Annotated in this window: 50 protein-coding genes and 1 pseudogene (1 of these 51 running past the window's edge); 20 read left to right on the top strand and 31 right to left on the bottom strand. The window is 54.1% G+C overall.

Features of this window, described 5'->3' with window-relative positions:
• Together sstT and G462_RS0113710 are read right to left on the bottom strand one after the other, a co-directional pair.
• A protein-coding gene (sstT, locus tag G462_RS0113715) for a serine/threonine transporter SstT (protein ID WP_026959500.1) crosses the window boundary here: on the bottom strand, positions 1-903 show its 5' portion. 348 nt of this gene lie to the left of the window's left edge; the window shows 903 of its 1,251 coding nt (coding positions 1-903); the start codon lies at positions 901-903; its stop codon lies beyond the left edge, outside the window.
• A 195-nt stretch (positions 904-1,098) separates the two neighbouring features.
• Positions 1,099-1,746, bottom strand: coding sequence for an acyltransferase (locus tag G462_RS0113710; protein WP_425393733.1), 648 nt, complete (start codon positions 1,744-1,746; stop codon positions 1,099-1,101).
• A 160-nt stretch (positions 1,747-1,906) separates the two neighbouring features.
• Between G462_RS0113710 and G462_RS0113705 the strand changes: the two genes are divergently transcribed.
• From G462_RS0113705 to G462_RS24800, 4 genes are all read left to right on the top strand, one after another.
• The gene (locus G462_RS0113705) at positions 1,907-3,610 is read left to right on the top strand and encodes a proline--tRNA ligase (protein ID WP_026959498.1); all 1,704 of its coding nucleotides are present in this window, start codon (positions 1,907-1,909) and stop codon (positions 3,608-3,610) included.
• Between the two features lie 296 nt (positions 3,611-3,906).
• On the top strand, positions 3,907-6,900 hold the full coding sequence (locus tag G462_RS0113700) for an EAL domain-containing protein (protein ID WP_026959497.1): 2,994 nt from the start codon (positions 3,907-3,909) through the stop codon (positions 6,898-6,900).
• A gap of 60 nt (positions 6,901-6,960) precedes the next feature.
• Positions 6,961-8,097, top strand: coding sequence for a patatin-like phospholipase family protein (locus tag G462_RS0113695; RefSeq protein ID WP_026959496.1), 1,137 nt, complete (start codon positions 6,961-6,963; stop codon positions 8,095-8,097).
• 145 nt (positions 8,098-8,242) lie between these two features.
• A complete protein-coding gene (locus G462_RS24800; RefSeq protein ID WP_051326750.1) occupies positions 8,243-9,130 on the top strand; it encodes a GGDEF domain-containing protein in 888 nt (295 codons plus the stop codon).
• On the opposite strand, the gene tilS is transcribed toward G462_RS24800, so the two are convergent.
• The 4 genes from tilS to rnhB form a co-directional block, all read right to left on the bottom strand.
• Entirely contained in the window at positions 9,081-10,424 is a 1,344-nt protein-coding gene (tilS, locus tag G462_RS22845; RefSeq protein ID WP_051326749.1) for a tRNA lysidine(34) synthetase TilS, read from the bottom strand. The two genes, G462_RS24800 and tilS, sit on opposite strands and share 50 nt — an antisense overlap.
• A gap of 33 nt (positions 10,425-10,457) precedes the next feature.
• The gene (gene accA, locus G462_RS0113680) at positions 10,458-11,414 is read right to left on the bottom strand and encodes an acetyl-CoA carboxylase carboxyl transferase subunit alpha (protein ID WP_026959495.1); all 957 of its coding nucleotides are present in this window, start codon (positions 11,412-11,414) and stop codon (positions 10,458-10,460) included.
• A gap of 11 nt (positions 11,415-11,425) precedes the next feature.
• On the bottom strand, positions 11,426-14,857 hold the full coding sequence (gene dnaE, locus G462_RS0113675; protein WP_245579573.1) for a DNA polymerase III subunit alpha: 3,432 nt from the start codon (positions 14,855-14,857) through the stop codon (positions 11,426-11,428).
• A gap of 113 nt (positions 14,858-14,970) precedes the next feature.
• The gene (rnhB, locus tag G462_RS0113670) at positions 14,971-15,570 is read right to left on the bottom strand and encodes a ribonuclease HII (protein ID WP_026959493.1); all 600 of its coding nucleotides are present in this window, start codon (positions 15,568-15,570) and stop codon (positions 14,971-14,973) included.
• A 211-nt stretch (positions 15,571-15,781) separates the two neighbouring features.
• Between rnhB and G462_RS0113665 the strand changes: the two genes are divergently transcribed.
• Both G462_RS0113665 and G462_RS22840 read left to right on the top strand, forming a co-directional pair.
• Positions 15,782-16,960: a tetratricopeptide repeat protein gene (locus G462_RS0113665; protein ID WP_026959492.1), complete on the top strand. Its 1,179-nt coding sequence runs from the start codon at positions 15,782-15,784 to the stop codon at positions 16,958-16,960.
• Positions 16,961-17,074: 114 nt separating this feature from the next.
• Positions 17,075-18,136, top strand: coding sequence for a polysaccharide deacetylase family protein (locus G462_RS22840; RefSeq protein ID WP_051326748.1), 1,062 nt, complete (start codon positions 17,075-17,077; stop codon positions 18,134-18,136).
• Positions 18,137-18,139: 3 nt separating this feature from the next.
• Here G462_RS22840 and lpxB read toward each other — a convergent pair whose 3' ends face one another.
• From lpxB to rpsB, 14 genes are all read right to left on the bottom strand, one after another.
• A complete protein-coding gene (gene lpxB / locus G462_RS0113655) occupies positions 18,140-19,285 on the bottom strand; it encodes a lipid-A-disaccharide synthase (RefSeq protein ID WP_026959491.1) in 1,146 nt (381 codons plus the stop codon).
• 145 nt (positions 19,286-19,430) lie between these two features.
• The gene (gene lpxA, locus G462_RS0113650; protein WP_026959490.1) at positions 19,431-20,219 is read right to left on the bottom strand and encodes an acyl-ACP--UDP-N-acetylglucosamine O-acyltransferase; all 789 of its coding nucleotides are present in this window, start codon (positions 20,217-20,219) and stop codon (positions 19,431-19,433) included.
• A 12-nt stretch (positions 20,220-20,231) separates the two neighbouring features.
• Complete coding sequence (gene fabZ, locus G462_RS0113645) at positions 20,232-20,687, bottom strand: 3-hydroxyacyl-ACP dehydratase FabZ (protein WP_026959489.1); 456 nt, start codon at positions 20,685-20,687, stop codon at positions 20,232-20,234.
• 14 nt (positions 20,688-20,701) lie between these two features.
• The gene (gene lpxD / locus G462_RS0113640) at positions 20,702-21,730 is read right to left on the bottom strand and encodes a UDP-3-O-(3-hydroxymyristoyl)glucosamine N-acyltransferase (RefSeq protein WP_026959488.1); all 1,029 of its coding nucleotides are present in this window, start codon (positions 21,728-21,730) and stop codon (positions 20,702-20,704) included.
• Between the two features lies 1 nt (position 21,731).
• Positions 21,732-22,241, bottom strand: coding sequence for an OmpH/Skp family outer membrane protein (locus G462_RS0113635; protein WP_051326747.1), 510 nt, complete (start codon positions 22,239-22,241; stop codon positions 21,732-21,734).
• A 21-nt stretch (positions 22,242-22,262) separates the two neighbouring features.
• A complete protein-coding gene (bamA, locus tag G462_RS0113630) occupies positions 22,263-24,698 on the bottom strand; it encodes an outer membrane protein assembly factor BamA (RefSeq protein WP_026959486.1) in 2,436 nt (811 codons plus the stop codon).
• A gap of 28 nt (positions 24,699-24,726) precedes the next feature.
• Positions 24,727-26,073, bottom strand: coding sequence for a sigma E protease regulator RseP (rseP, locus tag G462_RS0113625; RefSeq protein ID WP_026959485.1), 1,347 nt, complete (start codon positions 26,071-26,073; stop codon positions 24,727-24,729).
• Positions 26,073-27,269, bottom strand: coding sequence for a 1-deoxy-D-xylulose-5-phosphate reductoisomerase (ispC, locus tag G462_RS0113620; RefSeq protein WP_026959484.1), 1,197 nt, complete (start codon positions 27,267-27,269; stop codon positions 26,073-26,075). The genes rseP and ispC overlap by 1 nt, the downstream gene beginning before the upstream one ends.
• A 1-nt stretch (position 27,270) precedes the next feature.
• Entirely contained in the window at positions 27,271-28,113 is an 843-nt protein-coding gene (locus G462_RS0113615; RefSeq protein ID WP_026959483.1) for a phosphatidate cytidylyltransferase, read from the bottom strand.
• Positions 28,106-28,897 (bottom strand): undecaprenyl pyrophosphate synthase, encoded by a 792-nt coding sequence (locus G462_RS0113610; RefSeq protein ID WP_026959482.1) that lies wholly within the window; start codon positions 28,895-28,897, stop codon positions 28,106-28,108. Before G462_RS0113610 ends, G462_RS0113615 begins: the two co-directional genes overlap by 8 nt.
• 64 nt (positions 28,898-28,961) lie before the next feature.
• Positions 28,962-29,519 (bottom strand): ribosome recycling factor, encoded by a 558-nt coding sequence (frr, locus tag G462_RS0113605; RefSeq protein WP_026959481.1) that lies wholly within the window; start codon positions 29,517-29,519, stop codon positions 28,962-28,964.
• Positions 29,520-29,540: 21 nt separating this feature from the next.
• Complete coding sequence (pyrH, locus tag G462_RS0113600) at positions 29,541-30,275, bottom strand: UMP kinase (protein ID WP_026959480.1); 735 nt, start codon at positions 30,273-30,275, stop codon at positions 29,541-29,543.
• Between the two features lie 77 nt (positions 30,276-30,352).
• Positions 30,353-31,201 (bottom strand): translation elongation factor Ts, encoded by an 849-nt coding sequence (tsf, locus tag G462_RS0113595; protein ID WP_026959479.1) that lies wholly within the window; start codon positions 31,199-31,201, stop codon positions 30,353-30,355.
• 98 nt (positions 31,202-31,299) lie between these two features.
• Positions 31,300-32,037 carry a 30S ribosomal protein S2 gene (rpsB, locus tag G462_RS0113590; RefSeq protein WP_026959478.1) on the bottom strand — a complete coding sequence of 246 codons (738 nt, stop codon included), beginning with the start codon at positions 32,035-32,037 and terminating at the stop codon, positions 31,300-31,302.
• Positions 32,038-32,377: 340 nt separating this feature from the next.
• Here rpsB and map point away from each other — a divergent pair.
• From map to G462_RS0113565, 5 genes and pseudogenes are all read left to right on the top strand, one after another.
• Positions 32,378-33,190, top strand: a pseudogene (gene map, locus G462_RS0113585) (type I methionyl aminopeptidase); the annotation flags it as partial.
• A 28-nt stretch (positions 33,191-33,218) separates the two neighbouring features.
• Positions 33,219-35,816: a bifunctional uridylyltransferase/uridylyl-removing protein GlnD gene (gene glnD / locus G462_RS0113580; protein ID WP_342664480.1), complete on the top strand. Its 2,598-nt coding sequence runs from the start codon at positions 33,219-33,221 to the stop codon at positions 35,814-35,816.
• A 51-nt stretch (positions 35,817-35,867) separates the two neighbouring features.
• A complete protein-coding gene (dapD, locus tag G462_RS0113575; RefSeq protein ID WP_026959475.1) occupies positions 35,868-36,902 on the top strand; it encodes a 2,3,4,5-tetrahydropyridine-2,6-dicarboxylate N-succinyltransferase in 1,035 nt (344 codons plus the stop codon).
• Between the two features lie 81 nt (positions 36,903-36,983).
• Complete coding sequence (locus G462_RS23975; RefSeq protein ID WP_051326746.1) at positions 36,984-38,639, top strand: HD domain-containing phosphohydrolase; 1,656 nt, start codon at positions 36,984-36,986, stop codon at positions 38,637-38,639.
• A 158-nt stretch (positions 38,640-38,797) separates the two neighbouring features.
• Positions 38,798-39,190 (top strand): tautomerase family protein, encoded by a 393-nt coding sequence (locus G462_RS0113565; RefSeq protein ID WP_026959474.1) that lies wholly within the window; start codon positions 38,798-38,800, stop codon positions 39,188-39,190.
• 51 nt (positions 39,191-39,241) lie between these two features.
• Here the strand turns inward: G462_RS0113565 and bamC are convergent, their stop codons facing one another.
• Positions 39,242-40,405 carry an outer membrane protein assembly factor BamC gene (gene bamC / locus G462_RS0113560; protein ID WP_026959473.1) on the bottom strand — a complete coding sequence of 388 codons (1,164 nt, stop codon included), beginning with the start codon at positions 40,403-40,405 and terminating at the stop codon, positions 39,242-39,244.
• A 255-nt stretch (positions 40,406-40,660) separates the two neighbouring features.
• Between bamC and G462_RS0113555 the strand changes: the two genes are divergently transcribed.
• Complete coding sequence (locus G462_RS0113555; RefSeq protein WP_026959472.1) at positions 40,661-41,188, top strand: glycine cleavage system transcriptional repressor; 528 nt, start codon at positions 40,661-40,663, stop codon at positions 41,186-41,188.
• Between the two features lie 16 nt (positions 41,189-41,204).
• Positions 41,205-41,669: a thioredoxin-dependent thiol peroxidase gene (gene bcp / locus G462_RS0113550; RefSeq protein WP_026959471.1), complete on the top strand. Its 465-nt coding sequence runs from the start codon at positions 41,205-41,207 to the stop codon at positions 41,667-41,669.
• Between the two features lie 63 nt (positions 41,670-41,732).
• Here the strand turns inward: bcp and G462_RS0113545 are convergent, their stop codons facing one another.
• Both G462_RS0113545 and G462_RS0113540 read right to left on the bottom strand, forming a co-directional pair.
• Entirely contained in the window at positions 41,733-42,821 is a 1,089-nt protein-coding gene (locus tag G462_RS0113545; protein WP_026959470.1) for an AI-2E family transporter, read from the bottom strand.
• Between the two features lie 2 nt (positions 42,822-42,823).
• Positions 42,824-43,051 carry a sulfurtransferase TusA family protein gene (locus tag G462_RS0113540; protein ID WP_026959469.1) on the bottom strand — a complete coding sequence of 76 codons (228 nt, stop codon included), beginning with the start codon at positions 43,049-43,051 and terminating at the stop codon, positions 42,824-42,826.
• Between the two features lie 230 nt (positions 43,052-43,281).
• Between G462_RS0113540 and bepA the strand changes: the two genes are divergently transcribed.
• The 3 genes from bepA to G462_RS0113525 are packed head-to-tail and all read left to right on the top strand — an operon-like array spanning position 43,282 to position 45,464.
• Entirely contained in the window at positions 43,282-44,715 is a 1,434-nt protein-coding gene (gene bepA / locus G462_RS0113535) for a beta-barrel assembly-enhancing protease (protein WP_026959468.1), read from the top strand.
• A 16-nt stretch (positions 44,716-44,731) separates the two neighbouring features.
• Positions 44,732-45,082: an arsenate reductase (glutaredoxin) gene (gene arsC / locus G462_RS0113530; RefSeq protein ID WP_026959467.1), complete on the top strand. Its 351-nt coding sequence runs from the start codon at positions 44,732-44,734 to the stop codon at positions 45,080-45,082.
• 1 nt (position 45,083) lies between these two features.
• Entirely contained in the window at positions 45,084-45,464 is a 381-nt protein-coding gene (locus G462_RS0113525) for a DUF2069 domain-containing protein (protein WP_245579572.1), read from the top strand.
• 32 nt (positions 45,465-45,496) lie between these two features.
• Here the strand turns inward: G462_RS0113525 and hda are convergent, their stop codons facing one another.
• The 3 genes from hda to upp form a co-directional block, all read right to left on the bottom strand.
• Positions 45,497-46,201, bottom strand: coding sequence for a DnaA inactivator Hda (hda, locus tag G462_RS0113520; RefSeq protein ID WP_084405069.1), 705 nt, complete (start codon positions 46,199-46,201; stop codon positions 45,497-45,499).
• 71 nt (positions 46,202-46,272) lie between these two features.
• On the bottom strand, positions 46,273-47,283 hold the full coding sequence (locus G462_RS0113515) for a DUF2066 domain-containing protein (RefSeq protein ID WP_026959464.1): 1,011 nt from the start codon (positions 47,281-47,283) through the stop codon (positions 46,273-46,275).
• Positions 47,270-47,896 (bottom strand): uracil phosphoribosyltransferase, encoded by a 627-nt coding sequence (upp, locus tag G462_RS0113510; RefSeq protein ID WP_026959463.1) that lies wholly within the window; start codon positions 47,894-47,896, stop codon positions 47,270-47,272. The genes G462_RS0113515 and upp overlap by 14 nt, the downstream gene beginning before the upstream one ends.
• Before the next feature lie 177 nt (positions 47,897-48,073).
• Between upp and purM the strand changes: the two genes are divergently transcribed.
• Positions 48,074-49,114: a phosphoribosylformylglycinamidine cyclo-ligase gene (gene purM, locus G462_RS0113505; RefSeq protein WP_026959462.1), complete on the top strand. Its 1,041-nt coding sequence runs from the start codon at positions 48,074-48,076 to the stop codon at positions 49,112-49,114.
• 8 nt (positions 49,115-49,122) lie between these two features.
• On the top strand, positions 49,123-49,761 hold the full coding sequence (purN, locus tag G462_RS0113500) for a phosphoribosylglycinamide formyltransferase (protein ID WP_026959461.1): 639 nt from the start codon (positions 49,123-49,125) through the stop codon (positions 49,759-49,761).
• A gap of 74 nt (positions 49,762-49,835) precedes the next feature.
• Here the strand turns inward: purN and G462_RS22830 are convergent, their stop codons facing one another.
• The 5 genes from G462_RS22830 to guaB all read right to left on the bottom strand — a co-directional run bounded on the left by G462_RS22830 (position 49,836) and on the right by guaB (position 55,805).
• Positions 49,836-51,554 (bottom strand): SulP family inorganic anion transporter, encoded by a 1,719-nt coding sequence (locus G462_RS22830; protein ID WP_051326745.1) that lies wholly within the window; start codon positions 51,552-51,554, stop codon positions 49,836-49,838.
• 330 nt (positions 51,555-51,884) lie between these two features.
• A complete protein-coding gene (locus G462_RS0113485) occupies positions 51,885-52,178 on the bottom strand; it encodes a cupin domain-containing protein (protein ID WP_026959459.1) in 294 nt (97 codons plus the stop codon).
• 30 nt (positions 52,179-52,208) lie between these two features.
• Positions 52,209-52,547 carry a hypothetical protein gene (locus G462_RS0113480; protein ID WP_157378623.1) on the bottom strand — a complete coding sequence of 113 codons (339 nt, stop codon included), beginning with the start codon at positions 52,545-52,547 and terminating at the stop codon, positions 52,209-52,211.
• Positions 52,548-52,698: 151 nt separating this feature from the next.
• Complete coding sequence (gene guaA, locus G462_RS0113475; RefSeq protein ID WP_026959457.1) at positions 52,699-54,279, bottom strand: glutamine-hydrolyzing GMP synthase; 1,581 nt, start codon at positions 54,277-54,279, stop codon at positions 52,699-52,701.
• A gap of 65 nt (positions 54,280-54,344) precedes the next feature.
• Positions 54,345-55,805 carry an IMP dehydrogenase gene (guaB, locus tag G462_RS0113470; protein ID WP_026959456.1) on the bottom strand — a complete coding sequence of 487 codons (1,461 nt, stop codon included), beginning with the start codon at positions 55,803-55,805 and terminating at the stop codon, positions 54,345-54,347.
• A 128-nt stretch (positions 55,806-55,933) separates the two neighbouring features.
• On the opposite strand from guaB, the gene xseA reads away from it, so the two are divergent.
• Both xseA and G462_RS0113460 read left to right on the top strand, forming a co-directional pair.
• On the top strand, positions 55,934-57,265 hold the full coding sequence (xseA, locus tag G462_RS0113465) for an exodeoxyribonuclease VII large subunit (protein ID WP_026959455.1): 1,332 nt from the start codon (positions 55,934-55,936) through the stop codon (positions 57,263-57,265).
• Between the two features lie 140 nt (positions 57,266-57,405).
• Positions 57,406-57,671, top strand: a 266-nt coding sequence (locus G462_RS0113460) for a transposase domain-containing protein (RefSeq protein WP_026959508.1), incomplete at its 3' end; no start/stop codon positions are given.

Below are 57,671 nucleotides of genomic sequence, written 5' to 3'. Positions count from 1 at the left end.
CGCCGCACCCGCCATGTTAATAGTCGCACCCAGTGGGATGGATACAGAATAGGTGTCTTCGTGCAGCTTAAGCCGACGACATAGCTCCATGTTAACCGGAATATTGGCCGCTGAGCTGCGGGTGAAGAAGGCAGTGATGCCACTCTCACGCAGGCAGGTAAACACCAGCGGATAAGGGTTTTGCTTGGTGTGCAGGTAGACGATGATCGGGTTCACCACCAAGGCCACCAGCAGCATGGCCGCCAGCAGTACCGCTAGCAGGTGGCTGTAGCTCCACAGTACCGAGAACCCGGTCTCAGCGATAGTGCTGGCTACCAGGCCAAGAATACCCAGAGGCGCACAACGGATCACCATTTTAACCACTGCCGATACCGCGTTAGCCAAATCGCCGACCATCTGACGAGTGGTGTCGGTGGCTTTACGGAATGCCAGACCCAGACCGACAGCCCATACCAACAAGCCAATGAAGTTGCCTTCAATCAGCGCATTCACCGGGTTATCGACCATCTTAAAGACTAGGGTACTAAGCACTTCTTGCAGGCCTTGTGGCGCGCTACGCTCAACGACCGCTTCCAACACCAGCTCAACCGGGAACAAGAAGCTAAGGGCGACCGCAATCAGTGCGGCAGAAAAGGTACCGATCAGGTACAAGATGACGATGGGGCGCATCTGGGTATTGCTGCCTTGCGCCTGATTGGCCAGGGCCGACATCACCAGCACAAACACCAGAACAGGTGCGACTGCACGCAATGCCCCGACAAATAAGCCACCCAGTATATCCAGCGACAGCGCCAGCTGAGGCGCAACGATAGCCAGTACCGAGCCAACGATAATGGCGATAAAGATCTGCATTACCAAACTGCCTTTTAGCAGCCATTGAAGCAGAGACGGACTACGATCCATGATATTTCCTTCTACTACGTTGTGTTAACCGCAAGATAATACACCATATACAGAAGGATATTTTGATCAACCCAGCAAATAACAGCTTAGTGAGCTGGAATTATTGCTTTACCCTCGAAGTAAAAAGCAAATCAAACCAATCACTCAACATTAACGCACGCCATTCGTCAGAAATGGCAATTCAACATAGCAGCACTATTTGTCGCGACGATCACCGATAACCGCAGCGGGGTTGCCCGCAACAATGGCGTACGCCGGCACATCTCGGGTCACTACCGCGCCCATGCCCACCACCGCATGATCGCCAATGGTGACCCCATCGGTTACGCACACATTGCTCCCCAGCCATACGTCCTTGCCGATCACAATGCCTTGGCTGCGCACCGCTTGCTGAAACACTGGCATATCCGGGGCCATACCGTGGTCGAAGGCGTAGATACGACAGCCCGGGCCAATCCGAGTTTGCGAGCCGATACTCACCCCCGCCCGTCCCCCATCTATCGAGCAGCCATGGTTAATCCCCACATCGTCGCCAATGGTCAGCGGGCCATGCACAAAGCAGCCTTCCGCTACCGTGAGGCGCTCACCACACTCGATAGCCCGACCCGGCTCAGCGAAGATCCGCACCGTCTCAGCAATAAAGGAGTTGGTCCCCAGCGTCACCGTCTCCAGCGCTTGCAGCTTAGCTTGCACAGCTTGCTGCCAAGGCTCGGCCCAAGCCAGCTGCTTGGGTTTGAGGCTGTAATACAGCCAAGGCATCGCATTCAGGCGTTGCTTGTGTTGCTCGATAAGTTGCTCAGGGGAGTAGGCCAGCCAGGGCTTATCAGGATTGGGACTTTGCAAGGTCGCTCTCGGTAGGTGAAACACTAACAAGGGAGTAGTTTAGCAAGATGCCCTCGCTCATGGCACTGGGATGGCCTGCATTTCCCGGCGAAACACTGACAGCCAGCCACCAGCCTGTTACAATCGCCCAGTTTTAATGAATCACCAATGAAGGACTGATATGCGTTCCAGCAAATATCTTCTGTCTACGCTAAAAGAAACGCCTAGCGACGCTGAGATTATCTCCCATCAGCTGATGCTGCGCGCAGGAATGATCCGCAAGCTGGCCTCAGGTTTGTACACCTGGCTGCCAAACGGTTTGCGTGTGCTGTCTAAGGTTGCCCAAATCGTTCGCGAAGAGATGAACGCGGCTGATGCCATCGAGGTATCTATGCCGGTGGTTCAGCCCGCTGACTTGTGGCAAGAAACCGGCCGTTGGGACAAGTTTGGTCCTGAGCTGCTGCGCCTAAAAGACCGCCATAGCCGCGACTTCGTACTGGGCCCAACCCACGAAGAAGTGATCACCGAGCTGGCACGCAAAGAGATCAACAGCTACAAACAGCTGCCGCTGAACCTGTATCAAATCCAAACCAAGTTCCGCGACGAAGTTCGCCCGCGCTTTGGTGTGATGCGCTCACGCGAGTTCTTGATGAAAGATGCTTACTCTTTCCACCTCGACCAAGCCAGCCTGCAGGAAACCTACGACGAGATGTACGCCGCCTACTGCCGCGTATTCGAGCGTCTAGGACTGGAGTACCGTCCGGTACTGGCTGACACCGGCAGCATCGGTGGTAGCGTATCCCACGAGTTCCACGTACTGGCTGAGTCCGGCGAAGACGCCATTGTGTTCTCCGACCAAAGCGACTACGCCGCCAACATCGAGAAAGCCGAAGCATTGGCACCGCAAGGCGAACGCCCCGCCGCCAGCGAAGAGCTACGCCTGGTTGATACGCCAGATGCGAAGACAATCGCCCAGCTGGTTGAACAGTTCGATGTGCCGGTAGAGCGCACCATCAAGACTTTGATTGTGAAAGCCAGCGAAGAGTCTGAACATCAGCTTATCGCGCTGATCATCCGTGGCGACCACGAACTAAACGACATCAAGGCCGAGAAACTGGCCGATGTTGCCGCACCGCTTGAGTTTGCCAGCGAAGAAGAAATTCGCGCCGCTATTGGTGCAGGCCCGGGCTCACTGGGCCCGGTTAAGCTGCCAATCCCATTTGTGGTTGACCGCGCAGCGACCCACTGTGCCGATTTCGGTGCTGGTGCGAACGTAGATGACAAGCACTACTTCGGCATCAACTGGGGCCGTGACGTAGAGCTGGGCGAAGTGGCCGACCTGCGTAACGTGGTTGAAGGCGACCCAAGCCCATGTGGAAATGGCACCCTGTCTATCAAGCGTGGTATCGAAGTGGGCCATATCTTCCAGCTGGGAGATAACTACTCTACCTCGATGAACGCCGCGGTATTGAACGAGCAAGGCAAGAACCAGGTAATGACCATGGGTTGTTACGGTATCGGTGTTTCGCGCATCGTGGCCGCTGCCATTGAGCAGAACAACGACAAGTACGGCATCATCTGGCCGGAAGCGATCGCCCCGTTCAAAGTGGCGATCGTGCCGATGAACATGCACAAATCACATCGCGTGCAAGAAGTGGCTGAGAAGCTGTATGCCGAAGCCAAGGCGAAAGGCATCGAAGTGCTGTTCGATGACCGTAAAGAGCGCCCGGGTGTGATGTTCGCCGATATGGAGTTGGTGGGTATCCCGAATGTCATCGTAATCGGTGAACGCGGCCTCGATAAAGGTGTGGTTGAGCACAAAAACCGCCGCACCGGAGAGAAGACCGAATACGCTATCGACGATATTTGGAGTGCGCTAGCGTAAATCCTTGGTGGGTTGTGGTTTCGCCGCAGCCCACGCTTTCTTCCTATCGGGCTTTCTCCTATCAGCTCTCTTTTCTAGAAGCTCTTTTTCCTGTAAGCCCCTCCTCCTAAACGCTTTTTACTCGTCTCAACGCCACTACTATCACACTGGAAATATCCTAAGTGCCCCACAGCACACTCCCTGCGTTAAATGCCCTTTCAGTAAAAGCTAGCTCTCAATTCCAGCAAAAAACGATGCTGAAAAGTAACCGCTTACGCTAAGTTATTTTGATAGTAAAAATATTATAAGGATATTGCATGGGGCTAAATCATCGCCGCAACACTATCGCTGTATTTACCCCCTTTGTGAGTGGCTTTTATCTGGGTGAGATGTGTGCACAGCTGCAAGCGCGCGCCGCTCAGGACAACTTCGATATCATCTTCATCATGACCAACAGCTTTAACGATTATCAACAGGAGATCTCGTTCGAGCTGATTGATGCGGCCTTGGTGATCTTAAACGCAGTCTCCCCTGCTTTGATCCAATCCCTGCTCGATAACGGGATCCCGGTGGTATCGACGGTGGATGACTACTTCCCTAAGCCCGTTGAGGTGATCGAAAGTAACCAACGGCAAGGGGTTGAGCGAGTGTTCGAGCACCTCTATTCGCTTGGCCATCGAAAAATCGGCTATGTGGCAGACATGTCGATTGTTGATTTTCGCAGCCGCTTTGACGCCCTACAAGCCTGCTATCGCTCCCACCAGCTAAGCTTCGATGAAGACTGGCTGTTCCGGGTGAATGACCCCTCTACCCTCGGCGGCGCACAGGCTGCCAACGAGTTCTGCGCTCGCCGCCCAGACTGCACAGCCCTTATCTTCGCAGCCGACCAAATGGCAATTGGTTTCTCACTGTCGGTGAAAAAGCGCGGCATCAGCATTCCGCAAGATATTGCCATTGTAGGAGTGGACAATTCGCGACTTTCCAACACCCCTGATCATCAGCTCACCACCGTCGATCAGCAGATCCCAGAGCTGGCCAATCGCGCCATCGACCGCTTGCTGCAACGCCTCAATGGCGCCGAGTACCGAGCCAAGCATGTGATCGTCGACCAACAGCTAGTGATACGTAGTAGCTGCGGTAGTATCAAACCCTGTGCGCCACTCTGTAGCGATGAAATGCTACCCGCCGCCGATATGTTAGATAACGATGAACTGGCGATGGCCTGCGCAGGCCTTGGTTATGAATGGATCAAAACCATCTCGAATATCTGGGGGCCATTTTTCGACTGGGGCTGCATGGCCTACAACGACACAAAAGACAGCCAACAACTGCACTTGGAAGAGGTATTCTTCGACCTACACACCAAGCGCACCGGCGCTGCTATGCCACAGCACTGCCGCGTACAGCACTTTCCACGACTACCGGCGGAAGATACCGATACCGACGCCCCTACCATGCTGACCATCCTTCCTATTGAGGGCGACGGCCATCCTTGGGGGGTGCTGTCTTTAGTGAAACAACTGCACCCGGAGTGCAATCAAGAACGCTACAAGATGTTTGCCTACTACCTGGTGCTAATGTCCTTCTTTATGCACCGGGAAGCGCTGGCCGACCACCTGCGCCAGCGCGAGCAAACCGCCAAGGCCTTTGCCGAGCACCTGGAGGTGGTGGCCAATACCTCCAACGATGGGATCTGGTCGTGGGATCTCAAGGCCAATCAAGTAGAGTGGAACAGCCGCTCGCTGGACATGCTCGGCTTTACCAGTGCCGAGGACCAGCAAGCCTATGGCAATATGCGCTTCCTCGAACGGGTTCACCCACAAGACAAACCTGCAGTGAAACAGCACATCAAACAACACTTTGAGAAACAGCAAGCCTTTGACTGCACCTACCGGATGCAAGCACGCAATGGCAACTACCGCTGGGTCCATGCTTGTGGCGAAACCATCGTTGAGAGTGATGGCAGTATCTCGCGCTTTGTCGGCGCACTCACCGACATCACCGAGAGCCGTCGCTCGCGCGAGAAGATCAACTACTTGGCCTACCACGACAGCTTGACCGGCTTACTCAACCGCAACGCCTTAAACCAAAAGGTTCAGGCACTGTTTACAGAGAACCCAGAGCAGCCCTACTGCTTGATGCTATTGGACTTAAACCGCTTTAAGTTGGTCAATGACAGCTTTGGCCACCCCACCGGCGATGAGCTGCTGCGGCATGTTGCCAGTTCAATCCAAAAAACCCTGCGCAGCGAGGATATCGTTGCGCGCCTCGGCGGCGATGAGTTTGTCATTGTCACTGCGATGGCCGATAACCAACAAGCCATGGAGCTGGCCAAGCGCATCCATAGCCGCTTGAGCAAGAGCTTCACCATCCACGGTAATGTGTTTACCGTTACCGCCAGCATCGGCCTGAGCTTCTACCCCGGTCAGGCTGACAACTATCAAGCACTGTTACATAATGCCGATATCGCCATGTATCAGGCGAAATCCCAACACAGCGCAGCGCCCAAGCTCTATCACCCCGGTATGCATATCGATACCAAGTCCGAGGTCGACCTAGAGCAAAGTCTGCGCCGGGCCATTGAACAGCAGCAACTAAGCTTCGCCCTGCAGGCGCAGTTAGACCCATCCGGACAACGCCTGGAAGGTGCCGAGATGCTGGCACGCTGGCAGCACCCAGAACTGGGGGATGTGAGCCCGGGGCGATTTATTCCACTGGCCGAGCAAACCGGCCTTATCAATCCGCTGGGCAATTGGATCCTCGATCAAGGCATCGCCTGGCTGGCACGCTGGCAGGCCCAGCTTCCGCCATCGTTCTGCTTGTCGCTAAACGTTAGTGCGGTGCAGCTGGTAGACGACAAGTTTGTCGCCTCCGCCCTGGATAAGATCTCCAGCACAGGGATCGCGCCCGAGCAGTTAGGCTTTGAGGTGACCGAAACAGCAGCCATTACCGATCTCGCGCAAACGGTGGAGCAGCTAAGAAAACTGGCCAAGTTGGGCTGTAAGATCGCCTTGGATGATTTTGGGACCGGCTATTCCTCACTAGGGCTGATCACCGAGCTACCGCTCACCACGGTCAAGATTGACCGCAGCTTTGTCCAGCAGCTCACTCAAGGCGAGCAAGCACTCAAGGTCATTCAACCGATAACGCAAATGTGTCATGCGCTGGGATACCAAGTAGTCGCTGAGGGGGTCGAACAACTCCCAGAGGTCGAGCTACTCAAACAAGTGGGCTGCGACCTTATCCAAGGCTTTTACTACGCAGCGCCAAGCAGCGAGCAAGAGTTTGCTAAACGCTACCTGGCTGATTAACCAGCGCAATCGCGCTTTGGCTAAGACAGCAAATCTCTATTGTTGTCTTATACTTACGCCATGCCAAAGAAAAATAAACAGGCCCGCGTCGCGCTGGTTCTCACCGGTGGCGGCGCCCGCGCAGCCTATCAAGTCGGTGTACTGAAAGCCATTGCCGAACTCTACCCGCGTAACCATGCCACTCCCTTTGCGGTGCTTTGTGGCACCTCCGCTGGGGCGATCAACGCAACTGCCTTAGCGGTCTATGCCTCCTGCTTTCGCTTGGGGGTAAAAAAGCTTGAATACATCTGGCGTAATTTTCATTGTCACCATGTGTTTCGTACCGATATGCGCTCGGTGGTGGGCCGGCTCAGCGCGGTGATGTTTAAAAGCTTGCGCGCCGACTACGCGGGCGATCTGAGCTTTTCGCTGCTGGATAATCAGCCTTTGGGTGACCTACTTAACCGCTACCTCAACTATCAACGTATCGATGCCAATATCGCCAAGGGCTACCTGCAGGCGTTGGCGATTACCGCGTCCAGCTATGCCGATGGCCGCTCACTGTCGTTCTATCAAGCCCCCGCCCGCCAACAGGACTGGCAACGCCACCGCCGCTATGGCTCACGCACCCAGATCCATACCAGTCACCTGCTAGCCTCGGCAGCTATCCCGATGATCTTTCCTGCGATCCGGGTTGGGCAACATTTTTTTGGCGATGGATCCATCCACCAGCTCAGTCCACTTAGCCCAGCGATTCACTTAGGCGCTGACAAAATCTTGACCATTCATTTATCTCAGCCCGGCGAACTTGATACTCATCACCTGCCGCAAGCCCCCAACGGTGCCAAGATTGCCGGCCACCTACTCGACTCAATCTTCTCCGACACCATCGACTCCGATCTGGAGCGTTTGCAGCGGATCAACCGCAACCTGTCGCTGCTAAACCCCAAGCAACAAACCTCCTTGCAGCTGCGCCCCATCGATAATATGAGCATTCGCGCCAACATCGATTTTGAGGCGCTGTCCCATGAGTATTACTGTGAACTACCGCGAAGTGGTCGCTTACTCCTAAAAGCCTTAGGGGTGAAACAAGATAAGCCCTCGGCGCTGACCAGCTTTATCATGTTCGAGAATGGCTATACCAACCGCTTGATAGAGTTGGGCTATCGCGACGCCCGCAAGCAACAAGCGGAGCTGCAAGCCTTCCTCGGCAGCTAACCAGAGCGACAAGCTGGCAGCTGCTGTTTGATGTAATGTTTACCCACTGTTCAAAAATGGTACAGACCTTGCTTTAGTAACCCTTGCCAGGGTCAAGTCAGAAACATGACGTTGGTGTTTTGGGTTATGGAAAGAGCAACAAGCTATGAGTGATGTTTTGCAATTTGACCGTGATTTCACGGCAACTTCTCGGAAGATCGGTAACTTTACTGAGAACAATGAGCTGAGCGCAAGCCAGAAACTGGCCTTTGTGGAGAGCCTGCTGCAGGACTTAACACTGGAAGGGCTACTGCAAACTTTTGCCGCTCAGGTGTACAAGCATGTCACCTTCTCTTCGCTGCGTTTGTCGGCAGGAGAGGTCTATCTTGAGCAGCAAATCTTCAGCGGCCAACGCTACTATCGTAGCATCGCTTTAAACGAAGGTCGCCAAGCCTTGGCGCGGATCACCTATACCCGTGATACCCCCTTCGCCCACAACGAAATCGATATGCTCAAGCAGCTCTCGCAACTAGCCCAAAGCACCATCAAGAATGGCCTGCAACTCTATCGCCTGCAGCAGCGAGTGCGCAGCGACTACCTCACCGGTATCGGCAACCGCGCTCACTTCGACGAGGCCTTGAACACTGCCGTCGAACAGCAACAGCGGCAAAGCCGAGAAAGTGATCAAGGACTGACCTTGATGCTTATCGACCTCAATCGCTTTAAGCAGATCAACGACGAGCAAGGCCACCCGGTGGGCGATCAGGTGTTGATTCACTTTGCCAATACCTTGAAGAGCATCACCCGTGGCGGCGACCAAGCCTTCCGTATTGGTGGCGATGAGTTCGCAATGCTGCTCACGCCATGCTCCTCGGACAGCGCCGAACTGATTAAGCTACGCCTCGACCAAGCGCTGTTGGAGAACCCGGTACTTAGCCGCTACAAGGTGTCAGCCGCGGTCGGCGCCTGTCGCTGGAGTGAAGGGAATAGCATCGATGAACTGATTAATCAGGCTGACCAGTCGCTCTATCAGGACAAGCATCAGTCCATCTAAAGCCAATTCCCGCACCCGGCATCGATTGCCAAGTGCGGCTGCTGTAACAACCTGCAATGGCGACTAGCTCATCCCCGTAGAACACCAAGGGGGTGCGGGCACGCTGCCAAGGCGAAATATCCGCTTCCTGTAGCAACTTTTTCAGATTCCTGCGCCCCGCTCGCTCCAGCGCATCGAACAGTAAATTGTCGACTTGATGGCGAAAGCGGATTGTCACAACTTGCCCCTCAGGCGGTAACAAGTTGCCGCCCTCAAAACAATCCAATAGCCCGCCATGGGCAAAGCGTAGTTGTGGCTGTATCGCGATATCCCATGTGAGCTGATCCGCCGGCTGTTGCAACAAGCCTGTAGGCACTGCATACAAGCGCCCACGAAAGCGACGCAGCTCGCCCTGTTCCATCGACACCGCCATCTTGGCATCGGCGCGCGCCTCAAGCTGACCACGCAGCTCAGCCAGTTGCGCGGCACTGGGGTAGCTCCAGCCTTGCTGGTTCAGCCAGTATCGCAGAAGGTTGCTTTGCCGCGGCGCAGACAGGCTTAGCACCTCATGGCACAGCAGCGCACCTTGCTGCATACACTGTTGCAGGTCGATGGTGGCCAGATCTTGATTGAGGCTCTGGGCTTCCTGTAACAGCTCGATACTGCGGCAGCTGTTGCTTAAAAACTGCGGCCAACGGTCAGAGAATAGTGGGATCACCTGCTGGCGCAGGAAGTTTCGGTCAAACTCATCGCTTTGATTGGAGGGGTCTTCCACCCAACTGAGCTTATGTCGCTGGGCATAGCCCTCGAGCTGTTTGCGGCTGAAGCCAAGCAGCGGACGCACCAGCTTATTGGCGGCAAAGGGGCGCGACACCGGCATCGCTGCCAGGCCATTAACCCCGCTACCGCGTTTGAGATTGAGCAGCAGCGTCTCTAGCTGGTCATCACCATGGTGGGCGGTAACCAACAGCTCATCGCTTTGCAGGTGCTGGGCGAAGCTGTGGTAACGGGCATCCCGCGCCAGCGCCTCAAGGCTCTGACGGGGCGCTTTTTGAATGCTCACCTGTTCGGCCAGGAACTGGGCACCAAGCAGCTCGGCTTGCTGCTGACAATGCAGCTGCCACTCACCGGCCTGCTCTTGCAAGCCGTGATTGATATGGATAGCGCGCAGCGCCAGGTCATGCTGTGCGGCGTAGCGCTGGGCCAGATGCAGCGCGACCGTAGAATCTAGCCCACCACTGAAGCCGATCAATAGGCTATGGACACCGGCAGAGTGGGCGATAAGTGCGTCGGAGAATTGCGAGTACAGGGGCATAATAATGAACAGGGAGCCGAAGCTCCCTGTTTGCTAGCAGTAACCGTAGGACATCAGCCGCTGGTAGCGTTGCTCCAGCAACTCATCGACGCTCAAGGCCTTGAGCTCGGTTAAGTCGTTCAACAGTTTCTGTTTGAGGTTGAGCCCCATCTGCGGCAGGTCGCGGTGAGCGCCGCCTTCCGGCTCGCTGACGATACCATCGATAAGCTCAAGCTCTTTCAGGCGATCAGAGGTAATGCCCATGGCTTCGGCCGCTTGCTCGGCTTTATCAGCGCTCTTCCACAGAATTGACGCACAGCCCTCTGGCGAGATAACCGAGTAGGTCGAGTATTGCAGCATGTTCACCCGGTCACCCACACCAATCGCCAAGGCGCCGCCAGAGCCGCCTTCACCGATCACGGTGCAGATAATTGGCACCTTAAGACCCGACATCACCTGCAGGTTCTTGGCAATCGCCTCGCTTTGACCGCGCTCTTCTGCGCCCACGCCCGGATATGCGCCCGGGGTGTCGATAAAGGTGATGATCGGTAGGTTAAAACGCTCCGCCATCTCCATCAAACGCAGGGCTTTGCGATAGCCCTCAGGCTTTGGCATACCAAAGTTGCGGCGTACCTTCTCTTTCGTTTCACGGCCTTTCTGTTGGCCGATAACCATCACTGGCATGCCGTCTAAGCGGGCAATGCCACCGACCACCGCTTCGTCGTTGGCATAGGCACGGTCGCCGGCCAGCTCGTCGAAGTCGCTAAAAATCTGCTCGATATAGTCGAGGGTATAAGGGCGCAGTGGGTGACGGGCCAACTGAGCAACTTGCCAAGCATCCAAGTCGCTGAAAATCTTGTTGGTCAGGTCCTGCTGCTTTTGCTGCAAGCGAGAAATCTCTTCCTGAAGGTCGACATCTACACCTGCCTCGGAGTTGACGATACGCAACTCTTCAATCTGCGCCTGAAGCTCGGCAATGGGCTGTTCAAAGTCTAGAAAATTCGGATTCATAGTTTTACTTCTTAGTTAAATTCCAGGCGCACCTGCTGCTTTCCTAGGAGCAGGCTCAGTGACTCAATCAACTCGTCACTGGGCGTAACCCGCCAATCTGTGCCCAGTGTTAACACACCGGTTGCACGGTCCCCTTGATAATTCACGGTAATCGGACAGGTTCCTGCACGATAGGGCTGCACTGCATCGCAAAAGCGCTGCCAGAATTGCTCATCGATACGTTCGCGCAACAGATTCAGATTGAGAGTTCTGACCCAACGTTCCCTGGCCTGAGTAATGTCCATGACTTCTCGCGCAGTCATTTTAATACCACCTGAGAAGTTATCAAAGCCGACCTGCCCTTGAATAATCAAAATTCGATCTTTCACCAGCAAGTCTTGATACTGCTCGAAGACATCGCTGAAGAAGGTGATATCCAGCCGCGCGCTCTTGTCATCGATCTGCACAATGCCCATCTTAGCACCGCGTTTGGTCATCACCACCCGGCTATTTAACACTAAACCGGCGATGGTAGTGGTCTTATCTTTGGCAGTTGGCCGTAAATCCACCAAGCGACCAGCGGTATAATGGCGAAATTCCTGCAAATATTGATTCACTGGGTGACCGGTTAGATACAGGCCAAGGGTTTCGCGCTCCCCTTCCAACCAGACCTTGTCACTCCACTTCGGCACATCGGCAAAGGCCGGACGGCTCTGCTCGTCTTCCACCGCCAGCACGCCAAACAGGTCGTCTTGGCCTTGGGCATTGGCCTGAGCCTGCTGCGAGGCCGCCTTCAAGGCATCGCCCAAGGTCGCCATCAAGGCGGCGCGGTGCGGACCGAGGTTGTCCATAGCACCGGAGAGGATCAGCTTTTCGATCACTCGGCGGTTGATGCGCTTTAGGTCCAGGCGGCAGCAGAAGTCGAACAGGTCGATGAAGTCGCCGCCTTCGGCGCGCGCTTCCAAGATAGCGTCAATCGGCCCTTCACCCACGCCTTTAACCGCACCGATACCGTAAACAATCTGCTCTTTCTCGTTGACCGAGAACTTGTACAGGCCGGTGTTCACATCAGGTGGCTGGATCACCAACCCCATGTTATTGCACTCATCCACCAAGGTTACGATCTTGTCGGTGTTATCCATATCCGCCGACATTACCGCCGCCATAAAGTATGACGGATAATGCGCCTTCATCCACAGCGTTTGATACGACACCAGTGCATAGGCGGCAGAGTGCGATTTGTTAAAGCCGTAGCCCGCGAATTTCTCCACCAAGTCGAAGATCTTCATCGCCAGCTCGCCGTCAACGCCGTTGTTGATCGAGCCCTCTTCGAACACTGCCCGCTGCTTGGCCATCTCTTCGGGCTTTTTCTTACCCATCGCACGACGCAACAAGTCAGCACCGCCGAGCGAGTAGCCCGCCAGCACCTGGGCGATCTGCATCACCTGTTCCTGATAGAGAATAATCCCGTAGGTCGGCTCAAGGATGGGCTGCAAGCTGTCGTGCTGCCAGGTGGCATCGGGATAGGAGATCTCCTCACGGCCGTGCTTACGTTCGATAAAGTTATCTACCATGCCTGATTGCAGCGGACCGGGGCGGAACAGCGCCACCAGTGCGATCATATCTTCGAAGCAGTCGGGCTTTAGTCGCTTAATCAGGTCTTTCATACCGCGCGATTCCAGCTGGAATACCGCGGTGGTTTGGCAGGCCTGCAACACCTTGAAGGATTTCGGGTCGTCCACTGGAATAGCGGCGATGTTGACCGGCTCTTTGCCGCGCTTTTCCAGCACTGGATTAAGCATATCCAGCGCCCATTGGATAATGGTCAAGGTCCGCAGACCTAGGAAGTCGAACTTGACCAGCCCGGCGTATTCCACGTCGTTCTTATCGAACTGGGTGACCGGGTTGTGGCCCTCTGCATCACAATACAGTGGCGCGAAATCGGTGATGGTGGTGGGCGAGATTACCACGCCCCCAGCGTGCTTACCGGCGTTACGCGTGACCCCTTCGAGGATCCGCGCCATGTCGATAAGCTCTTTGACTTCCTCATCGCCGTTGTAGATCTCCGGCAGGCGCGGCTCGGCCTCGAAGGCTTTGGCCAGGGTCATGCCCGGGTCCGGCGGAATCAGTTTGGAAATCCGGTCAACAAAGCCGAAGGGGTGACCCATCACTCGGCCCACGTCGCGCACCACCGCCTTAGCGGCCATGGTACCGAAGGTGATAATCTGCGATACCGCATCCCGGCCGTACAGCTCGGCCACGTGGTCGATCACCTCATCACGGCGGTCCATACAGAAGTCAACGTCGAAGTCGGGCATCGATACCCGCTCCGGGTTAAGGAAACGTTCGAACAGCAGGTCGAATTCCAGCGGATCGAGATCGGTAATCTTCAACGCGTAGGCCACCAACGAGCCCGCACCGGAGCCCCGCCCCGGCCCCACCGGAATATCGTTGTCCTTACTCCACTGGATAAACTCCATTACGATCAAGAAGTAACCGGGGAAACCCATCTGGTTGATTACTTCGAGTTCGATGCGCAGACGATCATCGTACTCAGGGCGCTTCTCGACTCGCTCCGCCTCGTCGGGGAACAAAAACTCGAGGCGCTCTTCGAGGCCTTCCTCACTAACTTTTACCAAAAACTGCTCAATGGCCATCCCCTCGGTAGGGAAGTCGGGCAGGAAGTACTCGCCCAAGCGCACGGTCACGTTACAGCGCTTGGCAATCTCCACCGAGTTTTGCAGCGCCTCGGGGATGTCGGCAAACAGCTCGCACATCTGCTCTTCTGAGCGCAGAAACTGCTGGCGGCTGTAATTTTTCGGCCGGCGCTTATCATCAAGGGCGAAGCCATCGTGAATCGCTACACGTACTTCGTGAGCCTCAAACTCATCCTCATCGAGGAAGCTCACTTGGTTGGTGGCTACCACTGGCAGCTGCTGCTCTGCAGCCAGCTGCACCGCCATATGCAGGTAGGTCTCTTCGTCCTCACGTTCGGTGCGGATAAGCTCTAAGAAGTAGTGCTGCGGGAAGTGTTGCTGATAGAAGTCGACACAGCTTTGCACAATATCAGGGTTGCCCTTAAGCAGCGCCTTGCCCACATCGCCCTCACGGGCCCCGGAGAGCAAGATCAGCCCCTCGGCGTGCTCCACCAACCACTCGCGGTCAAGCACCGGACGACCTTGCACCTGTCCACGCAAGTAGGCCTTGGAGATAAGCAAGGTAACGTTTTTATAGCCTTGGTTATTTTTGGCAAGCACGGTGATCCGGCACTGCTCGCCCTCTAGCTCTGGGCTGATTAGCCAGAAGTCACAGCCAATGATGGGCTTGATACCCGCGCCATGGGCGGCGCCATAGTACTTCACCAGACCACACAGGTTGGTTTGGTCGGTCAGCGCCAGCGCAGGCATGTTTAGCTCGGCGGCTCGGGCAACGATGGGTTTAACCTTGTTGAGGCCATCTACCATCGAGAAGTCAGAATGCACCCGCAGGTGGATAAAGCGCGGCTCGACGCCTTGCTCTTGTTCTTGCACCTGCTCTTGCTGAGTGCCAGCGTCGCTCATCTGCTGATCACTCACGCCTAGCTCCCCTGCCCCAGCGCGCGCTGTACGGGCTTAAAGCTGCGGCGATGTTCAGCAAGAGGCCCAAGCTCGGCCAGCTTTTCCATATGCAGTGCGGTGGGATAGCCCTTGTGCTTGGCAAAGCCATACTCAGGGTGAAGCTTATCGAGCTCAGCCATCTCATGGTCACGTTGTACCTTGGCGATAATCGAGGCGGCGCTGATCTCGGCCACCCGGCCATCACCTTTGACCACCGCTTCTGCAGGCAGGCCAAAGTCTGGGGTGCGATTGCCATCCACCAACACATAGCCGGGCTGAACGCTCAAGCCTTGCACCGCACGTTGCATCGCCACCATGGTCGCTTGCAAGATGTTCAGTTGGTCAATCTCCGCAGGCGTGGCGCGACCAATCGCCCACGCCAGCGCGTTGGCCTTGATCTCTTCGGCTAAGGCCAGGCGCTTTTTCTCGCTGAGCTTTTTCGAGTCGTTAAGACCAGTAATCGGTTTGCTTGGGTCTAGGATGACCGCTGCAGTTACTACATCGCCCACTAAGGGGCCTCGGCCAACTTCGTCAACACCGGCGAAATAGCCAGCGATGGGAGGGTATTCAAATTCAGTCATTCAACGCGCTTGTCTGGTTATCGTGCGCAGTTTTACCACGCTACGTTAGTACTCCCTATATGTTACCTCAGCTACCAAAAAAAAGCCGCCCCCGCACCACCGCTTATGCCGGATGACCTCAAATCATTTCAAATGAGATAAATGTGATTACCGACATCGCTAAGGTTTTGATATAACGCATTTTTTATAACTCCAAGATCCAAGTACGACTATGAATAGACGATTCTCATCCCTAAGTATCGGTATCGCAGCGCTGGTGCTAAGCCTTTCAGTAAACGCCGCCTCGATTCAGGTTCTCAGCGCAGTAAAAAAAGACACGCCGATTGGCGATGCCCAAGTCACCTGGCAGCGTAGCGGCGAAAGCTCGCTGCGTTCACAAACCAACAGCCGTGGTCAGGTAGAAATGGGCGGCTTCGCTGACGATGGCGACACCACCATGCTGATCGAAAAAGACGGCTACTCAACCTTGGTGGTGAAGTGTCCCTGTGATGGCTTCACCTACGCCCTCTCCCCTGAGATGCCAAACCTTGATGGTATGCGCATCGTACTGACCTGGGGCGCGAAGCCCTCTGATCTCGATTCCCACTTAACCTACTCTGGCAACCATATCGCGTGGTATGCCAAAGAAGGCAACAACGCCCATCTGGATGTAGACGATACCGACAGCTATGGCCCAGAAACCATCACCATTACCCAGCGTAAACAGGGCGATCGCTATGTCTACATGGTGCGCGATTACAGCAACCGAGACCAACTGAACTCCAGCGCCCTATCTCGCAGCAACGCGCGCGTAGAGGTGTATGTAGGCCGCACCCTTATCCGTAGCTACCAAGTGGCCGAAGGCATCGAGGCCAACAATTGGGTAGTATTTGGCATCGATGAGAGCGGCGCCTTCCACGACATTAACCAGTACCTGTCTCTGCCTAGTGAAGAGAGCAGCCGCGACCATATGCGCGAGCTGCTGGCTGCGGATAGCTTCGAGAGTCATGCGGTGATCACCGATGCGATGAAGCAGCGCGCCCGCCAGCTAAACACCCGCGGTGAAGCGGTTTACGCCGAGGGTAACTACGAGCAGGCGATGTACCTGTTCCAAGAGGCGCTTAACCTAAACCCAGAGTTCAGCCAGGCCTACGGCAACTTGGGCGTGACCTACCCCAAACTGGGCCGCAATGCAGAAGCGCTGTGGGCCAACCGTAAAGCGATTGAGCTCGCCTCGGGTAGCCGCGCCAACACCATTAAAGCGGGCTCATTCTTTAACATCGCTCGCATCTATGAAAAAGCCGGTAACTGGCCAGAGGCGCTGACTCACTTCGAAGCCGCTTTAGCGCTGCGTGAGCACAGTGCCTACCACAACGGCATCGCGCGCATGAAAGAGAAGTTGGCTAACTAGTCCTCTAACTTCCCGGCAATGGCGTGGCATAGAGCTGCGCCATTTTTTTATACTCAAGCGATGACACAACACCTAAGCCGTCATCGCTTGCCATTTATCGAATGAATCACTGACATGCTAAAACAGATTTTCAGCGGCCTATTGCTCGCGGTAATTTCGCTAAGCCCGGCGCAAGCAGAACCCGCTAGCCCTATCGCGACCTTCGCGTCGATGGAGGCCTATAACCGCGCCTCCGCCAATGAGATTGCGGTCTTCTCGCTGGCCTTGAATCAGCAGCTTGAAGGCGAGCTGTTTGAGGGAGTAAAAGTTGAGAACCCCGATGTCGCATCGGCACAGCGTTGGATAGCGCTCACCCAACAGCGACTGTTGGACAACATGAACAAAGCGGGCGATAGCGCGCCAAAGAGCTGGCCAGAGCTTATCGCCTACGCCGAAGCGTTGCTGGCGCACGCGGAACCGAGCTGGCTGAGCGAGGCCCAAGGCTTTCATCAACGGTACATGCGTGAGCAGCTGCGCTTGGCAGCCCTTTTTCCGCGGGTCAGCAGCGAAATTGCCAGCTTGGGCGAGCATGAGCAAAGCGGCTTCGAGCTAGCGGACGGCGAGTTTATGCTTAGCTTCGATGATGGCCCTCACCCCAGCCGAACCGAAGCTCTGACCGACTACCTGGGCGGACAGGGCATCTCAGCGGCATTTTTTGTATTGGGGGAAAAACTAGGCCAGCCCGAGCGCTGGCGTGGCACCTACCAAGGGCACTGCCTGGCATCCCACGGCTGGGCGCATAACCCACACCGTGAGCTCGCGCCTGCCATCGAATCTCTGAGCAATACCCAGGCGGCCATCCGTGCGGTGACCGATGGCGATAACTCGGCCCCGGTTGCGTTTCGCCCGCCCTATGGGATGCGCAGCGAGGCTGTCAGCGAGTACACCGCTGAGCAAAACATTCCGCTGGTACTATGGAATATCGACAGCCTGGACTGGCGGCGCAATCTTAGCGCCGAGCAGGTGAGCTTGCGTGTTCAGCGGCTGATGCTATTGTGGCGTCGCGGCATCATCTTGTTCCATGACATCCATCCCAAGGCGCTAGATGCCCTACCGGCGTTGATGCCGATGATGCAGTTAGAGGGTCTGCAGTGGAGTGACTGCCAGCAGCGCCTCTATCCCGCAGAGCGCAGCTGAGCGCTACAGTAGCTCGGCAACCGCTGCGGCGGCGCGCTCATCGGCGTCGCGGCGGATGGTTTGATGCAGCTCCTCAAAGCGGGCCAAAAGCGCGCGGTTGTCCTGCTTAAACAGGTGCAACAACTCGGCGGAGAGCTGCTCCGGTGTGCAATCATCTTGGATATACTCCTGCACCAACATGTCGTCGGCCAGCAGGTTGGGCAGCGCAGCATACTTGGTTTTGACCAAACGCTTGCCAATCTCGTAGGTCAGGCGGTTAAAGCGGTAACCTACCACCATCGGCCGCTTCACCAGCATCGCCTCCAAGGTGGCGGTGCCCGATGCCAGCAACACCACATCGCTGGCCGCCATGGCATCACGCGCCTGACCATCGACCAAGGTCAGCGGTAAGTCCTTACCGAACTCTTCGACCAAGGCCTCAAACTGCTCGCGGCGACGGGCATTCACCAAGGGCACCACAATCTGCAAGTTCGGGATCTCAGCATGCAAACGCTTGGCAGCTTGCAGGTAAACCGGGCTTAATAGCCCAACTTCGGCGTTGCGACTGCCCGGCAGCAGCGCCAAGGTTGGCGCATCGCTGGTAAGCCCTAATTTGCCACGGGCATCTAGCTTGTCGCTATGCAGGGGGATCTGATCGGCCAGGGTGTGGCCAACAAACTCACAAGGCACATCGAAGCGGTCGTAGAAGGCTTTCTCAAAAGGTAGGAACACCAGCACCTTGTCGCAGCCGGCCTTGATCTTAAACACCCGTTTTTGCTTCCAGGCCCACACTGAAGGACTAACATAGTGGACGGTTTTAATGCCTGCAGCGTGCAGCTTGGCTTCGACCCCGAGGTTAAAATCCGGCGCATCGATACCGACAAACACGTCGGGGGGATAGTCCAGATAGTGCTGAATCGTGCTTCTGCGCACCTTGAGAATGCGTGGCAAGCGCCCCAATACCTCAACCAGCCCCATCACCGACAGCTCTTCCATATCGAACAGCGCTTCACAGCCTTCAGCCTTCATCAGCGGCCCAGCAATACCGCTAAAGCGGGCATTTGGGTAGCGCTTCTTTAGCGCCTTAATCAGACCTGCGCCAAGAATATCGCCAGAGACTTCTCCGGCAACCAGTGCAATATGGGGGCGATGTGACGATGAATGACTCAAGTTACGCTCCAAAGATGATTCAACAAAAGGGCTAGCTCGCCCCGAGGTTAGATGCGGAATACTAACATAGCCATCTGACCGGTAAGAGAAAATCAGGGATAAAAAAACCGGGCTAAAGCCCGGCTCTTTATCAGAAAAAGACCCGCTAGCGAACGATGCCGCGGCCGTTTTCCTTCAGGAAGTCTACAAACAGTTGAACTTCGCTGTGGGTCTTGGCCAGCACTTCAATCTCTTCGATGGCCTGCTCCAAGGTATTACCGCTGCGATACAGCACTTTGTAGGCATTGCGTACTGCACGAACCACATCTTTCGAGAAGCCACGACGCAACAAGCCTTCGGTATTAACCGCCACCGGGCGGGCATAGTTGCCCACAGCCATCACGTAAGGAGGCACGTCTTTGTTTACCGCAGCGCAGCCACCGACAAAGGCGTAAGAGCCAACTTTACCAAACTGGTGGATAGCTGCCTGGCCGCCGAAGATTACTGCATCGCCAATCTTCACATGACCCGCCAAGGTGGCGTTGTTAGCAAAGATACAGCCATCGCCAATCACACAATCGTGGGCGACGTGGGCGTTAATCATAAACAGGTTGTTGCTGCCGATCTTGGTCAGGCTCTTATCCTGAACCGTACCGCGGTGAATCGTCACGCTCTCACGGATGGTGTTGTTATCACCAATCTCGAGGAAGGTCTCTTCACCGGCGTATTTAAGATCCTGACAATCTTCGCCCACCGACGCGAACTGGAAGATCCGGTTGTTCTTGCCGATGGTGGTGCTGCCTTTGATGACAACGTGAGAGGCGATTTGAGTGCCCTCTCCAATCTTTACCTTACCGCGAATGATAGAGAAAGCGCCGACGCTCACATTCGCGCCAAACTCAACCTCACCTTCGATGATCGCGGTAGGGTGGATAGTCACAGTGTTATCTGTCATTCAGTGTTCCAATTACTTATAGGCGCGGCGGGCACACATAATTTCCGCCTCGCAGACGATCTCATCCTCGACCTTTGCAACACAGGCGAATTTGCCGATGCCACGGCGGTCGCGAAGTAAGGTCACCTCCATGTGCATTACATCGCCAGGTCCCACTGGCTTTTTGAAGCGCGCGTTATCAACGGCGGCAAAATAGTACAGCTCGTTGTCGGCCGGTTTGCTGGTTGATTTAAACGCCAGCAAGCCAGTACATTGCGCCATCGCTTCTAAGATTAACACGCCGGGAAAGACCGGTTGCTGCGGGAAGTGGCCGGTGAAGAACGGCTCGTTAAAGGTCACGTTCTTCACACCGAGCAGGCGTTTACCCGCTTCGAAATCCAGTACCCGATCCACTAGCAGAAACGGATAGCGATGGGGCAGAAGTTCGAGAATGTCCTGAATTTCTAAGCGATTTAATTCGTTACTCAAGGTGTTGTCCTAACTTAAGAATCCTGATCTCCGACCTGCTTTTTCTCAAGCGTGGTCAAACGCTTGTGCATGTCGTCCAATTTACCCAGTCGTGCGGTCAAGCGGCGCCACTCACGGTTGCCCATAGCAGGCATGCCGGATGAGTAGGTACCCGGCTCGGTGATCGACTTAACCACCATGGTATAGCCGGTGATGGTCACCTGATCGCAAATACTGATGTGGCCATTAATTCCCACATTGCCGCCAAGGATGCAATAGCGGCCGATAGTGGTTGAACCAGCCATCTGCACGCCACCGGCAATGGCTGTGCCCTCACCTATCTGGCAGTTATGGGCCATATGCACCTGATTATCGATAATCACATTGCTGGCGATGATGGTGTCATCGAGTGCGCCGCGGTCGATGGTCGTAGAGGCGCCAATCTCGACGCTATCGCCGATAATCACCGAGCCCAGCTGTGGGATCTTCACCCAGCGGCCGCGGTCGTTGGCGTAACCAAAGCCGTCTGAGCCGATCTCGGTGTTACTTTGCACCAAGCAGTTCGCGCCCAATTCAACGCCATGGTAAATGGTGACATTGGCCCATAGCTTGGTGCCATTGCCGAGCTTGGCACCTTGGCCAACCACACTACCGGCACCGACTTGCACGCCATCGCCAAGTACCGCATTGGCCTCAATCACTGCGTTAGCAGCGACACTGACGCCTTCTCCAAGCTGAGCACTGGGGTGGATCACCGCCGACTCGGCAATGCCTTCAGCGCAAGCGGGTGTGGTATCCATCAGCTGGGCAAGCTTGGCATACACAAGATACGGGTCGTCAGCCAACAGTACGTTGCCCGCAAACTCATCGGCTACAGCAGGGGCGAGGATCAGCGCAGAAGCCCGACACTGACTTAATTGGTCACGATATTTTGCACTGGTCATAAAACTAATATCGCCCTCACCAGACTTATCCAGCGGGGCGATACGGGAGATAAGCGCGCTGCCATCTCCCCGAAGTTCTAAGCCCAGCTGCTTGGCGATATCAGCTAAGCTAATTTGCATGTTACTTGGCCTTGGTCGCTTCTTGAATCACTTGCTCAGTCACGTCCAGTTTGTTGCTGAAGTAAGCAGTTGCATCTAAAGGTAGCACCAAATCGTAGCCGCCACTCTCTGCAACAGTAATAACGGCTGCTTCGATGATAGCCATCAACTTACCTTGCTCCTGCACGCTGCGCTTGCGGCGGTCTTCTTCGAAGTAGCCACGCGCTTGCTTGTACTGGTTGTCCAGAGATTGCAGTTTACGGTTCATCTGGATCATATCGGCTTCGCTCATCAGCGCAGCGTCACGCTCGCGCTTCTCGAGCAGGGCCTGTAGCTCGTCTTCCAGCTTACGGATCTCTTGAGCACGCGGCTCGAACTCATCACGAATGCGCTTGTCGCTCTCTTGGGCTTGTGGCATTTCCTGGAAAATTCTCTGAACATCAATCACAGCGACTTTGGTTTCAGCCTGTACGGCCAGGCTAGGGAAAACCAACGATGCGCCTAGCACCAGAGTAGAAATTAGTTTTTTCAAGAGATTGCTCCTAAATTCCAATTAGAATGTTTGTCCAATATTGAACGAGAATGTTTCTTTACGGTCACCCGCGTAATCTTTGATTGGCCAAGCCAGTGAGAACACCAATGGTCCCATCGGTGACAGCCATTGCAACGACACACCTGCCGAAGCACGAATTCGATCTGGAGAAGAATAGTCGCCGATTCGATCACAGTTGCGCAAGCAGTTCATGTTCTTATAGCGATCGTAGTCAAACTCGGTATCCCACACGGTACCAAAGTCCATAAAGGCCGTGGTACGTACCTGACGAATATAGGCTTCATCCAGGAATGGGGTAGGCAGAATCAGCTCCACCGAGCCCATGGCAATGGCGTTACCGCCCACCGAGTTCTCGGAACCGATAATGGTATCTTGACCTTGGCCACCATCAACATAGATACCTTTCGGTCCCACTGTGTTAGAACGGAAGCCACGCAGGGTGGAGTAACCACCGCCGTAGAAGTTTTCGAAGAACGGCAGGATGTGGTCGCTGCCGTCAATCTTGCCATAGCCGTTACCGTAGCCCACCCGGCCTTTCAGCATGATCACGTAGTCATGGTTGCGGGTGATCGGGAAGAAATGGCGGCTCTCGAAGTTCGACTTGTAGTACTGAACGTCGGAGCCCGGTACCGTAATCTTGGTCGAGAAGCTCTGCGATGAACCCGACGATGGGAACATCGAACGGTTGAGCGCGTTGCGGTTCCAACCAATGGTCACATCCAAAGACTCGAAGGTACGTGAGTTATCATCGCTACCGTTACTAGCATGCAGCTCCCAGAAATCTTGGATCTGCTCGTAGGCTTCCAGCTGAGAGATCTTGTTCTGCTCAACACCCAAACTAAAGCTCAGGCGGTTGTTCTCGTTAACCGGGAAGCCCAAGGTGCCACGCAGGCCGATGGTTTTGTTGTTGTAGTCCACCAGATCCGCGTTAGATGCTTCGAAATCGGTGTAGTACAAACGGCCACCGAAGCTCACCCCATCTTTGGTGAAGTAAGGGTCGGTGTAGTTGATATCAAAGTTTTTCGAGTACTTGTTCGTACTTACGTTGATACCGGCGCGGTTACCAGACCCCAAGAAGTTATCTTGCTGCACACCGGCTGACAGGCTCAGGCCCGATTCAGTACCGTAGCCCACACCGGCGTTGAACGAGCCAGAAGGCTGCTCTTTCACACTGAAGTTAACATCCACCTCGTCGTCAGTGCCCGGCAAACGCACGGTTTCCACATCAACGGTTTCAAAGAAGCCAAGACGGTTTAGACGGGTACGACTCTGCTCCAGCAAACGACTGGAAAGCCACGTGCCTTCCATCTGACGCATCTCACGGCGCAGTACTTCGTCTTTGGTAATCACATTACCGCTGAAGTTGATTCGACGCACATACACACGAGCACCCGGCTCGATATTGATGTTCATCTTCACGGTGCGGTCTTCATCGTTAATCTCAGGGAAGACCTGAACTTGTGGGTAGGCATAGCCGTAGCGGCCCAAGAACTGCGCGAGCAAGTCTTCGGTTTCAGTCACCTTCTGGCCGCTGTAGGTCTCACCCGGAATCAGGGTGACCAGCGCTTCCATCTCTTCGGCTTTGTCCAGCAGGTTGCCGCTTAGCTCCACCTCACTGATGCTGTAAACCTCGCCTTCGTTGAGGTTTAGCGTGATGTAGATGCCCTTGCGATCTGGAGTAAGCGAGACTTGAGTGGACTCCACCTGGAAGCGCACATAGCCGCGGTCGAAGTAGAAGCTGTTGATGGTCTCAATGTCGGCCGCCAGCTTTTGCTTCTGGTACTTCTTATCGCCCAGTACGTTCCACCAGGCTACGCTGTCGGTCAGGCTCATACGCTTGATGAGCTCACCGGCAGAGAAGTCTTGGTTGCCGATGATGTTGATCTGCTCAATCTCGGCGGAGATACCTTCTTGGAAGTTAAAGCGCAGATCTACCCGATTACGCGGCAACGGGGTGACGATTGCTTTTACCCGAGCGCTGTACTTACCCACGCTGTAGTAGAAATCTTCCAGGCTCTTTTCAATGTTCTGGATGTTGGTTTTATCCAGCGGCTCACCGATGCGGATACCCGAGGCGGTCAGCGACTCTTCCAGTTGCTCAGACTTGATGTCTTTGTTGCCCGAGAAACTGATGTTACTGATGGTGGGTCGCTCCACAACGCGGAATACCACCGCATCGCCATCGCGAAATACCTGTACATCTTCATAGTTACCGCTGGCATAAAGCTGTTTGATGCTGTCGATAATATCCTTGCTATCCACATCATCGCCAACCCGTAGTGGGATCTGCAACAGCGCGGCACCGAGAGATACCCGCTGCAAGCCTTCAACACGAATGTCTGCTACTTCAAACTCCGCAAGACTGGCATCGTTCGCAACCGCCGTACCGGTCATGCATGCCAGAATAACCCCGGCAAGAACCTGCTTTTTAAACATAAAAAACGAAATATTCCTAATTATATTGTTATAAGCGCATTACGTCGTTGACCACGGCAAGCACCATTAGGCCCATTACCAGTGCGGCTCCCAGCCGATACGCAAAATCCTGAACTCGTTCCGAAACCGGCTTACCAGTCGCTACTTCAACAGCGAAAAACAGCAGGTGCCCACCATCGAGCACAGGTAGAGGAAACAAGTTAATAATCCCTAAATTAACACTTACTAAAGCAACAAATCCGAGGAAATACACCAGCCCATAGTCGGCGGTGGCGCCAGCCCCTTTGGCGATAGAGATCGGCCCGCTAAGGTTATCCAAAGACACCACGCCTGTCACCAACTTGCCAATCATCGAGACGGTCAGTGTGGTCAGCTGCCAGGTTCGCTCGACGGCTTTGCCCAAGCTATCAAACAATCCGTACTGAATGTTGAGCTTGTACTCTTCCGGGTAGCTTCCAGCGGTGGGCGCAATACCCACGTAACCTTGTAGCTCGCCGTTAACCTCACGGGCACCCGGCCGTACGCTGATGTTAAGCAGCTGCGCACCTCGTTTGACTGTGAAATCAAGCGTTTGTTCTGGGCTGGCTTGAATAATTTCGACAAACTGCGGCCAACTGGCCAATTGTTCGCCGTCAATGCTCAGCAATTCATCTCCGACTTGAATGCCGGCCTGCTCAGCCGCGTCGCCTTTGACCACTTGGGCGGTGATAAGCTCCACCTCTGGGCGGAACGGTAACAGGCCCAGGGCCTGCAAGGGGCTTTGCTGATCGTTGAGCTCCCACGTTTGGCTATCCAAGGTCACTTGCTTAAGGCGCTGATTGCTGTCGCGTACCTCAAGGCGGATCTCTGACTGGCCTACCGACTCAACCAGCGCCAAGTTAACCGCTTCCCAATCGATGGTCTCTTGACCATCGACGGTGATGATTTGATCGCCCACTTGCAAGCTCGAGCGCGCAGCAATCGACTCAGCCGCCAGCTCACCGATCACCGGTTTGACGCTGGGGACACCAATCATAAAGGTCAGCCAGAACGCAAAGATAGCCAGCAGGAAGTTGGCGATAGGGCCGGCTGCGACGATGGCGCTGCGCTTGCCTACGCTTTTTGAGGTGAAGGCTTGCTGCTTGAGCTCGGCTGGGACTTCTTCGACCCGCTCATCGAGCATCTTAACGTAGCCACCGAGGGGGATCATTGCGACCACATATTCAGTGCCGTCTTTGCCCATCCGACGCCATAGCGCCTTACCGAATCCAATGGAGAAGCGTTCAACCTTCACTCCACAGCGGCGGGCAACCCAAAAGTGACCGAACTCATGAACGGTAACCAAAATTCCCAGGGTTATGACGAAAAACATCGCGTTCCATAACGCTTCAGCCATTACACTCTTCCTACTAACTGAGCAGCCGTTGCCCGTACCTGTTGGTCTAGCTCCAACAACGCTTCAATCGAATCTTGTTGAACACCGCTTGGAATGCGCTCCAAACACTGCTCTACGATCTGCGAAATCTGTAAATATTCCAGCTGCCCCGACAAAAATGCCGCCACAGCAATCTCATTGGCCGCGTTCAAGGTCGTGGTCGCGGCTTGGCTATGGTAACAGGCGTCGATGGCAAGCTTCAAACAAGGATAACGAGAGAAGTCCGGCGCTAAGAAACTAAGTTCGCCCAACTTCACAAAATCCAAGGGCTCCACCGAGGTAGGTACCCGCTCTGGATAAGCCATGGCATAGGCGATAGGCGTTGCCATATCCGGCTGGCCAAGCTGTGCCAGCACCGAGCCATCGCAGTATTGCACCATCGAGTGGATGATCGATTGTGGGTGTATAACCACTTCAATCTGCCCACGCTGGGTATTAAATAAGTGCTTGGCCTCAATGTACTCAAGGCCTTTGTTCATCATGGTGGCCGAGTCCACCGAGATCTTCTGTCCCATCGACCAATTTGGGTGGGCGCAGGCTTGAGCCGGGGTCACCGCGCTAAGCTGCTCTACCGGGGTGTAACGAAACGGTCCGCCAGAGCCGGTTAACAACACCTTGCTGACACCGTTTGCAGCCAAGTCGCAATAGCCGAGCTGGGCTTGGATCGCTTCCGGCATACATTGGTAGATGGCGTTGTGCTCACTATCCACCGGCATAATCGTCGCACCACTGCGTCGCGCCTGCTCCATCAACAGGCTGCCACTCATCACTAAAGATTCTTTGTTGGCCAGCAACACGGTTTTACCGGCTTTAACTGCCGCCATGGTGGAGTGCAGTCCCGCCGCGCTAACGATCGCCGCCATCACTAAGTCAACCTCGGCCGCCTGCGCAAGCTGATTGATCTCGGCCTGCCCGCGAACCTGCTCACAGCTAAGGCTAATGGCTGACAATGCACCCGCCAGCTGCTCACTGGCATCTGCATCAGCCATCGCCACAAAGCGCGGGCTAAACTCACGACACAGTTCAAGCATGGCCTGATGGTTGCGGCCACCAACCAGCCCAAAGACAGAAAAGTTGTCAGGGTTATCCCTGACAACTTTTAGGGTACTGGTACCAATGGAGCCGGTGGCGCCAAGGATTAACAGCTGCTTGGCCATACTACATCCACATCACATAGCAAAAGGCGAATACCGGCATAGCAGCGGTCAAGCTATCGATACGATCAAGCAGGCCGCCATGACCGGGTAGCAGGCTGCCGCTGTCTTTAATGCCCGCTTGACGCTTAAACATGCTCTCAACCAGATCGCCAATCACCGAGGCAATCACGGTGAGTGCGCTGGCCAGTGAGAACAAGGCCACTTTGTCGCCCGCTAGATCGAGATATAACAAGGCAACCACGTTCACTAAACCGGCAACCAGCAAGCCGCCCAGCAAGCCCTCAATGGTTTTCTTGGGGCTAACGTTCGGCGCCAGCTTGTGCTTACCAAAGCGTTTGCCTGCAAAATAGGCGCCGCTATCAGCAGCCCATACCAAGGCCAACACATAGCACACCCAGATGCCACCATTGATGTGGTTGTCTGGGTCTAAATCGCGCAGGTAGAGCATCGACCAGTAGAATGGCAACAACACCAACAGGCCAGCGACTAACTTAAACCAACGCATATCCTTCCAGCGCTTAGCGCTATCAGGGTAGCCACGCATCAGCAGCACACTACCGAGCCACCACAGCAGGCCGGCGCTTAAAATTGCCACGAACAATGGATTAGCAGCAAAGCCGCTTAAGGGGATGAGCCACACACTGGCACTGAGAACAAGCGTAAAGCTGGCGAAGCTTAGTACACGGCTGCCGTTATCCGGAGCCACAATACGCGCCCACTCACGAGCTGCCAGTAACACCACGCCGCCTAGGGCTAGAGCAAAGCTAAAGGTCGGAAGCAAAAAAATCGCCGCCAGGGCGATGGGGGCCAAAATCAGGGCGGTGGCGATGCGTTGTTTAAGCAAAATTTTCCTCGTTCATACTATTACTTATAAGCAGCTTGCGTACTTGCTCCCCTGTACAGCCAAAGCGGCGTTCTCGCTGCACATAGCACGCCAGTGCGGCAGCGAATGCTTGCTCGTCAAAATCGGGCCAAAGGACGTCACTGAAGAATAGTTCTGCGTAAGCCATCTGCCATAGCAAGAAGTTACTGATGCGCTTCTCTCCGCCGGTGCGGATCAGCAGATCGATATCAGCAACCGACTCAGCGGCAATCTGTTGGTTCAGGGCTTGCTCGTCGATATCGCTGGCTTGCAGCGTTCCTTCGGCAACTTGTTGTGCAAGCTGCTGAGCGGCTTGGGCAATGTCCCAGCGGCCGCCGTAGTTGGCAGCAATATTTAGGATCAGGCCGTCGTTGTCGGCAGTCATCTGTTCTGCTGCCTGAATGCGCTGACGTAGCTTATCACTAAAGCGTGAGGTGTCACCGACTATCCGCAGGCGGACATTGTTGTTTTTCAGCTTTTTGACTTCTCGCTGCAAAACACTCAGGAAAAGGTTCATTAAACTTGACACCTCCTCCTCCGGGCGGCGCCAGTTTTCACTGCTGAATGCAAACAAGGTTAAGCTCTTGAGCTCAAGTTGCGTCGCTAAACTCACGACCTTACGGACTGCTTTCACCCCTGCCTGGTGACCCAAAACCCGCAACTTACCACGCTGCTGAGCCCAGCGACCGTTGCCGTCCATGATGATGGCGACATGCTGTGGAAGAGCATCTTTTACTGCTTTTATCTGCTCCAGACTCGAACTCATATTTCCCATGTCCATATAAAAAAGCCGTGTAAAGCTACACGGCTAGATAACATCTATGCGTTGCTTAAACTTCTAGCAGCTCTTCTTCTTTGGCTGCCAGCATTTCGTCAACTTTCTTCACCGCTGCATCGGTGATCTTCTGAATGTCATCCTGTGCGCGACGATCTTCATCTTCGCTGATTTCTTTTTCTTTTAATAGCTCTTTCACGTCACTGTTAGCGTCGCGTCGAATATTACGAATCGCTACGCGACCTTGCTCAGCTTCACCGCGTACAACCTTGATTAGGTCGCGACGACGTTCTTCGGTCAGCGGAGGCAGAGGAATGCGAATAACGTTACCCGCAGACATTGGGTTTAGGCCCAAATCAGAGCTCATGATCGCTTTCTCAACAGCCTGAATCGCAGAGTTGTCGAATACGGTCACAGTCAGGGTACGTGAGTCTTCAGTAGACACGTTACCCACCTGGTTTAGCGGAGTGTTAGTACCGTAGTAAGGAACCATAATGCCGTTTAGCAGGCTTGGGTGGGCACGACCGGTGCGCACTTTGCTCATTTGGTTCTTCAGCGCTTCCAGGCTCTTGTCCATGCGCTGCTTAGCATCTAGTTTGATATCTTCAATCACGTTGGGATCCCTTAGTTTTAGTTATGCGTCAATGTGATGAATGGTGGTGCCTTCAGACGCGCCCATAACCACGTTCTTCAGAGCACCCGGCTTATTCATGTTGAATACACGAATTGGCAGGTTGTGGTCACGCGCCAAGGTAAAGGCGGCCAAGTCCATCACTTTTAATTCTTTTTCGAGTACTTCCTGGTAATCCAGTTCACTGTACAGGGTCGCATTCGGGTCTTTTACCGGATCGGCGCTGAATACACCGTCGACTTTGGTGCCTTTGAACACCGCGTCCGCTTCAATCTCAATGCCGCGCAAGCAAGCAGCAGAGTCGGTGGTAAAGAAAGGATTACCGGTACCTGCTGAGAAAATCACAACCCGGCCAGACTTGAGGTTACTGATCGCCTCGGCCCAGTTGTAGGAATCACATACGCCATTCAATTCGATGGCTGACATTAGTCGCGCATTGACGAAGTTACGGTGCAGGGAATCACGCATTGCCAGACCGTTCATCACGGTCGCCAACATGCCCATGTGGTCGCCAACAACGCGGTTCATACCCGCTTTGGCCAGACCTTCACCCCTGAACAGGTTACCACCACCGATAACCAGGCCCACTTGAACACCTAGTTCAACCAGTTCTTTGATCTCTAGAGCCATGCGGTCAAGCACTTTAGGGTCGATACCAAAGCCTTCTTCACCCATTAGGGCTTCACCAGACAATTTGAGGAGGATACGACGATAGGCAGGTTTAGGAGTGATACTCATATTAATATGCGTCTCTTTAGTGTAACGAATACAAGAAAGGTTGCGGCATGATACCGCAACCTGGGGTGCAACAAAAATTACTTTTTAGATGCTTCGATCTGCGCCGCAACTTCAGCAGCGAAATCTTCTTCTTTCTTCTCAATACCTTCGCCAACTTCCAGGCGAATGAAGCCAGCTACAGTTGCGCCTTTCTCTTTCAAGATAGCGCCAACAGTTTTCTTAGGCTCCATGATGAATGCTTGGCCAGTCAGAGAGATTTCGCCGGTGAATTTCTTCATACGGCCGGTAACCATTTTCTCTGCGATTTCAGCTGGCTTGCCTTCGTTCATGGCAATCTCGATTTGCAGCTTCTTCTCTTTCTCTACAACGTCCGCTGGAACGTCTTCTGGAGACAGATACTCTGGCTTAGAAGCAGCAACGTGCATAGCAACGTGCTTCAGAGTTTCTGCATCAGCTTCACCGGTTACTGCTACACCGATGCGCTCACCGTGGCGGTAAGAAGCAATGCTTGCACCGTCTAGGTATTCAACGCGACGGATTGAGATGTTCTCACCGATTTTAGCAACCAGTTGAACACGCTCTTCTTCGAACTTCTCTTTCAGAGTTTCGATGTCGGTTTTCGCTTCAGCAGCTGCAGCAGCTACTTTCTCTGCGAATGCAGTGAAGTTAGCATCTTTGGCTACGAAGTCAGTTTGGCAGTTAACTTCTAGCAGAGCCGCAAAACCTTCACCTTGTTTGATGATGATTGCGCCTTCAGCAGCGATGTTACCTGCTTTTTTAGCTGCTTTCGCCGCACCGCTCTTACGCATGTTCTCAATAGCCAGCTCGATGTCGCCATTGGTTTCGGTAAGGGCTTTTTTACAATCCATCATGCCTGCGCCGGTACGATCGCGCAGTTCTTTTACTAGGGCAGCAGTAATTGCCATTTGTTCAATCCTCGAATTTTAGGGATAAAACTCAGGGGGCGAAATTGCCCCCTGCTAATCACTAAGCGTTAGCTTAAGTAAAGGGCGTTACGCGCGTATTACTCAGCAGCCGCTTCTTCTACAAAGCCGTCTTCTTCGGCTTGTACTACGATGTCTTCTTGACGACCTTCGATTACGTTGTCAGCAGCAGCTTCCAAGTAAAGTTTGATCGCACGGATCGCATCATCGTTACCAGGGATAACGTAGTCTACGCCGTCTGGAGAAGAGTTAGTATCAACAACAGAAATAACCGGGATACCCAGGTTGTTTGCTTCTTTAATAGCGATGTGCTCGTGCTCTGCGTCGATTACGAACAGAACGTCAGGAAGACCGCCCATGTTTTTGATACCGCCAAGGCTCTTCTCAAGCTTTTCCATTTCGCGAGTACGCATCAGCGCCTCTTTCTTGGTCAGCTTCTCGAAAGTACCGTCTTCGCTTTGCGCTTCCAGATCTTTCAGACGTTTGATTGACTGACGAACGGTTTTCCAGTTAGTCAGCATACCACCCAACCAGCGGTGGTTTACGTAGAATTGGTCAGAACGGATAGCGGCTTGCTTAACTGCTTCACCTGCTGCGCGCTTGGTACCTACGAACAGTACTTTGCCTTTCTTAGCAGCAACTTTGCTCAGCACGCCCATTGCGTCGTTGAACAAAGGAACAGTTTTTTCCAAGTTGATGATATGAACTTTGTTGCGAGCACCGAAGATGAACGGCTTCATCTTTGGGTTCCAGTAACGGGTTTGGTGACCGAAGTGGACACCCGCTTTAAGCATATCGCGCATCGATACGTTTGCCATTTTGAATTCCTCTATTGGGGTTAGGCCTCCACGTACCCCATTTGCCGACCAAGCTAAACTTGGCACCCCGGCTCATGTGACGGCACGTGTGTGTGTTTAATTAAGTTTGTTGTGACCAGATAGGTCTAGCCGCTTACACAACTGAGAGCCCACAGGACACGGCGCGCTTTATACCATAATTCGCCTAGCGGATAAAGCAAAAACCACAAACAGAAAAGTCATGCGAAGCGTCAACTCTAAAGGCCACCCGACCAATAAAACCGGGGGATTGCGCGGCAAGCCTACAACTTAGCTACGCCTTGGGTTACACTGAGCGGCTTAAACCAAGCACCTTACTCAACTATTTGTAGAATCCATGAGCGTAAAGATTAAAAATTCTGAGCAGATCGAAGGTATGCGCATCGCTGGCAAACTGGCCGCGGACGTGCTCGATATGATCACCCCTTTCGTCAAAGCCGGTGTTAGCACCGAAGAGCTAAACCAGCGCTGTCATGACTACATCGTGAATGAGCAAGGTGCCATTCCAGCGCCGCTGAACTATCACGGCTTCCCTAAGTCGATCTGTACCTCGATTAACGAGGTGGTTTGTCACGGTATCCCCTCTGAGAACGAGATCCTCAAAGATGGCGATATCATGAACATCGACGTTACCGTGATTAAAGACGGCTTCTATGGCGATACCTCCAAGATGTTCTTGGTGGGTGCTGCCAATGCGCAAGACAAGCTACTCTGCCGAGTCACCCAAGAGGCGCTATATCAGGGTATCCGCGCAGTGAAGCCGGGCGCAAAAATCAAAGACATCGGCGCTGCCATTCAAAAGTACCTGAAAAAGGGCAACTACCGCTACGGCATCGTAGAGAACTTCTGTGGCCACGGCATTGGCGAGAGCTTCCACGAAGAGCCGCAAGTGATGCACTGCCGTAACTTCGACAACACCCCGATCCAAGCGGGCATGTGCTTTACCATCGAGCCGATGATCAACCAAGGCAAGAAAGGCAACAAGGTTGATGAGGACGATGGCTGGACCGCCCGCACCATCGACGGCAAGAACTCAGCTCAGTGGGAACACACCCTGCTGGTCACCGATACCGGGGTAGAAGTTCTGACACTGCGTGACGAAGAAGACTTCCCACGCGTAATCACCCACAGCTAATCCCTACAGGTCTCAAATCATGGAGTTGATGATCGAGCAACCTAGCTTGCCAGAGCTCAGCGAACTGAGCATGAGCTCGGCACGCGATTACTTACAGCGCCAACAGGAATGGCTAGCCCAACAGTTTAATCAGGGCATCCATGTGGAAGAGTTGGTGCAGGCTCGCTCAGAGCAGATGGACAGAGTGCTGGCCAGCCTGTGGCAGCATTTCGAGCTGCACCTGCATCCCGAGCTCGCGCTCACTGCGGTGGGCGGCTATGGCCGCGGCGAACTGCACCCCCACTCTGATATCGATATCCTGGTGCTTAGCCCCAGCCGTATCAGCGATGAAGCGGGCGAGAAGATCAGCCAGTTCGTCACCTTCTTGTGGGACATTCGTCTTGATGTCGGCCACAGCGTGCGCACCCTCAAAGAGTGCACCAAGCTCGGTCGTGAAGACATCACCATCGCCACTAACTTACAAGAATCACGACTACTTTACGGTAACGCCAAGGTCTATAGCGAACTGTGTGAGGCGGTGCGCTGCGACAGTTTCTGGCCATCCGATAAGTTCTTTGAAGCCAAAAAGCAGGAACAGCTGCAGCGCCACTCCCAGTACAAAGGCAATGCCTATAGCCTAGAGCCCGATATCAAGGCCAACCCGGGCGGCCTGCGCGATATTCAAACCATCTGCTGGGTCGCGGGCCGCCATTTTGGCAGCAGCGAGCTGGACCATCTGGTCACCGAGGGCTTTTTGACCAAGGCCGAAGGACGCGAACTGCAAGATTGCCGTGATTTTTTGTGGCGAGTTCGCTTTGCCCTGCATATCCACCTGAATAAAGCCGACGACCGTCTGCTGTTTGATCGCCAATTGGCAGTGGCCCAGTCGCTCGGTTATCGCGGCGAGCACAACGCGCCGGTGGAGCGTCTGATGAAGCACTTCTTCCAGACTATCCGCCGTATCAGCGAGCTCAACGAGATGCTGCTGCAGCTATTCGATGAGGCCATCTTAGGCAACACTGCCATCGATGTGCGCCCCATCGACGTACATTTCCAGCTGCGCGGTAAGTTGATCGACTGCTGCGACAAGCAGCTAATGTTGCAACAGCCAGAGCAAATCCTGGTGATGTTCCAACATATTGCAGACAATCCAGAAATCGAAGGGATCTACTCATCCACCCTGCGCCAGCTGCGTGAAGCACGCCGCCGCCTGCCACAGTGGATTGAAGACTTGCCCGGCTGTAAGAAGCGCTTCCGTCGTCTCATCAAGCACCCGAATGTCACGGCCTTGGCCCTGACCTTAATGCATCGCTACGGCGTGTTGGCGGCCTACTTTCCGGCCTGGAGCCGCATCGTCGGCCAGATGCAGTTTGATCTGTTCCATGCCTTCACCGTGGATGAACATACCCATCGTCTGATCCGTAAGATCCACAGCTTTAACTTTGCCGAAACCGCACAGACCCATCCGCTGTGCTGCGAGATCTACCCGCGACTCGAGCGCCCCGATCTGCTGACCATGGCCGCGCTGTTCCACGATATTGCCAAAGGACGCAAGGGCGATCACAGCGAGCTGGGTGCCATCGACGCCGAACAGTTCTGTCTGAATCATGGCTACAGCAAGCCCTCGGCGAATACCGTTAGCTGGTTGGTTAAACATCACCTACTGATGTCAGTCACCGCACAGCGCCGTGATATCTACGATCCTGAGGTTATCAGCGAGTTTGCCAAGGTGGTCCGTGACCAACGCCACTTGGATATGCTGCTGTGCCTGACCGTAGCTGACATATGCGCTACCAATGATGACACCTGGAATAGCTGGAAGCGCACCCTGCTGGCCGATTTGTACAAAGCGACCAAGCAAGCCCTGCGCCGAGGCCTGGAAAATCCGGTGGACGTGCGTGGCGTGATCCGCGACAAGCAAGACAAGGCCATCGAACTGCTCGCCAAGAAGAACTTCTCGCAAGAGCAGATCCGCGAGCTATGGAAACGCTTCCGTGCCGACTATTTCCTGCGCCACACGCCCGAGCAGATCGCATGGCACAGTGAGCATTTGTGGGGCCACTCGATCCATCAGCCGCTGGTGCTGGTGAGCCGTAAAGCGACCCGTGGCGGCACCGAGATCTTTATCCACAACAAGGATATCGATCACCTGTTCGCTTCGGTGGCTGCAGAGCTAGACCAAAAGAACCTGACCATTCACGACGCGCAGATCATGGCCAGCCGCGATGGCTATGTGCTGGATACCTTTGTGGTACTGGAGCGCGACGGACAACCGCTATCGAGCGAGCGCGGCCTCGAGCTCAAGAGCAGCCTGCAAAAGATGCTGCTGTTCGAAATGCCCATCGATATCCGCCAACGTCGGGTACCGCGTCAGGTTCAGCAGTTTAATATCAAACCACGCATCGATTACCTGCCAACGCGTAGCAATCGCACCTTGTTAGAGGTTGTCGCGTTGGACAAACCTGGCCTGCTGGCCAAACTCGGTGCCGTGTTCCAATCACAACTGCTCACCTTGCATGCCGCCAAAGTCACCACCATTGGCGAAAAAGCCGAGGATTTCTTCTCGCTGAGTAATGCCCAGCGCGAGCCATTGACCGAGGACGAGCAGCAACAGCTGCGTGAAGTATTGGTCGAGGCGCTGAGCTAAAACAAACCGAATCATTATTACCCGTAGATAAGCGCAATTATGGAGAACCACATGTCTACATTTTTTAGTTACGCCGTGGGCGTTGGAAGTAAGAATGCCAAAGGCGAATGGCTAGAAGTGTTCTACCCCGCCCCTGTATACCAGCCACAGCAAGCTGAAGTTGATGCCCTGACCAAAGGCCTGGATTACCAAGGCGGTAAACAGCTTATCGAGCTTAACGAAGAGATTCTGGAAACCCTACTAGCTAATGCGAAAGCCGCAGGCCTGAGCGCTCAAGTAAGTGCGCTGAAAGCACTTAAAGGTAGCGAACAGTCGCGCGTGCTGTGTCTGCTTAGCGAAGACAGCGCCGCTGAGTCAACCCCAGAGGCTTACCTGAAGCTTCACCTGCTGTCACACCGTTTGGTTAAGCCGCATGGCGTTGACCTAAGCGGTATCTTTGCAGTGCTGCCAAACGTTGCCTGGACCAACCAAGGCGCGGTTGATTTGGAAGAGCTGCCAGCCAAACAGCTGGAAGCGCGCGCCAAGGGCGAGCTGCTGCAGGTGACCTCGGTGGATAAGTTCCCGAAAATGGCCGATTACGTGGTACCGAGCGGCGTACGCATTGCGGCAACCTCGCGGGTTCGTCTGGGCGCCTACATTGGTGAAGGCACCACCATCATGCACGAAGGCTTCTGTAACTTTAACGCCGGTACTGCCGGTACCAGCATGATCGAAGGCCGAATCTCTGCCGGCGTATTCGTAGGTAAAGGCTCGGACCTAGGCGGCGGCTGTTCAACCATGGGCACCCTGTCTGGCGGCGGCAATATCATCATCTCCGTGGGCGAAGAATCGCTGATTGGCGCGAATGCTGGTACCGGTATTCCTCTGGGCGATCGCTGCATCATCGAGTCTGGCTTGTACATCACTGCAGGCACCAAAGTGGTACTGATTGACGACAACAAACAGCCAGCTGGAACAGTTAAGGCGCGCGATCTGGCCGGTAAATCAGACCTGTTGTTCCGCCGTAACAGCATCAGTGGCGCAATTGAATGTCTGACCAATAAGTCAGCCGTTGAGCTGAACGAGGCGCTGCACGCCCACAACTAAGGTCTAAAGGCCAGTACTGACCGTATTGTTATTATAGTCTCCATGTCGCATACTCAGTTTGATGGCATGGAGGCTAAATCAATGAAGCGTTATTGGTTATATCTGGCTGGCACCACCCTCACCCTGCTGGTTGTAATGAGCTTCACCACCTTGGTGTTGACCCACAACCGACAATACCGCAGCGACGAACTCTCCGCACAACTGGACGAACATCTCGCCAGCATCCAAACCCAGCTGGATGAACTCAGCGAAGACGCTCAGCACCAATTGCGGTTTCTCTCATCCCTAGACAGCAGTGAGCACGCCCTAGCACAAGGCCTGCTTGATACCTCTGCCGATATCCTCTCACAACTGATGGCCAGCCAAGCATATATCCTTCAGGCTCGCCTACTCAGCCCCTCTGGCCAAGAGCTATTACGATTCGACAGTAGCGCCGATGGGCCCGTGCGCATCCCAGACTATGACTTGCAAAACAAAGCACGTCGTTACTATGTGGCAGCACTGCTATCCACCGCACCAGATGAGGTCTACTTCTCAAGCATTGATCTAAATGTTGAGCGGGGAGTGATCGAGCTTCCCTATCAACCGGTACTACGTGTCGGGATGGCAGTGACCGCCAAAAACAGCGGCCAAATCCTCGGCTTCGTGCTGCTCAACTACGATATGCAAGTAATCTTCGCCAAGCTGCAAAAACAGCTCAGTGCGCATATGCAAGCCTATCTAGTGGCGCCTAACGGGCAGTTTCTACTGCACCCGTCTTCTAATCACCGCTATTGCAAGGATCTTAACTGCAGCCACTACTTCGATAAGTCTCAACTAACCAACGATATTCAGCAGCAACTGTTCTTCGAAGGACAGATGGCATCGATAACCCTGGCGGCACCAAGCAAAGACTTGCAGCCACTCTATGGCGCTATCGTACTGCGTTACTCCCCCGAGTACCTTCCAGCCATCACCGCCTACGACAGCTCGAGCCTTCAAGTGATTTCAACACCGCTTTGGTGGGCATGGTTAGCAGTGACACTGGCATTATGCACCGGAGCCTGTGGCCTGCTGGAGTACCGCATACACCACCTCAATGAAAGCTGGCAGCGCATGAAGATGCATGGGGTACTCGAAAAAATCACCGAGCTTATCGAACGAGTTCAAGAGGATGACGATCCGGTAACCGGTAGCCACGTTCAACGTGTCTCGTACTACTCTAAGCTAATGGCAGCCGCAGCCCGACTTGAGCCCTCGCTAGTTCAAGACATCTACCGTTACGCCTCGCTGCACGACATCGGTAAGATCAGCATCCCCGACGCCATCTTGAAAAAACCCGGTAAGCTTGACCCCCAAGAATGGGCAGTGATGCAAACTCACGTGGAGAACGGCTACCAATTGATCAAAGAGTTCAACATCAGCCCGGTGGCGGAGAATATCGTTCGCTGCCACCATGAGCGCTGGGATGGCACAGGCTACCCGCGCGGCTTGAAAGGCACCGATATCCCAGTTGAAGCACGCATCGTGAGCATCGTCGATTGCTTTGATGCGCTGATGTCTGAGCGCCCCTACAAGCCCGCATTCAGCTTTGAAAAGTCGGCCGGCATTATTAACGAGCTCAGCGGCAGCGCCTTTGAGCCCGAGCTGGTAAGGCTGTTTAACCTATTGGAAGAAGAGTTCGCCAAGTTCCGAACACCGGTGGGAGATAGCCGAACCGAAGAGTTGCTGGCATTGCGTGCTGTGCAGATGCAGTAGCTGTAAAGCAGGCTTGGCAGCGGCAGTAAAACACTAAGCAAACCGTCATTAAAGCTTCGCTTTGCTTCACTCAGCAGCCTGTATATAGTGCTGTAAGGCCTGTGTGGTAGCGCGCTGCGCGTTCAGGCTGGAGTTCGTATTCTCGCAAAGGATTGCCCATGCCGCACTGCATTATCGAATGCCCGACCACACTCAGCCGCCATATCGGTTTTCAGCTTCTGGTTAACACCATTCATGACTCGCTGGTCGCCTCAGACTTGTTCCATCACGATAAGATCAACACCCGCGCCTATATCAGCGAGCACTTCAAAGTAGCGGGCTCGCGCCAAGAGTATCTGCACCTGGATCTATGCTGTGAAGAGCTGCTGGAACATCAGCAAATGCAAGGCGTGGCTCAACAGTTAAGCCACAGCATCTATGAGCTGCTACCAAAGCTTCCCAACCTCAGCATACGCATCCATTTACCGCAGCAAAGTGATTTTGTGCAACACTTTAGCGGCCCTCAGGTTGTGGCGCTAAGCGAGCAGCGAGACACCCGCCAAGCCATATAGAAAAAGCCAGCGAATACGCTGGCTTTTTAATCTCTACTGAATGTGCCTTGATTAGTTAAGCGGCGTATCACCCCGTTTCATCATGATGGCGAAGTACGGGTAGAGCTGATGCAACACATCGGCACTCAGTACTGCATCACCGCCGTCGGCAAGGGTCATTAAGGTATTATCGCCGCTCGAGCCTAAGGTCATCACAAAGTCACCAGTACGGAACTTCAAGTCTTCCAAGCCGTAGCGCTGGCGGATCTCATTGGAAGGACTCTTACGTTTTAGGTAAAGCTTACCGGTGTTCGACACGTAGTCAGTGATCTCAAAACCTAGCAGCGGCAAGATCTCACGCAGTCGCTTCATGGTCTTATCCAAATCGGCATCGGCGCGGAAGTTAGCCACACCTGCATTCTCAATCATGAGTACTGATACACTCTCGTCGAAGTACTCAGCCACTTCTTGTTCATTCATCGCCGCTAGCTGAGCTTGCTCGCGCTCCAACTGTAACTGCTGCTCATATTGTTCACGCTGTTCGGCAATAAAACCAATCAGTTGATTTAACTCGATATTAGCCAAACGACGGCGCTCAAAGCTATCGAACACAGTTTCAGCGGGTTCGTTTTCGATGGTTTTATTCACATCAATCAGCTCAACGGAAAAGCCTGCGGTACGGCCATGGGGCATGATTTGCAGGCTGTATTGGAAGCGCTGGCTCAAACGGTGAGTTTTGCTTCCCCACAATCGACCATCAACCTTGCTCTCATCTACAATCCAGTCGCTTAACCAGATGCCCGCTTGCGCATCAGCCACCTGGAAGCGACCACCGCGACCTGCAACATAGTCGTTTAGTAACTGATCCATTAGCTCACGGCTCTGACCTTCGCCTTGAGATTGTGGGATATCGAACCAGAAGATCACGCCGGAGTTGAGTACCTCGAAGCGGCTACCAGATACAACGTTGAGCACCTGAACTGGCGGGCGTACATCCACATCGCCGCCCACTCGGTTGTTTGCCTGTTCGCCCAGCGGCGGCACAGCGAACTCGTCGCTGTAGGCAGGCGGGTTTACACCTTCTGGCGTACTAAGGGGTACCAACAACTCACTGTCGAGATACTTGAATCCTCGATCTGCTTGGCGGGCTTGTTCGGGTGATGAACATGCGGCAATGAACGAAGCTGTAACCAAACAAGTGGCCAGTTTAAATAGAGAACCAGAAGCTAACTGCATAGTGTAAAGTCAGGATACTTGTAGATGAAAACCTTGGCGGGCAAGTCGGTTGCGCCTCCCTGTACAAGCTCGCTATGTTACTTAGCGTACTGATTAAACACAAGGCCAAGCCCGGTTAAGCTGTGACAAATGTGAGTTTTCGATCATCTTGTTTGAACTAGCGGCAACTCAGCGCCAAAGCGCGGCCCCCGCCCTAGCAATCCCCGGCAAAGCCAAGTAAGCTGATGGCACCCTAGACTTGTCTTCAAATCGCTTATGACTCAACACCTTGTAGTAACCGCCGTCGGTACCGACAGGCCAGGTATTGTCAATCAGCTTACTCAGCTGGCCAGTCAGTGTGGCTGTAACATTGTCGATAGCCGCATGGCGCTATTCGGCTCCGAGTTTACCCTGATTATGTTGTTGAGCGGCGAACATAACGCCATGCTGCAGATCGAAACCCGACTGCCGATCATGGCTCAGCAGCTTCAGTTGCTCACGGTACTCAAGCCAACCACACCGCACACCCAGCTCGACTACCACACCACCGCCTTGTTGCAGCTCACCATTACCGACTCGCCCGGCGTCATTAGTCAGGTCACCCAGCTGATTAGCGACCATGGTCTGGATCTGGTAGGCCTCAAGTCGAACCTGTTTAGCGAGCAAGGCAACGAGATGCTGAGCGCTGAGTTTGAAGCCAAACTAAGTACCGATGCCGACCACAAACTTTTATCTGCAGACTATGATCGGCTTTGTGAGAAGCTGGGTACTCAACAACACCAACTTCAATTTCTGTCAATCTAACGGAAAGGACGCATTCATGAATACGCTTACTGCAGGCGCTGCTGCCCCCGCATTTACTTTGCCCAACCAAGATGGCACTGAGATTAGCCTGAGCGATCTGGCAGGCAAAAAGGTGCTGGTTTACTTCTACCCCAAAGCACTGACGCCCGGTTGCACCACCCAAGCCTGTGGCTTGCGTGATAGCAAAGAAGAGCTTGATGCACTAAACACCGTGGTGTTTGGCGTTAGCCCCGACCCGGTTAAGCGCTTGCCTAAGTTCATCGAAAAACATCAGCTGAACTTCGATCTACTGTCTGATGAAGACCACAGTGTGGCCGATCAGTTTGGCGTGTGGGGCCGCAAGAAGTTTATGGGCAAAGAGTACGACGGCATTCACCGCATCAGCTTCTTGATCGATGAGAACGGCCAGATTGAGAAGGTCTTCGACAAGTTTAAAACCAGTAATCACCACGACGTGGTGGTGGATTACCTAAAGGGTTAATCGTCTCCTGCAAAAAACTAAAAAAGCGCCATTCGGCGCTTTTTTTTGAACGGCAATTTGGGCTTACTCTTCAGTGGCTTCCGCTACCGGTTCATCAGTACTCTCCATCTGGCGCGGCCAGGCATTCAGCACCGCCTTAATCAGTGTCGCCAGCGGGATGGCAAAAAACACCCCGAGAATGCCCCACAGCCCACCAAACACCAGCACCGCGACGATAATATAGAGAGGGTGGAGGTTTACCGCTTCGGAGAACAGCAGCGGCACCAGCAGGTTGCCGTCGAGGATCTGAATCACCATGTAGGCAAGGATGAGATAGCCGAACTGCGGGCTGATCCCCCACTGAAACAAGCCAACCATCGCCACCGGTAAGGTCACCGCGAAGGCGCCGACAAAGGGAATCAATACCGATACGCCCACCAATAAGCTAAGCAGCGCGGAGTAGCGCAGCCCCATCAGCACAAACACCAGATAGCTCACGCCGCCAACGATCAGTATCTCCATCGCCTTGCCACGCACGTAGTTGGCGATCTGGGCATTCATCTCGCGCCATACCTTTTGGATAAGCAGGCGCTCATCGGGAATAAAGCGATCCAGCCCAGCCAACAGCTTATCCCGGTCCGCCAGCATAAAGTACACCATTAACGGCACCAGTACGCTATATACCGCCAAGGTTGCTAGGTTAAGAATGGAGGATATAGAGGCCTGTAGTAACTGCTCACCGACCGCCAGTAGCTTGCCACGCATATTGCCGACGATGGAGTCGAGCAAGGCGCCATCGATATACTCGGGATATTGCTCCGGCAAGGAACCCAGCCATACCTGGAAGCTACCGAGCATAGCCGGGTACTCCGACAATAGGTTTACCCCCTGCGCCCACACCGTTGGCAGCATGGCGAAGCTAAACACCAGCACCAAGGCGATAAATAGCAGCAGCACCAAGGTTGTGGCGATACTGCGCTTGATATGCAGCTTCACCAAGTAGCTCACCGGCCAATCCAACAGGTAGGCCAACACCAGCGCCACAATTACCGGCGCCATCAGATTGCCAAAGAAGTACAACGAGGCCGCAGCCACGCTTAAAACCAGCAGCATCACCACCGCATTGGTATCGGAGAACATCCTCTCGTACCAGCGGGTTAAGACTCTATGCATTGCTAAATAACTCTCCCTTTAATGGTGATAATCAGCTGACAGCCGTGGCTAGACTCAGCCAGTTCGACCTGGTGTCCAAGGCGACGAAAAAAGCGGGGAATGTCCTGGCAGGAGCCTGGGTCCCTGAGCTGAATGCGGGCTTGATCGCCAGCTACCGCGTCTTTTAACCAAAGCTTACTTTGGATCAGCGGTTCGGGACAGACATATTCACGAAAATCAAAATCTTGCACTTTTTGCTCGATACGCGGTCTACATCAATGCCGGTGGATAGATAGCAAGTCAGCAGGCATTGCCAAGCGCCTATTGCGTGCGTCCATCACGGGTCGACTCAGTCAAATCCACGCCCATTTTAAACGTGGATAAACGCGTTTAGTGTGCACTAATACAAAGACTTATTTCCATAGCCAATCCAAGAATTTCAAGGTATTCTCGCTCTACTACCAGAACGACAGAGAGAATCATGCGCCGTCTGCTAGCAGCTATCGTGGGTACGGCACTCTGGGCGACCTCCCCCCAAGCCAGCAACTCATTACCAGAAATCGGCACCGTTGCCAGCTCTGCGCTGACCATCAATCAAGAGATCCGCTACGGCGAAGTGTATATGCGCTTTATCCGCGCGTCCTCGCCGATGACCAATGATCCGGTGCTGTCAGAGTATGTGACCGAGTTGGGTAACCGCCTAGTCAGCAACGCCGAGCAAGTCAAAACGCCGTTTAACTTTTTCTTGGTGTCAGATCCTGAGATCAATGCTGCCGCCTTTCTCGGTGGCTACATCAAGATCCACACCGGCCTGTTCCTCTATGCCAATAGCGAGAGTGAATTCGCCTCAGTAATCGCACACGAGATTGCCCACGTTACCCAGCGTCATATCGCCCGCTATCTGGAAAATCAGGCCAATGCGCAAAACCTGACCTACGCGGGCGTGATAGGCTCAGTGCTACTGGCCATCGCCAATCCGATTGCTGGTATTGCCGCCTTGCAAGGCACCGTGGCGGCCAGTATGCAGAGCTCAATCAACTACACCCGCGCCAACGAGTTCGAGGCGGATCGTATCGGTCTGCGCACCTTGGCTAACTCGGGCTTTGATCCGCAGGGAATGGGCAGCTTCTTCGGCAAACTATCCGAGAAATATCGCTACGCCTCCAAGCCCCCGCAGATGCTGGTCACCCACCCACTGCCCGATACGCGGGTGAGCGAAGCGCGGGCACGGGCCAACCAATACCCCAACCGCTATATCGCGCCGTCTTTGTCTTATCAACTGGCGAAGGCACGGATTGAGGTGCGTCATGGGGTGATGGATGGCGAAGCCGCGTTGGACTATTTCAATCGCCAACTTGAGCGTCGCAGTTACGCCCTAGAAGATGCCGCCAAATATGGTAAAGCTCTGGCGCTGTTTGAGATGGGCGAGTTTAAGCAGGCCAAAACCTTGATCGACGAGCTGGCCAAAGGACAGCCTGATAACCTGTTCTATCTCGATACTCAGACCGATGTCGACCTGGCCTTGGAGAACTTCCAACCGGCAATCGAACGCCTGCAAGCAGCCCAGCAGCGCTACCCTAACAACCAAGTGATTGTGCTGAATCTTGCTTACGCACAAAGTAAAGCCGACCAGCCGGAACAGGCGCGCAAAGAGCTCGATCGTTACCTTAGACAACATCGTGAAGATGCCTTAGCATGGAGCCAGCTAACGCGTGTTGAGCGCCAGCTAGGCAATACCGCTCGAGCCCATCAAGCCAACGCGGAAGTACTGGCTTTACGGGCCGATTATCAGCGAGCCGTCGATGAGCTACACAGTGCGTTCAATCTGACCGAAACGCCATTGGAGCGGGCCAGAATTGAAGCACGTATCGAGCAATTCAAGCTCGCCGAACAGGAATTGGACGAGCTACGTTAACGACAAGGAGAGACCCATGTCAGGGGTGAAGATTTACCACAACCCGCGCTGCTCCAAGAGCAGAGAAACGTTAAAACTGTTGCAGGACAAAGGCATCGAGCCTGAGATTGTGCTGTACCTTGAAACGCCCCCCAGCGTGACTGAGCTAAGTGGCTTGCTCAAGCAGTTGGCGCTGTCACCACGTGAGCTGATGCGCACCAAGGAGGCGGAGTACAAAGAGCTGGACCTCTCCGACAATGAGCTGAGCGATGATCAGCTGCTGGTTGCCATGCACAATCACCCTAAACTGATTGAGCGCCCCATCGTAGTCGCCAACGGCCAAGCTCGCATTGGTCGCCCTCCCCAACAAGTCATGGATATCCTGTAGTTTGGCCGCGCAGCAATGGTTGCGCCTGGCTCAGCTTAGTTACTTAGGGCTACTCATTTGGGTGGCCCTTTGGCAACTTGGCGTACTCGCCAGCGCCGATACATCATTAGGCTTTCGCTTTGCACTGTGGCTACTCCCGCTACTGTTCCCGCTGCCGGGTATTGCCAAAGGCAAGCCCTATACCTTCGCTTGGGCAAGCTTCGTACTGCTTTGGTACGTGCTGCATGCCGCCGTATTGTTAGTGGTAGCTCCTGAGTTGCGCCTATTGGCAGCAGTGGAGTTAGTGCTTACCCTGAGCGCCTTTGTTAGTGGCTTGGTGTTTGCGCGAACCCGCGGCAGGGAGTTAGGCTTAGGCCTTAAGAAACGTAAAAAGGGCGAATAAGCGAAAAGATCCTATCTGGGCAAATACACCCGCTATAGCGATAGGATCTCTTTGACAAACGGTACGGTCAACTTGCGCTGTGCTGTCATCGATGCCTTATCCAAGGTATCGAGATTCTCCAGCAAGGTAGGCATATCCCGCGACAGGCGCTTTAGCATAAAGCGAGCAACTTCCAGCGGCATCTTCAAGCCACGCAGCTGGGCACGCAGCTGCAGCGCACTGAGCTTTTGCTCGTCGTCCAGTTCATGCACCCGGTAGGTCACGCCCCAGTTTAGCCGCGATTGTAGGTCGGGCAGTGCCAGCGGGAGCTGCTGCGCCGGCTGGCTAGCGGTTACAATCAAGCGCGCCGTTTCGGCATGCTCTTTACGGCGATTGTAGAAATCAAAGATCGCCTCTTCCCACTGACGATTACCAGCAATGGCATCGATGTTATCTAAACAAACCAGCGCCATATGCTCTAAACCGTCGAGCATCTGTGGGGTCATCTGTTGGTGATGTTCGAGGGGTAAGTAGGCGGAAGCAGCAGAGATGTCAGCCATCTCACTACAGCTGGCATGCAGCAGGTGGGTACGGCCACTGCCGGGCGTTCCCCACAAGTAGAGCATGCGCTCGCCGCGGTCTAGGGCGAGATTTCGAAGGGCACTGAGCAACTGTTGATTCTCCCCGGGATAGAAACTCACGAGGGTTTCATCGTCAGGGAGCATGACCGGAAGAGATAACTGGGGGGACAGGCTCAAAGTGCTAGATCGAATTTGCTCAAAAAGATGATCCTATTGTAACAGTTCGATCTAGCGAAGAAAAACCTTTGCTAGCGCAGCAGGTACTGGCTGGGGTTTTCTTGGTCAACCTCAAATTGCTCATCCACCGAGAGCGCGGTTTGCAGGTCTTGCCAAGGGCTAAGCAGTTCAACCCGATAGGTCACCGTCTCACCTTGCAGGCTATGCAGCTGCACCCGAGCCACCGCCGGTTGCTGGTTGAGGTAGCTTTCCAGCAAAATCATGCGATTGAGGCTACGCAGTCCACTAAAGCTCAACAGTACCGACTCGCCATTGGCTTCGTTCAACACTACGCCATAGCGCTCAACCATCGCTTGCAGCAGCTGGCTGCTGAGCTGGTCTGCCGCGACTTGGCTGTCGCCTTGGGCTTGCCCGCTGGCCAGTTGGGTGCGCGCTTGGGCATCCAGCAAACGCCATTGCAACTGCAATGAGCCGTCGCTCAGAGGAAACTGTTTTACGGTCATAACCAACGGGCTGCTATAGCGCTCACTGGCTTGATAGATATTACGATCGAAGCTGCCCCATACGTCGTTGACATCAACAATCGCGGTGTCTTGCAGATCCAAGATCGGCCACTGCAGGCTCAAGGCCAGCTCGGCGGTTTGCTCATTCAGCTCAGCCATCATCTCGGCTTGCTGTGCTTCGCTGAGCAGACTGCGGTTAAAGCCCTGCTCAACGGCGTACCACATCAGTACCGCTGGGCGATGTTGGCCTAACTGGCGCACCTCGGCTTGAGTGAGTAACTGCCCCACCATCTGCGAGTTAAAGCGCACGCTGATGCTGTCATCGCTATAGGAAAACTGCTGCACAAAGGGGCTGATGTTGCCGCGCGCCTTAGCAATGACCGGCAGCGAACGGGTAGCGGGATCGCCGGTCAGACGCAGTAGCAATAGGTCGAAGGCCGCTTGCTGGTCTTCGACCGCGACGCCGGTTGCCGGTGCTTCCACCTGAAAAAGCTCAGCGCGCAGCGGCAAAGCGCCGGCCAGCAAACAAAACAGCGCAGCCTTAAGCCACGCTTTGAATCGCCAGTTATTTGGTACCAAAAATCTTGTCTCCTGCATCGCCCAAGCCCGGGATGATATAGCCTTTCTCATTCAGTTTCTCATCAACTGATGCTGTGTACAGGCTAACATCTGGATGGGCTTCTTCCAATGCTTTCAGGCCCTCAGGGGCGGCAACCAGCACCAATACCACGATGTGAGTACAGCCGTGTTCTTTCAGCAAATCGATGGTCGCGATCATCGAGCCACCGGTGGCCAGCATCGGGTCAACCACCAAGGCCATTCGTTCCTCAATCTGACCAACCAACTTGGAGAAGTAAGGCACTGGCTCAAGGGTTTCTTCATCGCGGTAGATACCGACCACCGAGGTCTTCGCCGATGGCATGTGCTCCAATACGCCGTCCATCATGCCTAAACCCGCTCGCAGGATCGGCACAACCGTGGCTTTCTTGCCTTTGATCTGCTCCACTTCCACCTTGCCACACCAACCATCAATGGTGACCGTTTCCATTTCCAGATCGGCGGTCGCTTCATAAGTCAGCAAGCTCCCCACCTCCCGCGCCAACTCACGAAAACGCTTGGTGCTGATATCCGCTTCGCGCATCAGTCCAATTTTGTGACGAACCAAGGGGTGTTTAACTTCTACGACTTTCATGGTGATTCCTTGTTTAACGTTGGTGCAATTAGCGCCTATTCTAATCGCCTTTTTCCCGGCCATGGTAGCTTTGATCAATAAATTCCCCGACTGGATCGCTATCAGGCTGTAACATCTCAGGTAACACTGATAAAATGCGCGCAATTTTTTCGGCCCTTCCCTTAAAAAGGTACTCCTGTGACTAAGCAAAATACTCCTCTCAGCTACAAAGACGCCGGTGTTGATATCGAAGCAGGCAATGCTTTGGTTGAACGAATCAAAGGTGTGAGCAAACGAACCCAACGCCCCGAGGTGATGGGCGGACTGGGAGGCTTCGGTGCACTGTGTCAGTTGCCAAGCAACTATAAAGAACCGGTGCTGGTTGCAGGTACCGACGGCGTAGGCACCAAGCTGCGTCTGGCGCTAGACCTGAACAAGCACGACACCGTGGGCATCGACCTGGTTGCGATGTGTGTCAACGACCTGATCGTACAAGGCGCTGAGCCACTGTTCTTCCTTGACTACTTTGCCACCGGCAAGCTGGACGTTGATACCGCTGCAGACGTAGTAGCTGGCATCGGCGAAGGCTGTGAGCAAAGCGGCTGTGCACTGATCGGCGGTGAAACTGCTGAAATGCCAGGCATGTACCATGGCGATGACTACGACATGGCAGGCTTCTGCGTAGGTGTGGTAGAAAAATCTGAAGTGATCGACGGCACTAAAGTAAGCGAAGGCGATGCGCTGATTGCACTGGCATCAAGCGGCCCTCACTCTAACGGTTACTCTTTGGTTCGTAAGATCCTGGAAGTGTCTGGCGCAGATCCACAGCAAGCCTTCGGCGACAGCACCCTGGGTGAAACCCTGCTGACTCCAACCAAGATCTACGTGAAATCGGTACTGGAACTGATTAAGCAATGTGACGTACACGCACTGTCGCACATCACCGGTGGTGGCTTCTGGGAGAACATCCCGCGCGTACTGCCTGAAGGTGCTAAAGCGGTGGTTGACGAGTCTAGCTGGCAATGGCCAGAGATCTTCAACTGGCTGCAAGAGAACGGCAACGTGGCTCGCGAAGAGATGTACCGCACCTTCAACTGTGGCGTAGGCATGATCATCGCGCTACCAGAAGCTGACGTTGAGAAAGCGCTAGCGATTCTGAACGAACAAGGTGAGACCGCATGGAAGATTGGTCACATCGCTACCGCCGCTGCCGGCGAAGGGCAAGTCGAAATTAACTAAGGAAGGCCATGACTGCCAATATAGTGGTACTCATCAGCGGTTCAGGGACTAACCTGCAAGCGCTGATTGATGCCTGTGAACAGGGAAAGATTGATGGCCGCATTTCTGCGGTCATATCTAACAAGGCCGACGCCTTTGGCCTGCAACGCGCTGCGCGTGCCGGCATCGTTACCGAGTTCCTCGACCCTAAAGCCTATAGCGATCGCGCAAGCTATGATGTCGCCCTCGCCGATATGATTGATGGCCATCGTGCCGATGTCATTGTGATGGCGGGCTTTATGCGTATCCTCAGCGAAGGTTTTGTCGAGCGCTTCAACGGCAAGATGCTCAACATCCATCCCTCGTTGCTGCCCAAGTATCAAGGCCTGCATACCCATCAGCGCGCTATTGAGGCGGGCGACAAAGAACACGGCTGCAGTGTTCACTTCGTTACCGCCGAGCTCGATGGCGGCCCGGTGGTACTGCAAGCCAAGGTACCTGTGTTCCAAGAAGACAGCCCAGAAGAGCTGGCCAAACGGGTTCTGGTGCAAGAGCATGCTATCTACCCTCTGGTAGTAAGCTGGCTCTGTCAGGGCCGCTTGTCGATGACCGAGCAAGGCGCTGAGCTAGATGGCCAGCTACTGCCCGCTGAAGGCTACGCGAACTAGCTAGCGACATGCTTCCAATAAAAACGCCACTCATCAGTGGCGTTTTCTTTTTTTAATACAGCAAACCAGCAGGCCTATACGCTTGGCTTTGCCTCCGACTCACTCGACTGCTCGTTAGCCATCACTTGTTCATCCACTTGTTGATCCACGGGCTCACCGACAATCGCCAAGCCCTTCTGCAAGGCCTCGATACGAGAGCTAACAATGTACTCTCCGTCTACCCAATTGCGGATCTGCATCTTCTCCAACTGCTCCATAGCCTGCTCATTCGGGCAGTACAAGAAGACCTGACAACCTGCATCCAGCGCGTCGCGCATCGCATTCTCCAGCGCTAGCGCCACCGTCACATCGATCATCGGTACCGCGCTTAAATCCAGTACCATCACCTTGTATTGGTCAACGGCGGCATGGGCCCGGGCAATCGCCTTGGATACACCGAATATCATCGGCCCAGAGAGGTAGAAGAACAGCAACTGCCCTTTGGCCTGATCCAGCAAGGCACGTTCCTCACTGCTTAGCGGCACGCCATCATCGGCATCGGAAATGGCCTTCACATTCTTTTCCTGAACCCGGCTTAGCCGCTCAATGGTGATGATGTTCGCCAGAAACACCCCTATCCCAACGGCGTAGATTAGATCCACAAACACCGTCAGCAGCAGTACCCCGTACATGATGCAGGTTGGCACCAGTGATACGGTGTGGGCGCGCTTGATAAAGCTCCAATCAAGGATGTTGAGTCCCACAAACAGTGCAATACCTGCAAGCACCGCCAAGGGCACCGGCTCAATCAGCGGCGCCAGCCACAGCACAACCAGCAGCAGGATCAGCGCGCGCACAATGCCGGAGAGCGGCGAGCGAGCCCCCACCTGCACATTGACCACCGTGCCCATGGTCGCTCCCGCGCCGGGTAAGGCACCAAACAACCCAGACACGGTATTGGCGATACCCTGCCCGATAAGCTCACGGTTGGAGTCATGCTCGTTACGGGTCAAGCTGTCGGCAATCACAGCAGTTAGCAGCGTATCGATACAGCCAAGTGTGCCCAGTACTAGCGCGTCAACCAGCATCTCGCTGATAAGGCCAAAGGAAAAGGTTGGCCACACAATCGAGGGGAGTCCGCTAGGGATCTCGCCAATACGGCGGATATCCATACCACCGAATAGCACGATGGAGATGAGCGTTACGGCCACCAGTGCCACCAACTGCGGTGGGATCAGCTTCTTGTATTTACTCGGCATAAACAACAGCACGCCGAGGGTCATCATGCCGAGTAAGAACTCGCCAAAGTGCATATTGCGGATAAGCTCCGGCAGGGCTTTGATTGTCCCCAGCGCGCCACCGGGAGGCACGGCTTGGCCAAGAAATGGGGCGAGCTGAAGGATTACCAGGATCACCCCCACCCCAGACATAAAGCCGGATATCACGCTATAGGGCATCAAGGTGATGTACTTACCCAACTTGAGCGCACCGAGCGCTATCTGAAACACCCCAGCCAACATCACCACGGTGAAGGCAATGGCCACCCCATTCTCGGGGTGGCGGGCAATCATTCCGGTAAGCACAGCGGCCATCACCACCGTCATCGGACCGGTTGGCTCGGAGATCAAGGTTCGCGAACCACCAAATAAGGCGGCAAACAGACCGACCAATATCGCCCCCCACAAGCCGGCTTGCGCCCCAGCGCCGGATGCGACACCAAAGGCCAAGGCCATCGGCAGCGATACGATGGCGGTGGTCACGCCACCAAATAGATCACCCTTTAGCGTGATGTCTTGAAACGTCCGTGTAACCAATACAGCTCTCCTTATCTTCAACAGCTCAATTTTAAAGATTTTTTTGATAATTAGTACAGAAAGAAAGTAATACCAATCCGAATAAGTAGATGTTCAGATATTGCGCAGGAAAAATCTTTGAGGACGAGGAAGGGCTTGCCGTAACTAGTGGACTAATTACAAAAGCGCTGACGCTGTCACCAAAGATTTTAACCAGCAAAGATGACCAGATACTTGTTCTGATTGGTATAAGGGTAATGGGCAATTTTGCCGCAGTTACAACTGCATCGGATTTAACACAAGGGATGGAGGCCAGCAGGGCTAAGGCTGGCCTTAAATAACAGGGCGGGTTCAGTCTTGATGGCGGTAGCCATAGGCCCAGCGGCTACCGGAGTTGGGGCCGGTTATCACGTCGTGATTGCTGTTGGCGGGGATAAATACCTCTTCACCGACCTCGGGATAACAATGGATCCCATCGATGACTACGACTAAGTCACCTTCCAACACAACCAGCAACTCATCCACGCTATGCACAAAATCAAGCCACTGTTGACCGGGGGGATCTTCGAAGATGCCAAAGCTATAGCCACGCTGCAGAAACTCCTTTTCCAGCTTAATCATATCTACCGATTCTACCGCTTCCATGCTGCTTGCTCCTTCAGTTTGATTGCTGTGTTAGCTCTTTAGCGCACTTATCCACGCACGGCATTTTACCTTGCCCAAGCTGGGCATCTGCCGCGAGTTCAAGGTGATCTGACGGCTACTGCCGGGCTTGGCGCTATACCATTTGACCTTCTTGTCCCACTCATACCAGCGCTGATCTTGGTAGTAGTAATACTGCACTTCCACCTTGGCCTTAACTAGCTCTCGCTCGGTACTCGCCAGCTCAGCGCGATAGCGGGTCCCCATCTTTTGCCGGTCACACTCAGCGCTTTTTAAGCGGACACTCGCATGCCCCGGAACCACCATAAAACAAAGGAGCACTACGGCTCCCCATTTAAGTAAGTTAGTCATTGTCTATACCGTTCAAGCGTTATGTATTTATATATTTATCAACATTGAGAATAGACCAATACTCCCCATCTACAAACACCAGCAGCAATAGAAAAGGTAACGCGATCAAAAAAGCCACCCGAAGGTGGCTTAGTTCAGCAAGCGAGGACGCTTATTCCCACTCGATGGTGGCAGGCGGCTTACCTGAGATATCGTAAACAACGCGCGAAATACCGTCGATTTCGTTGATGATGCGGTTACTTACTGCACCCAAGAAATCGTATGGCAGGTGTGCCCAGTGTGCGGTCATAAAGTCGATGGTCTCTACCGCACGTAACGATACAACCCAGTCGTACTTACGGCCATCGCCCATTACGCCTACCGAGCGAACCGGCAGGAATACGGTGAAGGCTTGGCTTACCTTGTGGTACAGCTCGGCCTTGTGCAGCTCTTCGATGAAAATGGCATCGGCGCGACGCAGCAAGTCACAGTACTCTTTCTTCACTTCGCCCAGTACACGCACGCCCAGACCAGGACCCGGGAATGGGTGACGGTACAGCATATCGTATGGCAGGCCTAGCTCCAGGCCAATCTTACGTACTTCATCTTTGAACAGCTCTTTTAGCGGCTCAACCAGACCCATTTCCATATCGTCTGGCAGACCGCCAACGTTATGGTGCGATTTAATCACATGGGCTTTACCGGTTTTCGCGCCAGCAGATTCGATCACGTCTGGGTAGATGGTGCCTTGTGCTAGCCACTTGGCGTTTTGCAGCTTCTTCGACTCTTCGTCGAACACGTCTACGAATACATGGCCGATGATCTTACGCTTAGCTTCTGGATCGGCTTCGCCTTCCAGTGCTGTCAAAAAGCGGTCTTCTGCATCAACGTGCACGATGTTCAGGCCGAAGTGGTTGCCGAACATATCCATCACTTGCTGAGCTTCGTTAAGACGCAGCAGGCCGTTGTCAACGAATACACAGGTCAGCTTGTCGCCGATGGCGCGCTGAACCAGCATCGCAACTACCGATGAATCAACACCGCCACTGAGGCCCAGGATCACTTCATCATCGCCCACTTGCTCTTTAATACGCGCTACCGCGTCTTCGATAATCGAGCCTGAGGTCCATAGCGCTTCACAGCCACAGATGTCTTTAACAAAGTGCTCCAGCATGCGCTTGCCCTGGCGGGTGTGAGTCACTTCTGGGTGGAACTGAACGCCGTAGAACTGCTTCTCTTCGCAGGCCATAGCCGCGAACTCACAGCTTGGGGTTTGAGCAATCTTAGCGAAGCCTTCAGGGATCGCCGACACCTTATCGCCGTGGCTCATCCATACGTCCAGCAGTGCGTTGCCGTTTGGCGCTACTGCGTCTTCGATGGCCTTGAACAGCTCAGATTGAGCCAGTACTTCTACCTGTGCGTAACCAAACTCGCGTTCTCCATCGCCTTGGATTACTGCACCACCTAGCTGCTCACTCATGGTTTGCATGCCGTAGCAGATACCCAGTACCGGTACGCCCGCATTAAACACGTACTCAGGAGCACGCGGTGAATCAGCTTCAGTTACGCTCTCCGGGCCGCCGGCCAGAATGATACCGTTAGGCGCGAACTCTTTAATGTCGGCCTCTTCAACATCCCAACCCCACAGCTCACAGTAAACGCCGATTTCACGGATACGGCGGGCAATCAGTTGGGTGTACTGAGATCCAAAGTCGAGGATCAGGATACGATGCTTATGAATGTCTTGGCTCATAATCTCTTCTTTAAGTAAGAGTTAATCAAAGGGGCGCTGCTGCGCCCCCCGGGAGAAACTGGGTGTTAGCCCATGCGGTAGTTTGGTGCTTCTTTGGTGATGGCCACATCGTGTACGTGGCTCTCGCCCATACCGGCGCTGGTGATCTTAACAAACTCAGCTTTGGTGTTCAGCTCTTCAATGGTGGCACAGCCAGTCAGGCCCATGCATGAGCGCAGACCGCCCATTTGCTGGTGAATGATGGCTTTAACCGGACCTTTGTAAGCAACGCGACCTTCGATACCTTCTGGTACCAGCTTGTCAGCGGCGTTGTCGGTCTGGAAGTAGCGATCCGATGAGCCCTGAGACATCGCACCCAGCGAGCCCATACCACGGTAAGACTTGTAAGAGCGGCCTTGGTACAGCTCAATCTCACCCGGCGCTTCTTCAGTACCGGCAAACATCGAACCCACCATGACGCAGCTTGCGCCAGCAACCAGTGCTTTGGCGATATCGCCTGAGAAGCGAATACCGCCGTCGGCAATTACCGGAATGCCACGGTCTTTCAGTGCATCTACTGCATCGGCTACCGCGGTGATTTGCGGTACACCTACACCGGTTACGATACGGGTAGTACAGATAGAACCAGGGCCAATACCGACTTTAACCGCGCTACAACCAGCGTCTGCCAGAGCAATGGCGCCTGCAGTGGTAGCCACATTGCCGCCGATGATCTCCAGATCCGGGTAGGTTTCGCGGGTCGCTTTAATGCGATCCAATACGCCCTGTGAGTGACCGTGTGACGAGTCGATAAGCAGTACGTCAACGCCAGCTTCGACCAGCGCTTTAACGCGCTCTTCGTTACCTGCGCCAGCGCCTACTGCTGCGCCCACACGTAGGCGACCCAGCTCGTCTTTACAGGCGTTGGGTTTACGCTCGGCTTTCTTAAAGTCTTTTACGGTAATCAGACCGGTTAGCTTGAAGCTGTCATCAACAACCAGCATTTTCTCAATGCGGTGCTCATGCATCAGATGCTCAACGGTGTCACGCGAAGTGTCGGTGGTGGTTACCAAACGCTCTTTTGGCGTCATCACATCAGCTACGGTCTTACTCATGTCAGTTTCGAAACGCAGGTCACGGCCGGTAACAATACCTACCAGGTCGTTGTTAGCAGAAACTACTGGGAAACCAGAAAAACCTAGTTTTTCACGTAGAAGGGCAATCTCGCCAAGGGTACGCTCAGGGCTTACGGTAACCGGCTCTAGAACTACGCCAGCTTCGTACTTTTTCACCTTGCGAACTTCGTCAGCTTGCTGCTCGATGGACATGTTCTTGTGAATAAAGCCGACACCGCCCTCTTGGGCCAGAGCAATCGCGAAGCGCGCTTCTGTAACGGTGTCCATCGCTGCAGAGACCATGGGGATGTTCAGGCTGATGTTTTTAGTCAGCTTAGTCTGCAGGTTGGCTGTATTTGGGAGGACATGCGAGTGGGCCGGAACCAACAACACGTCATCGAAGGTTAGGGCTTCTTTGGCAATTCTCAACATAGCAATATTCACCTAATGGAAGTGAGGAAAGGGGGTAAAATATTGCGGAGGGATTATAGGTACAAAGCTGGCCAAGGTAAAACGAAAAGTATAAATTTCTTGGAATATTTTTATTAACGGGAAAATTCATGGCATTCGCAACGCCCCAAGCCCCTGTACTAAGTGTTAGTCAGCTCAATCGTCAGGTACGCCTGTTACTCGAACAAAGCATCGGCACCGTCTGGCTGGAAGGCGAGATCTCCAACTATTCGGTGCCCTTTTCCGGTCATTGGTACTTTTCGCTGAAAGACAGCGAGGCTCAAGTGCGCTGCGCCATGTTCAAGGGCAGTAACGCACGAGTGCGCTTTCAACCAGAGAACGGCCAGCAGGTATTGGTGAAAGCCAAGATCGGCCTGTACGAGCCGCGCGGCGAGTACCAGTTGATTGTCGAGCGGATGCTGCCCGCCGGTGATGGCGCCATGCAGCTAGCCTTCGACCAACTCAAGATGAAGCTGGCCGCCGAGGGCTTGTTCAGCGAAGCCGCCAAGCTACCAATGCCTAGCCACCCACAGCGGATCGGTTTGGTTACCTCCGCCAGTGGCGCCGCGCTGCACGATATTCTGTCGGTGCTAAAGCGCCGCGCGCCCTCCATCGAAGTGATCATCTACCCAAGTTCGGTACAGGGCGAGCTCGCTCCCGCCCAGTTAATCAGTGCGCTGAATAGTGCCAACCAGCGCAACGAGGTGGATCTGCTGGTACTGACCCGCGGCGGCGGCTCCAAAGAAGACCTGTGGTGTTTTAACGATGAGCAATTGGCCAGAGCGGTGTATCACTCTCAACTGCCGGTTATCTCGGCGGTTGGCCACGAGGTGGATATCAGCATCTGCGACTTTGTGGCTGATCTGCGCGCCGCCACCCCATCGGCGGCGGCGGAGCTGATCAGTCAAAGCGCCAGCACCCTCGACGATAAAGTCGCCAAGCAAAAGCAACGCTTGTTGCTGGCTTGGCAGCAGCAGCTACGGTTTTATCAAAGCCGCAGCCAGCACTTGCAGCAGCGGCTACTGGCACAAGCGCCTCAACAAAAAGTGCAGCAACAGCAGCAGCGTTTAGACCAGTTAACCCTGCGCCTCGAGCATAGCTGGCAGGCGCGCTCTCAAGGCCTGCATAATCGTCAACAACAGCTACAGCAACGTCTGCTCTCCAGTGGTTTGCCACAACGCATCCAACAGCTCCAGCTGGTCGTGGAGCGCTTAGAGCAGCGCCAGTTTGCTGCCATGGATAACATCGAGCACAGCGCGCTACAGCGCTTCCAGGCCTGTGTGCGCCAGCTAAACAGCCTAAGCCCGCTTGCCGTACTTGAGCGCGGCTACAGCATCGTAGAGGGCAAGCAAGGGGTGGTGAGCAGTGCCAGCAAGCTTACAAGCGGTGAGAAGGTCAGTTTGAAGTTTGCCGATGGCGAGCGCCCCGCCACCATCGATTAATAGCAAAAGCAGTCATACGAGAAAGGGGCACAAAAAAAGCGAGGCTTAAGGCCTAATGCCGATCAGTTAAGACAGATCCATTGACGATCTTTCTGACTCAAGCAGAATCCGATATCAGTTCTCTGGTATCGGATTTTTTTATGCCCATTCAAGACCTGCTCGATAGTACTTTCCAAGAAGTAGATACATTCACCTCCTTAGATAAGTTGAATGAGTTGCTCTCCCCAGAGCTACTTACCCAAGCCTTTCAGCATGCGGGTGTTGCAACGGTTCGAAGACGACGCTTACCTCTGGAAGCTGTTGTCTGGTCGGTGGTGGGAATGGCGTTGTTTCGACAAGCATCCGTGTGGGATATTGCCAGCCATATGGACATCTCCCTACCCGGGAAGCATCGCCTCGTTGCGCC

Source organism: Aliagarivorans taiwanensis DSM 22990 (assembly GCF_000429505.1).
Classification (GTDB): Bacteria; Pseudomonadota; Gammaproteobacteria; order Enterobacterales; family Celerinatantimonadaceae; genus Aliagarivorans; species Aliagarivorans taiwanensis.
Note: the sequence above shows the minus strand (reverse complement) of the source record. Positions and strands in the feature narration are given on the sequence as shown.

Bases quoted from the DNA above. Each gene is read 5' to 3' on its own strand.
- bcp (WP_026959471.1), top strand. From the start codon at position 41,205: ATGAATACGCTTACTGCAGGCGCTGCTGCCCCCGCATTTACTTTGCCC.
- upp (WP_026959463.1), bottom strand. From the start codon at position 47,896: ATGAAAGTCGTAGAAGTTAAACACCCCTTGGTTCGTCACAAAATTGGA.
- rseP (WP_026959485.1), bottom strand. From the start codon at position 26,073: ATGGCTGAAGCGTTATGGAACGCGATGTTTTTCGTCATAACCCTGGGA.
- G462_RS22840 (WP_051326748.1), top strand. From the start codon at position 17,075: ATGCTAAAACAGATTTTCAGCGGCCTATTGCTCGCGGTAATTTCGCTA.
- G462_RS0113695 (WP_026959496.1), top strand. From the start codon at position 6,961: ATGCCAAAGAAAAATAAACAGGCCCGCGTCGCGCTGGTTCTCACCGGT.
- G462_RS0113480 (WP_157378623.1), bottom strand. From the start codon at position 52,547: ATGACTAACTTACTTAAATGGGGAGCCGTAGTGCTCCTTTGTTTTATG.
- lpxD (WP_026959488.1), bottom strand. From the start codon at position 21,730: ATGCAAATTAGCTTAGCTGATATCGCCAAGCAGCTGGGCTTAGAACTT.
- G462_RS0113700 (WP_026959497.1), top strand. From the start codon at position 3,907: ATGGGGCTAAATCATCGCCGCAACACTATCGCTGTATTTACCCCCTTT.
- rpsB (WP_026959478.1), bottom strand. From the start codon at position 32,037: ATGGCAAACGTATCGATGCGCGATATGCTTAAAGCGGGTGTCCACTTC.
- G462_RS0113610 (WP_026959482.1), bottom strand. From the start codon at position 28,897: ATGAGTTCGAGTCTGGAGCAGATAAAAGCAGTAAAAGATGCTCTTCCA.
- pyrH (WP_026959480.1), bottom strand. From the start codon at position 30,275: ATGAGTATCACTCCTAAACCTGCCTATCGTCGTATCCTCCTCAAATTG.
- xseA (WP_026959455.1), top strand. From the start codon at position 55,934: ATGGCATTCGCAACGCCCCAAGCCCCTGTACTAAGTGTTAGTCAGCTC.
- bepA (WP_026959468.1), top strand. From the start codon at position 43,282: ATGCGCCGTCTGCTAGCAGCTATCGTGGGTACGGCACTCTGGGCGACC.
- bamA (WP_026959486.1), bottom strand. From the start codon at position 24,698: ATGTTTAAAAAGCAGGTTCTTGCCGGGGTTATTCTGGCATGCATGACC.
- G462_RS0113485 (WP_026959459.1), bottom strand. From the start codon at position 52,178: ATGGAAGCGGTAGAATCGGTAGATATGATTAAGCTGGAAAAGGAGTTT.
- rnhB (WP_026959493.1), bottom strand. From the start codon at position 15,570: ATGACTGAATTTGAATACCCTCCCATCGCTGGCTATTTCGCCGGTGTT.
- G462_RS0113555 (WP_026959472.1), top strand. From the start codon at position 40,661: ATGACTCAACACCTTGTAGTAACCGCCGTCGGTACCGACAGGCCAGGT.
- tilS (WP_051326749.1), bottom strand. From the start codon at position 10,424: ATGCCCCTGTACTCGCAATTCTCCGACGCACTTATCGCCCACTCTGCC.
- G462_RS0113565 (WP_026959474.1), top strand. From the start codon at position 38,798: ATGCCGCACTGCATTATCGAATGCCCGACCACACTCAGCCGCCATATC.
- G462_RS24800 (WP_051326750.1), top strand. From the start codon at position 8,243: ATGAGTGATGTTTTGCAATTTGACCGTGATTTCACGGCAACTTCTCGG.
- glnD (WP_342664480.1), top strand. From the start codon at position 33,219: ATGATCGAGCAACCTAGCTTGCCAGAGCTCAGCGAACTGAGCATGAGC.
- guaB (WP_026959456.1), bottom strand. From the start codon at position 55,805: ATGTTGAGAATTGCCAAAGAAGCCCTAACCTTCGATGACGTGTTGTTG.
- lpxA (WP_026959490.1), bottom strand. From the start codon at position 20,219: ATGACAGATAACACTGTGACTATCCACCCTACCGCGATCATCGAAGGT.
- tsf (WP_026959479.1), bottom strand. From the start codon at position 31,201: ATGGCAATTACTGCTGCCCTAGTAAAAGAACTGCGCGATCGTACCGGC.
- accA (WP_026959495.1), bottom strand. From the start codon at position 11,414: ATGAATCCGAATTTTCTAGACTTTGAACAGCCCATTGCCGAGCTTCAG.
- dapD (WP_026959475.1), top strand. From the start codon at position 35,868: ATGTCTACATTTTTTAGTTACGCCGTGGGCGTTGGAAGTAAGAATGCC.
- G462_RS0113545 (WP_026959470.1), bottom strand. From the start codon at position 42,821: ATGCATAGAGTCTTAACCCGCTGGTACGAGAGGATGTTCTCCGATACC.
- arsC (WP_026959467.1), top strand. From the start codon at position 44,732: ATGTCAGGGGTGAAGATTTACCACAACCCGCGCTGCTCCAAGAGCAGA.
- purN (WP_026959461.1), top strand. From the start codon at position 49,123: ATGACTGCCAATATAGTGGTACTCATCAGCGGTTCAGGGACTAACCTG.
- ispC (WP_026959484.1), bottom strand. From the start codon at position 27,269: ATGGCCAAGCAGCTGTTAATCCTTGGCGCCACCGGCTCCATTGGTACC.
- dnaE (WP_245579573.1), bottom strand. From the start codon at position 14,857: ATGGTAGATGGCCTCAACAAGGTTAAACCCATCGTTGCCCGAGCCGCC.
- bamC (WP_026959473.1), bottom strand. From the start codon at position 40,405: ATGCAGTTAGCTTCTGGTTCTCTATTTAAACTGGCCACTTGTTTGGTT.
- G462_RS0113665 (WP_026959492.1), top strand. From the start codon at position 15,782: ATGAATAGACGATTCTCATCCCTAAGTATCGGTATCGCAGCGCTGGTG.
- G462_RS0113705 (WP_026959498.1), top strand. From the start codon at position 1,907: ATGCGTTCCAGCAAATATCTTCTGTCTACGCTAAAAGAAACGCCTAGC.
- guaA (WP_026959457.1), bottom strand. From the start codon at position 54,279: ATGAGCCAAGACATTCATAAGCATCGTATCCTGATCCTCGACTTTGGA.
- G462_RS23975 (WP_051326746.1), top strand. From the start codon at position 36,984: ATGAAGCGTTATTGGTTATATCTGGCTGGCACCACCCTCACCCTGCTG.